Source organism: Brevibacterium sp. UBA7493 (assembly GCF_002479565.1).
In the GTDB taxonomy this organism is placed as follows: domain Bacteria; phylum Actinomycetota; class Actinomycetes; order Actinomycetales; family Brevibacteriaceae; genus Brevibacterium; species Brevibacterium luteolum.
The window spans coordinates 1-57,671 of record NZ_DLOD01000014.1; the positions used below are offsets into that span (position 1 = coordinate 1).

Consider the following 57,671-nt stretch of genomic DNA (forward strand, 5'->3'; position numbering starts at 1 on the left):
GGGGCCCGCCGATGCCGCCCACGTCACCGATGTGCTCACCACCCACCGGCACTGGGACCACGTCCGCGCCCTCAAGCCGATCACCGAGCGCTACGACGCCCGCACCGTCGCCGGCGTCAATGACGCCGAGGCGATCACCGAGGAGTCCGGCCAGACCATCGACCAACCGGTCGCCCATGGTGAGACCCTGTCCTTCGACGGCTTCGAGCTCGAGGTCATCGAGCTGCGCGGGCACACACCCGGATCTGTCGCGTATGTGCTGCGCGATTCCGGGGGAGAGGCCGTCATCTTCTCCGGCGACAGCCTGTTCCCGGGCGGCCCGGGCAAGACATGGAGCAGCGAGGATTTCGCCTCGCTTATGGACGACCTCGAGGAGCGGATCTTCGGGCAGTTCGGCGACGAGGCCCACGTGCTGCCCGGCCACGGTGATGCGACCACGATCGGTGCCGAGCGCCCGCAGATCCCTCAGTGGCGCGAGCGCGGCTGGTGACGCTCAGCGCACCTGCAGGTAGATGACCGCCGCTGCCGCCCACGCAGCGGTCAGCAGCAGCGCGGCGACGACACCGGTGTTCCACCGACGCTGCGGCGCCGTGTCTTCGAGCACCGGATCGGTGAGGAATCCTCTCTGCTTTAACTCGGCGTGGTAGTCGACGACCGCAATGATGAGCGGATTCGCGTTGTCGCGTGCACGCGCCCCAGCCGAGGCACTCGGCGGCATCTGCCGGGAGGTCGGAACAGCGCGCTTCATCGCCCGCGGCATCGCCCACGCGGATTCGTTCGTCCCCCAGCGCGTCGTGACGGCCAGCCCGTACCGCAGATCGAATTTATCAACCGCCGGCCAGGGGATCGGTGTCGTGCGCAGAATGTTGACGAAGGTCATTCCGGCAGGGGAGAGGTCGACGCGCGGGTGCCAGTACAGCGCCCAGATGAGTGCTGCACCGAAAGCGGGGACACCTATCAGCGCCAGGGCGGTCAGCGGCGGGAACTGGTAGACGATGCTCACAGCTGCAACAACAGCGACGCCGATGGCAGTGCCGGCGAGGACACGGGAGCCGGCCGGGCGCAGAGTGCCCTCCTCGGGGAAGCTCGGTGGCCCGGAGCTCTGGCGATTCAGCAGCGAGAACATGGCCTCCACCCTAATCGAAAGCCAGCGCGGTTCTGCGCTTGCAGGACACGCAGAACCTCGCTGCCGGCACCTCAGAAGACCCGCCTCGGGAAGGGTCGGACGATGCAAGTTCATACAGTGATCTGCACAACATGCACCCCACCATTCATCGACGTCTCAAATCGGTAACGATAGGCGTTATTTCCCGGATTGTGGACTCCGTCACAGGCTCCGGTGGCCTAGCTTTGGTTGCAATCCACACTTCACTCATGAAGTGCTCACCTGGCAGTCATGATTGTCATGCTGTCAGGTGAGATTGCGATTACCGATAGAAGGAGACGACGTGAAAAGAGGCATTCTCACCGCAGCAGCCGGTGTGGCGGCGTCAGCACTGGTGCTGTCCGCGTGCACACCGCCCGGTGACGGTGGTACCGGCGGCAACGGAGGTGACGGCGGCAACGGCGGTGGCGGCGAAGTCAGCGTGATGTGGAACCAGCCGTTCTACTCGATGAACAACAACACTTCCGCCACCAACAACGTCACGAACGCCAATGTCGTGTACATGATGAACGAGGCGTTCAAGTACTACGACGAGAACCTGGAGCTGCAGGACAACACCTCGTTCGGCACGGTCGAGCAGGTGTCCGAGGATCCCCTCAAGGTCAAGTACACCTACAGCGACAACGCCAAGTGGTCTGACGGCACCCCTGTCGACGCCGCGGACCTCGTGCTCGCCTGGGCTGCTCGGAGCGGCAACTTCAACACCACCGAGGACGCAGAGCGCGACGACGAAGGTGTCGTCGAGGACGCCGGCGGCGATGTCTTCTTCGACGCCGCAGAGCCGGGCCTGGCATTGATCAAGGACTTCCCGGAGATCTCCGAGGACGGCAAGGAGATCACCTTCGAGTACACGAAGCCCTTCGCCGACTGGGAGACCAACCTCACCATCGGTGACTCCGGCGTGCCTGCACACATCGTGGCCAAGAACGCCCTCGACACCGGTGACGCCGAGGAAGGCAAAAAGGCCATCCTCGACGCAGTCGAGAACGAGGACAAGGAGAAGCTGGCCAAGGTCGCCGAGTTCTGGAACACCGGCTACAACATGACGTCGATGCCGGAAGATGAGGATCTGCTCATCGGCACCGGCCCGATGAAGATGACCGACTTCAAAGAAGGTCAGTACCTGACCCTCGAAGCACGTGACGACTACGAGGGCGATCGCAAGCCGCAGCTCTCGAAGATCACGGTCCGCTACAACGAGGATCCGATGGCCGCCGTTCAGGCACTGGAGAACGGCGAGGTCCAGCTCATCAACCCGCAGTCGACCGCTGACGTCCTCCAGGCCGTCGAGGCCATCGACGGTGTTGAGAACAACACCGCCGACGGTGCGACCTACGAGCACGTCGACCTGACCTTCGACAACAACGGTCCGTTCGACCCGGCTTCCTACGGTGGCGATGAGGAGAAGGCCAAGCAGGTCCGCGAAGCCTTCCTGCAGTCGATCCCGCGCGGCAAGATCGTCAACGACATCGTCAAGCCGCTCAACGATCAGGCTCAGATCCGTAACTCGTTCACCCAGGTTCCGGGCTCGCCTGACTACGACACGATCGTTCAGGGCTCGGGCATCGAGGACACCTACGGTGAAGGCGATGCTGAGAAGGCCAAGCAGATGCTTGAAGAGGCCGGCGTCGATGAGGCTCCGAAAGTCCGCCTGCTGTACGCGAAGGGCAACGCCCGTCGTGAGCAGGAGTTCCAGCTCATCAAGGAATCGGCTGAGAAGGCTGGCTTCGAGGTCATCGACAACTCCTCCGAGACCTGGTCCGAGGACCTGGGCAACGGTGAGTACGATGCTTCGCTGTTCGGCTGGCAGTCCACCTCGACCGCTGTGACTGAGTCCGACGCGAACTTCCGCACCGGTGGTCAGAACAACTTCGGCGGATTCGCCAACGACGAGGTCGACAAGCTCTACGACGAGCTCCAGACCGAGACCGACCCGGCACGCCAGGCTGAAATTCTCGGCGAGGTCGAGAAGATCCTGGTCGATGAAGGCTTCGGCCTCACGCTGTTCCAGTTCCCGGAGGTCGTTGCGTACTCCGATCAGCTGCAGAACGTCAAGCCGATGACCGTGTCACCGACCATGTTCTGGAACTTCTGGGAGTGGCAGATGTGAGGTAGAGGTCCTCTTCACTGAGACCTCTTCAGCTTTAACCGGCGGGGGTGCCGGCACCTGGCACCCCCGCCTCACCCTGTTCCACGACCCTCACGGGAAGACCAATGATCACATATCTCACCAGGCGATTCTTATCGGCTGCACTCGTCATGCTCGTCGTGACGTTCCTGATGTACATCCTGATCGACCTTGCGATCGATCCCCTCGCTGATCTGCGCACCTCCACCTCGCCGAACGCGGCGCAGCTGATGGAGAACCGCGTCCGCAATCTCCAGCTCGACGTCCCCTCACCTATCCGTTACTTCTGGTGGCTCTCCGGCGCCGCTGGCTGCCTCATCGGCCAATGCGACCTCGGATCTTCGTGGCTCTCGGGCCAGGCCGTGACGAGCATGCTCCAGGGCGCGATCATCAACTCCGTCAAGCTTGTCTTCGTCGCCACCTTCGTGTCGATCCTCCTCGGCGTCACCGTCGGCCTCATCTCGGCTATCCGCCAGTACACCGGCTTCGACTACGCCATCACCTTCATCACCTTCCTGCTCTACTCGCTGCCCGTGTTCTGGGTGGCCGTGCTCCTCAAGCAGTACGGTGCCATCGAGTTCAACAACTTCCTGCGCAACCCCGAAGTCAACTGGCTGGCACTCGCCGTCCTCGCCCTCATCGCAGGCGCGTTCTGGATGGGCGCCATGGGCGGCACCAGCCGACGGCGCATGATCAACTTCGCAGCCGGCACCATCGTGACCTTCGGCCTGCTGGCATTCCTGTTCGGAACCAACTGGCTGCTGCAGCCGGGCATCGGACTCATCGGCGTGACAGTGACGTCACTTGCCGCAGCCGTGCTCGTCACCCACCTGTCGACCGGACTGCACAACAAGCGCGCACTCTACGCCGCACTGACCACGGCTGTGCTCGGCGGCGTGTTCTACTACGCGATGCAGTGGTTCTTCTACTTCGTCCCGGCCAACTGGTTCATCATCATCGGCCTGCTCGTCGTCGCGATCGCCATCGGCATCGGCGTCGGCTACGCATGGGGCGGACCGGACAAGAGCGCCTCGGCGCGCACCGCCGCAATCGTGGCGATCATTGCCTCCCTGCTCGTCTTCATCGACCGCAATATGCAGGTCTGGGCCGGCTACTCCAACCTGCCCCAGATCCGCGGCAGGCCGATCGCCACCATCGGCGCAGCGACGCCGGGCATGCAGGGTGACTTCTGGTACCAAACCGTTGACAGCTTCACCCACCTGCTGCTGCCGTCAATCGCCCTCGTGCTCATCTCGTTCGCGACCTACACCCGCTACTCGCGCGGTTCGATGCTGGAGGTCATGAACCAGGACTACATCCGCACCGCCCGCGCCAAGGGCCTGACTGAGCGCACGGTCATCATGCGCCACGCACTGCGCAACGCGCTGCTGCCACTGGCCTCGATCGTCCCGGTCGACATCATCACGCTCATCGGCGGTGCCGTGCTGACCGAGACGATCTTCGGCTGGGCCGGCATGGGCAGAATGTTCGTCGACTCGCTGAGCAAGGCGGATATCGACCCGGTAATGGCCTATATCCTCATCACCGGCATACTCGCTGTCGTCGCGAACATCGTCGCGGACTTCGTCTATGCCATCCTCGACCCACGGATTCGGGTGAACGCATGACTACCTCACTTCCAGATCCCTCGAAGCACGAGGACACACACACTCTCGAAGGCGACAACGCCATCGAGGCCCAGGAAACCGCCGGCCTGTCGCAGGGCCAGATCGTCTGGCGCCGGTTCATCCGGCACAAGGGCGCCATCGCCGGCCTCACGATCGTGCTGCTCATCGCGATCCTGGCGTACTCGTCAGTGGGCGTCGGCCCGATTCCCGGCTGGTGGATGTTCAACCACTACAACACCAATGACGTCATGAACGGCGGTGCGCCGACATGGCAGCTGTCGAACATCTTCTCGCTCGGTGAGCATCCGTTCGGGCAGGATGATATCGGGCGTGACAACTTCGCCCGCGTCATGAAGGGCATCCAGATCTCCATCATGGTGATGCTCGTGATGGGTGCGCTCTCGCTCGTCGTCGGTGTTCTCATCGGCTCGCTGGCCGGTTACTACCGCAAACGGATCGACGATGTGCTCATGCGCATCACCGACCTGTTCATCACCCTGCCGGTCATCGTCGTCGGTGCTGTGCTCGGTGTGCTGGCAGGCAAGTACTCTTCGCCGCTGCTGCTGGCGATCTGCCTGGGCCTCATCCTGTGGCCAGGTCTCGCCCGCCTCGTGCGCGGTGACTTCCTGTCCCTGCGCGAACGCGAGTTCGTCGACTCGGCCCGCGTGGCCGGTGCCAGCGACTTCCGCATCATCTTCAAGCACATGCTGCCCAACGCGATGGGCGTCATCATCGTCAACACGACGCTGCTCATGAGCCAGGCGATCGTGCTGGAGACCGCGCTGTCGTTCCTCGGCTTCGGTGTCACCGCACCGGACGTCTCGCTCGGCCAGCTCATCAACGAGTACCAGAGCTCGTTCTCCACCCGCCCGTGGCTGTTCTGGTGGCCGGGTCTGTTCATCATCGTCATCGCCCTGTGCGTGAACTTCATCGGCGACGGCCTGCGCGACGCATTCGACCCGCGTCAGAAGCGCATCCCGTCGAAGAAGGAGATGCTCAAGGCACAGGTCCGCAAGCCCGAGCGCACCGAGGAGGAGGCAGCCGCGGCTGTCACCACCGGTGCCGGTGCAACCGGCATGCCGTACGCCGAGAGCGCTCCGGCCGAAGGTCCGGACCGGCCCGGACCGGCCGGCACGGTCAACACCCACGAGGATCCGGGTGACAACAGCCCAGGCGGCGTGGATGACACTGACGGACCGAAGCACTGAGGGGCTGACATGACTGAACACACGAAAGACGCTGCCCCGATCCTCTCGGTGCAGGACCTGGGAGTGAACTTCTGGGTCGGCGGTGAATGGTTCACCGCTGCAGAGGGCCTGAACTACGAGCTGTACCCCGGTGAGGTGCTCGCCATCGTCGGTGAGTCCGGCTCGGGCAAGTCGCAGTCGTCGATGTCGCTCATCGGCCTGCTGCCCAAGAACGGCCTGGCCACCGGCAGTGCGAAGCTCGACGGGCGTGAGCTCGTCGACATGCCGATGGCGCAGATGCAGCGCATTCGCGGCAAGGAGATCTCGGTGATCTTCCAGGAGCCGATGACCGCGCTCAACCCGGTCTACACCTGCGGCTTCCAGATCGTCGAGACGCTGCGCACCCACTTCGATATGGGGCCCTCGGCTGCCAAGGAGCGGGCGCTGGAGCTTATGCGGCTCGTCGACATCCCGGAGCCGGAGCGGCGTTTCAACTCGTTCCCGCACCAGCTCTCGGGCGGTCAGCGCCAGCGCATCATGATCGCCCAGGCCCTGGCCTGCGATCCGCGCCTGCTCATCGCCGATGAGCCGACCACGGCACTCGACGTCACGGTGCAGGCGGAGATCCTCAAGCTCATGCGCGACCTGCGTGAGCGGATCGACTCGGGCATCATCCTCATCACCCATGACATGGGTGTCGTCGCCGATATGGCCGACCGCATCCTCGTGATGAAGAACGGCCGGGTCGTCGAGACCGGCACCGCCGATGAGATCTTCTACAACCCGCAGCACCCCTACACCAAGCAGCTGCTTGACTCGGTGCCGCACCTGGGTGAGAAGGAAGAGCACGTCTTCGGCGACTCCGTCGAAGACCTCGAAGAGGCGGCCACGCCTGAGCCGGCCGAACGCGACTGGGTGCCAGCCGACATCACGCTCGACTCGACTGAGACGATCGTGCACCCGGATGAGAGCTACGACCCGACCGAGACGCCGGCGCTCAAGCTCACGAACGCCGCGATCGAATACCCGAAGATCGGCCGCACGCCGGCCTTCCGGGCCGCCCACGACATCAACCTGTCATTGGCTCCCGGCGAGGTCGTCGGCCTCGTCGGCGAATCGGGTTCGGGCAAGTCGACGATCGGCCGTGCCGCACTCGGCCTGCTGCCGGTCGTCGAGGGCTCCCTGGAGATCAACGGCACCGACATCACCGGCATGAGCAACCGCCAGCTGCGGCCGCTGCGCCGCGATGTCGGCATCGTGTTCCAGGATCCGGGCTCCTCGCTCAACCCGCGGCTGCCGGTCGGTGAGTCGATCGGCGAGCCGATCTTCCTGCACGAGAAGCTCAAGGGACCAGCGCTCAACCAGCGTGTGGAGGCACTGCTCGACTCCGTCGAGCTGCCGACCTCGATGCGTAACCGCTACCCGCATGAGCTCTCCGGCGGTCAGCGTCAGCGCATCGGCATCGCCCGTGCACTGGCGCTGCAGCCGAAGCTGCTCATCGCTGATGAGCCGACATCGGCACTCGACGTGTCCGTGCAGGCCAAGGTGCTGGAGCTGTTCCAGCAGCTGCAGCGCGAACAGGGATTTGCCTGCCTGTTCATCTCCCACGACCTCGCCGTCGTCGAGATGCTGGCCCGCCGTGTGGCCGTCATGCGCCACGGCTACCTCGTCGAGGTCGGCAACTCCAGCGACATCGTCGCCGACCCGGTGCACCCGTACACGCAGCGCCTGCTCGCTGCTGTGCCGGTGCCCGATCCCAATGAGCAGCGACGTCGCCGCGCAGCCCGCGATGCGATGATCTCCGCCACCCGCGAGGACTGAGCCGCACGCACCGCGCACGAAGCGGAGAGAGACCGACTGGTCTCCCTCCGCTTTCGTCATGGCTGAAACGGTGCCAGACAGGCTGGCAGCGCTCACCATGCACCCGCTGGGCGAGCTGGCCCGGCACCTCAGGACACCGTCCGCACCGCGCTCAGGCGACCACCGCCTCGGGCGCGGTGCGCAGGGGCACACGGGCCCAGGCGCACATGCCCGGGCACACGGCATCGGCACGCACTTCAGGAGCACCGGGGGAGCAGGCAGCGGTGCTACCCCTGCCAGCGCATACAGACGACGCCGGGGCGAAGCTGCTGCTCCGCCCCGGCGCCGCGGGCTGTGAACCCTACCTTTGTGAGTATCCCCCGTGCGTCACCCCGCGAGGGAACGGGGAACCGTCAGATGAGAGACGACATTCTCATCTCTTGTGGCCGTACTCCAGGTTGTAGTAGTCCAGTGCGTCGGGCACCGGCTGGAAGTTCGAGGATCCGTCGACGTAACCGCCGTTGAAGCCGCAGTCCTGTCCGGCAGGTCCACCGGAGGTCATGCCCACGGCCTGGTTGCCGGCGGTGTAGGCACCACCGGAGTCACCGGCAGCGGTGCACACGGTCGACTCGCCGAGTCCGGAGACCTGGGCGACGTCGCGGCCCTGCGAATCGGAGTAGTTCACCGTGGCGTTGTAGCCGGTGATCTCACCGCAGGTGACACCGGAGGTCGCACCGGTGCGGCACAGCTCGGTGCCGATCGGGGCCTGCCAGGCGCCTTCCTCGGCATTCGTGATGCCGTGGTTCGAGCCGTAGGTGTTGGCCTCGGTGCTGACCTCGTTGCCGTCGCCCAGCACAACGTATCCGATGTCGCGGTCCGGCTGGCCGTCGTAGGACTTGAAGGCGGTCTCACCGTGGGAGCCGAAGTCCTGGCCCTCAACCGTGAAGCTGTCCTGGTCCTCGATGCAGTGACCGGCCCACACCATCACGTGGTTGCCCTCACCGTCGGTGGCCGGGAAGCCGGCCGAGCAGTAGCCGCCGCCCAGGCCGATCTTGTCGCCGCCCTTGGCAGTGGCGTGCAGTTCGTTGCGCTCACCCTTCTGGACCTTGACGGCGTTGCCGTACTCGGCAGCCTTGTCGAGCACGGCGGTGTCGGCCTTGGTGTCGGTGACGGTGACGACGACGGCGTCGTCAGCGATGTGCGGGGCGACGGAGACGACACCGGCGTCATCGGCGGCGAGCTTCGAGAGCGCATCGGCGATGTCATTGAGCCTGCTCTCGCCGTTGGCGGCGTCGCGGACCTCGAAGCCGGCGGCTTCAGCGGCCTTGGCGGCCTGCGAACCGGCCGGGGCCTGGAGGACGAGCTTGTTCTCGTCGTTGAAGAACGCGCCGTCGTAGGTGTTGCCGGCCTGCACGAGGTCGTAGTAATCGTTGTTCTGCGTGAACTGCGCCTGCAGGTGGTCCTTCTGGGCCGCGACCGTGCGGCCCGAGGATTCGGCCATGATCTTCAGCTCCTTATCGCTGAAGTCGGCCTCGACCTTCTTGACCTCCGGGGACTTCTGGATGGCCGTGTCGGCCGCCCCGCCCGGTGCTGCGAGAGCCGGCATCGCCGCTCCCATTCCTGCAAAGGCCAGCGAGCCGACGAGGGCCGCGTGGACGAACGTGCGTTTCACGAGTTTTCTCCTTGTGAGAGTCGTTCAGGTTGGTGCTTTCACTCTTCCGAAATCTCACGGGTGCCGATATTGCGCCTTGGTCAAAAGGCGATGGACTTACGGCGTAGCGCTCCGCTCCCGAGGCGGTGGGCACCGGGTGCCCTCAGGCTCCGGTGACCGTGTGGTCAGCCGGTATTCAGGTTCGCCAGCCCCGACCCTGCGCGGCGGACAGCCGGCGTTCAGACTCTGCTACGACGTATGGCCATCCGCCCTGCCGATCGTCGTAGGGGACCGGTGCTTGCCGCCAGAAGTTTTTCTGCGGTCATGGGTGTCTGGTGTCTTTCGGGCACAGAGAAGCGCTGGGACGAATCATGCGATTCGTCCCAGCGCCCCGGGTCACCACACCCGTACCTTTGTGAGTAGCTGCCTCCGGTTCAGCCCTGCGGAGGCCCAGGGGGATCGATCAGCGGTGGCCGTAGCGCAGACCGTAGTAGTTCAGCGCATCCTGCACCGGCTGGAAGTAGGAGGAGCCTCCCATATATCCGCCGTTGAAGCCGCAGCGCTGGTTCGACGGTCCGCCGGAGGTCATTCCGACTGCGTATCCGCCGGCGGTGTAAGCGCCGCCGGAGTCACCGGGAGCGGTGCACACCGAGGAGGTGCCGAGACCGGAGACCTGGGCCACCGAGCGGCCCTGGTTGTCGGAGTAGTTGACCGAGGCGTTGTAGCCGGTGACTTTGCCGCAGGTGACACCCGAGGTTGCGCCGGTGCGGCACATGTCGGTGCCGACCGGAGCCTGCCAGGCCCCGCGATCGGCGTTGGTGATGCCGAAGTCCGAGCCGTAGGTGTTGACGCTCGTGCTCACCGAGTTGCCGGCGTTGACGTAGATCGCTCCGATGTCGCGGTCGGGCTTGCCGTCGTAGGGCTTGAAGGCGGTGGCTGCGAAGGTGCCGAAGGTGCTGCCGCCGACGGAGAAGTTCTGCTGACCTTCGACGCAGTGACCGGCCCAGATCATGACCTTGGTGCCGCCGGTGGTCGAGGCCGGGAAACCAGCCGAGCAGTAGCTGCCGGGCACGGAGACCTTGTCGCCGCCGCGGGCGGTGGTGTGCAGGATGTTGCGCTCGCCTTCGACGACGGTGACGGCGTCACCGTACTCGGCGGCCTTGTCGAGCACAGCGGACTTCGCATCGGCGTCGGAGACGGTGATGACGACGCGGTCGTCGATGATCTCCGGGGCGATCGAGGCGATGGCTGAACGGTCTCCATCGACCGAGTTGAGGGCATCAACGATCTCGTTGAGCTTGCTCTCGCCGTTCTGCGGGTCGCGGACCTCCAGGCCCTTTGCCTTCGCGGCCTTGGCCTCTGCCGAACCGGCGGATGCCTGGACGACGAGCTCATTGTCCTCATTGAAGAATGCGCCGTCGAAGTCGTTGCCCTTCTGTGAGAGCTCGTAGAGTTCGTTGTTCTGCTCGGCCTGGGCCTCGACGTACTCGCGCTGTTCGCCGACAGTGCGGCCTGAGGACTCGGCCATGATCTTCAGCTCTTTGTCGCTGAAGACCGGGTTGACCTTCTGCGCCTCCGGGCTTTCCTGGATGGCGGTGTCTGCCGTCTTGAGCGGTGCCGGGCCGGCTGCCGCGGGCAGTGCAGTTCCCACGCCGGTGAAGGCGAGTGCTCCAATCAGCACAGCGTGGACCAAGTGTCGTTTCACTGTTCTCTCCTCTGAGATGACCAATTTGGTGCGTCTAACCTTTGCAACACCCAAGGTGCCGCGCTATTGGACCTTGGTGCCGTGAGCTAAGCCGAAAGGGGTAGCTATGCGCGGGTCGGAATGCCTTTTGGGTTCAGCTGAGAGGGAGCGTGTGTTGCAGCTTTGCTCAGAATCCGCCGTTTCCACACAGGGCGCGGTCATCATGTTCGGTCTATGAGATACGACGAAAGTCGTATTGGCTCAGGTCACGCGAACGGGCATGATTGGGGTCATGAAGAAATCGCTCGGCCTGACGCTCGCGGCAGCTGTCATGCTGTCGTTCGGCACTGTTGCTCCTGCTGCGGCTGTGCAAGCAAAGCCCTCACCTGATTACCCGAATATCTGCCTGGTGTGGAAAGTCAAGATGCTCTGCTCGAACGTGAAGCCGAACGGTTAACGCTGAAGAGTCTTCTTTGTCGTGCACCTGCTAGTCACACGGCCGGTGCGCGGCTTTTTGAGTGTCCGAAGATGGCCGTAGCGAAGTAGTACCATCAACGAATGGCTGACGTACGGGAGAACCTGCCCTTGATTCGTCGCTTGAGTTCGCGCACCCAACTCGGGCAATTCGGTGTCCCTGTTCTGCTGGCGCTCCTGCTCGTGGGGCTGGGGATCATGGATGCGACCCAGGTTGAGGCCGCTGAGTTCCCGTTCATCCCGCTTTCCCTGCTTGGCATCGGCATGCTGACGATCCCATTTTCACCGTGGATCATGGTGGCCACTGTGGGTTTTGCAGGTGCCTACCTCATCGTCACGGACACAACGTTCCTGGGAATCGCCAGCCTGCTTCTGCCGGTCGTCGTTGCCTATTTCGTCGCTCGCGGTCTCGTCAAACACGCATTCGCGCTCGGCATCGTGTTCCTTGTGGCCGTCATGGCCCCAGGAGTCCGCAGTTACGACGCCTCAGTTTTTGTGTCCTCGTTGGTGTTCTGGACCATCATTCTCGTTTTGGCTCTCGGTGCTGGTGGATTTATTCGGTTCCTGCTTCGGCGCGAGGAAGCAGCCGTCGAACAGAACCAGAAGGCGCTTGATGAGCTCAGCGACCAGCTTTCGCGTGACCTCCATGACTCGGTCGGGGGAGTGCTGACGCGCGTTTCTCTGCTAGCCCAGCAGGCGCGCGCGAGTGGTGGGGACAAGGCGGCTGAGAATCTCGATCTCATCGTCGCCGAAACCCATGCCGCCAGCAGTGAAGTCCGTCTGCTGCTTCGGCGTCTCCGAGACGTCGACGACATGATCCGCGGCGACGGCGCAGCCGAGCCTGGGTCTGACGTCCCGCGTCCGGCCAAGAAGCCTTCGGCAGCTGCACGCGCCAGCGATCCTGTCATCGCGCATGGCCCCATGACGGTTCGCCAGCTGTTGCGGTCCTACTCCGACCGGCTGCGGGTCTACGGCTTCGCTGTCGAGAGCGCTGTCGAACCGCAGGCGTCCGAAGCCCTGGAGCAGTACGTGCGGCTGCTCGGCCGACTGCTGGACGAGAGCATCCTGAATACGATCAAGTACGCCTCGCCGGATGAGCCGGTGCACGCGGTCTTCACGCGGTCGGAAACGCACGTCAAAGTCGTGCTCAGCAACACCGAATCTCCCGAGGGCAATCCGAACCCTGCCGACAGCTCGGGTCTGGGCTTGGCAAATTTGGCCCGCGATATTGAGGCTGCAGGGGGTATCCTGACTACTGGCCGGTTGACACCGCCGGTCGTCGAAGGCGCTGAGGCCACGGACTCGCAGTGGCAGCTCTGCGTCGAACTCCCCGCAGCACCAGCCGGGCAGCCCACGCCCCACACGGAGGTACCGAGTGACAATCGTTGAGCCCTACGACCGCATCAGGGTCATCGTCACCGATGACGATGCTTTCACTCGAGACGCCATCGCCGAACTGCTCGGCAACGACGCCGCCATCAGCGTTGACTCCACATTCTCTGACGGAGCAGAGATGCTCGCCGCCGTCGAACCGCTCGGCCGCGAAGCTGTCAAGAACATCGATGTCATCCTCTGCGACATCTCGATGCCCGAGGTCGGCGGCATCGAGGCGACCCGCCGCCTGCGTGCCGCCGGCGTACGCGTGCCGATCATCCTGCTGACGTCCTTCGACAGCGAAGAGAACCTCATCCAGGCGCTTGCCGCAGGTGCCAACGGCTACCTCATCAAGACTGCCGATGTCGTGCAGATCCGCTCGGCGATCGACGCCGTGCTCAGCGGCACCGCCGTCATCTCCCCGGACGCCGCAGGCTTCGGCGCCACCATCACCCACGAGCCGGCAGCCTCTGCCAACCCGGCAGAGGAGATGGCCCAGCTCGGTCTGACCGACCGTGAGGAGGGCGTGCTCTACCTGCTCTGCCAGGGACTGTCGAACCACGAGATCGCACGCAAACTCGACATCCGCGAAGGCACCGTGAAGGTTCACGTCACCTCGATCATGCGCAAGTTCAACGTCCGGTCCCGGCTCGAACTCGTCGTCGAGGCTTTCAACTCGGGAATCGTCTCACCCGAAGGGGTGCACTGAGCTTCTTCGAGTGCAGGGCACGGGCTTGCGGGCCCCTATAATGGTGTGTTGGGTCAGAGCCCGTGAAAGGTGCGCGGAGACTTCGCCCGCCTGTGCTCCCACCGGGGCGCGGGCCGCACACAATTCTTGAGGATGTTGATGACAGAACACACCGCACGCCGCCTCGATCGCCGCAATATCGCGATCGTCGCCCACGTTGACCACGGCAAGACGACCCTGGTCGATGCGATGCTCAAACAGACCGGAGCGTTCGGCGACCACGGTGAAGTGCAGGACCGCGTCATGGACTCCGGTGACCTGGAGCGCGAGAAGGGCATCACGATCCTGGCGAAGAACACCGCCGTGCGCTATTCAGGACCGTCGGCCACCGACGGCCCGCTGACCATCAACGTCATCGACACCCCCGGCCACGCCGACTTCGGCGGTGAGGTCGAACGCGGCCTGTCCATGGTCGACGGTGTCGTGTTGCTCGTCGACGCCTCGGAAGGACCGCTGCCGCAGACCCGGTTCGTGCTGCGCAAGGCGCTGGCGGCGAACCTGCCCGTCATCATCGTCATCAACAAGACCGACCGCGCCGATGCCCGCATCGCCGAAGTCGTCGACGAAGCCCAGGACCTGCTGCTGGGCCTGGCCAGCGACCTGGCAGAAGAACAGCCTGACCTCGACGTCGACGCCGTGCTCGACGTGCCCGTCGTCTACGCAGCCGCCAAGGTCGCCCGCGCCTCCCTGCGCCGGCCCGCCGACGGCGATGTGCCGGACAACGACGATCTCGAACCGCTGTTCGCCACCATCCTGGAGCACATCCCGGCACCCGCCTATAACGACGACGGAGTGCTGCAGGCACACGTCACCAACCTCGACGCCTCGCCGTTCCTCGGCCGCCTGGCACTGCTGCGCATCTACGGCGGCACCCTGAAGAAGGGGCAGCAGGTCGCCTGGGCCCGCGGCAGCGGCGACATCGGCCAGGCCAAGATCACCGAGCTGCTCGAGACCAAGGGTCTCCAGCGCGTCCCGGCCGAGGAGGCCTCAGCGGGTGACATCGTCGCCATTGCCGGCATTCCCGACATCATGATCGGCGACACCATCACCGATCTGGAGGATCCGCGCCCGATGCCGGCGATCGAGATCGACGAACCGGCGATCTCGATGACCGTCGGCATCAACACCTCGCCGCTGGCCGGCCGCGAGAAGGGCACCAAAGTCACCGCCCGTATGGTCAAGGACCGACTCGACTCCGAACTCGTCGGCAACGTCTCCCTGCGCGTGCTGCCCACCGAGCGCCCCGACACCTGGGAAGTCCAGGGCCGAGGCGAACTCGCCCTGGCCGTGCTCGTCGAGCAGATGCGCCGCGAGGGCTTCGAGCTCACCGTCGGCAAGCCGCAGGTCGTGACTCAGGAGATCGACGGCGTCCTGCACGAACCGGTCGAGCAGATGACGATCGACGCGCCCGAGGAGCACCTGGGGGCGATCACCCAGCTCATGGCCTCCCGCAAGGGCCAGATGGAATCGATCAGCAACCACGGCACCGGCTGGGTGCGCATGGAATTCCGGGTCCCGGCCCGCGGCCTCATCGGCTTCCGCACCCGGTTCCTCACCGAGACCCGCGGCACTGGCATCGCCAACTCGCTGTCAGCCGGCCTCATGCCGTGGGCGGGGGAGATCACCTTCCGCACCACCGGCTCGCTGGTCGCCGACCGGGCCGGTTCGGTGACCCCGTACGCGATGCTCAACCTGCAGGATCGCGGCAGCTTCTTCGTCGAGCCGACTTCCGAGGTCTACGAAGGCCAGGTCGTCGGTGAGAACTCCCGCAATGAGGACATGGACGTCAACGTCACCAAGGAGAAGAAGCTGACGAACATGCGCTCAGCTTCGGCGGACACCTTCGAGAACCTCACCCCGCCGCGGGCACTGACCCTGGAGGAGAGCCTCGAGTTCGCCAACGACGACGAGTGCGTCGAAGTCACGCCAACCCACGTGCGCATCCGCAAGGTCGTGCTCGACCAGAAGGAGCGTCACAAGATCATCAGCCGCAAGAAGAACTGATCACTGCATGAGAGCCACCCAGACCCTTCCCGCAGCACAGGCGCGCGTCCTCTTCGTCCACGCCCACCCCGATGACGAGTCGATCATGACCGGTGGGACGATGGCCGCGCTTGCCGCCTCCGGCGCCCACGTCGCCCTCGTCACCGCCACCCGCGGTGAGGGCGGTGAGGTGATCGGCGAGCTGCGGGAACGGCTGGAGGGCAACCGGGCCGAACTGGCAGCTCACCGGGAGCAGGAGCTCGCCCGCGCACTCGAGATCCTCGGGGTCAGCGACCATGCCTTCCTGGGCGACGGTGAGCGCGGGGGAGCAGATGAGCGCCTGCCTTCCCGCCGGTTCGAGGACTCCGGGATGGCCTGGGGTCCTGACGGTCACGCTGTGGCACCGGATGACATGGTGCCCGAGGCACTGTGCGCCGCCCCGGTGAGCGAAGCCGCCGGATACCTCGTCAACGTCATTCGCCGGGTGCGTCCGCAGCTCGTCATCACCTACTCCAGTGGTGGCGGCTACGGCCACCCCGACCATGTGCGGATGCACGAGGCGACGGTCGCCGCCTGCCAGCGGCTGGAGGGCACCGCTGACGAGGCGGCTGCACTGCTGTTCTTCGACACCCCTGCCGACGCGGCCGCCGACGCCTTCGACCCCCAGGCTCCCGGCTTCGAGCTCACCGGCTTCGCCCCGGCCGCATCGATCCCGACGATCGCCGCCGAGGCGCCGATCGCCGTCGCCCAGGACGTCGACGCCTTCATCGGCGCCAAGAGCCTGGCGATGGCAGCCCACCGCACCCAGATCACCGTGGCCGGGCAGTTCTTCGCACTGTCCAACGGGATCGGCCAGAAGGTCATGGATATCGAGTGCTACACCGACGCCGCCTACCCGGGCCCCGGACCGGCACCGTATGCACCGGTCGACAATGTCCTCGATGCCGTCATCGTGCCTGTTGGGACTCACGCCTACCCGACCCCGGCCGGCACCGGCACTGACGATGCGAACGCAGCCGCCGCCTCGGGCGCGGGTGGAGCAGCCGGTGCGGCGAGCACCGCCGGAACCGGAGCGGCGACAGCTGCCGGAGCCGGAGCGGCGAGAGCTGACACTGAGTCTCCGGGGCGTCCGAAGACCAGCGCGGCAGCGATCATCCACGCGATCCTCGTCGGGCTGCTCATCGGCGTGCTCGGCTCCTTCCAGCACCTCAACGCGACCGCCTGGGAGCTCGGCGGCCAGCAGATCATCGCCCCGTGGGGCCTGGCTCTGGCGCTGGCGCTGAGCACGGCGGGCATGTGGCACATCGCCGCGCTGTACCGGTCGACATCGCTCATGGTGCTGTGTGCGGCGGTCATCTGCATGGTTTCGTTCCTGTTCACACAGCAGGGCCTGCTGCCCGGGGCCGACCTCATCGTCGCCGCGTATCTGCGCTCGATCGTGTGGCTCGTCGCCCCGATGGGCATCGCTGCGGTGCTCGCCTTCACGCTGCCGGCGCTCAAGACTCCCAAGCGGTCATGAGACCGGCGGTCCGGCCGGAAGCTGAGACCGAACTGTAGCAGGATTGTCACCCGGTGGCCGCAGGTCAGGGCATGGCCACTGGCTATAGTTGGGAGCGGATTCCCACCAGCTCCGGGCCGCTGCCCGGCCGACTCTCGTGAAGTGACACCATGGCCTCTGACACCACTCCGGCGCGCGGCCGCCGCACGACGATCATCGTCATCGTCGCCGCCGTCCTCGCCCTCGCCGCTGCCTATGTGGCAACGGCGTTCTTCGCCTCCAACGGCATGCCGCGTCACACGCAGGTCGCCGGGATCGACGTCGGCGGGATGTCCGAGGCCGAGGCGAAGCGCACCCTCGATGAGCAGCTCGCCCCGCGTGCCGAGGAGCCGATCGAGATCACCGCAGAGGACAACTCCGCGAAGATCGACCCGGCTGATGCCGGGATCGTCCTCGACACCCAGGCGACCGTCAATCGCGGTGCTGGCTTCACGCTCAATCCGGTGCGCATCTACGAGCGCCTGTTCGACGACAACGTCATCGACCCGGTCATCACCGTTGACGAGGCGAAGAAGTCCGTCATCGAGGAGGTCGGTTCGGAGATGTCGACCGAACCGGTCGATGCGACGCTCGCCTACGACGAAGACGGCAAGCCGAAGGTCACCGACAGCAGCGACGGCACCATCGTGACCGCCGATGCGATCCGGGAGACGATCGATGCCTCCTGGCTGCGCGAAGACCCGCCACTGGCGGTGACTGCGCAGAAGAAGGAAGCCGACATCACCACCGCTGAGGCGGAGAAGGCCCGGACCGATATCGCTGAACCGGCCATCAGCAACGACATCACGGTCACCGCCGACCCCGGCGACCATGAGGATGTCCAGGGCGGGACGCTCACCGTTTCCCCGGAGACCGTGTCGCAGACCCTGGAGTTCGAGCCAAAGGACAGCGACCTGACACCGGTCTTCGACGCCAAACGGCTCAAGCGGCTCGCGCTGTTCGAGAGCCCGCAGGTCGGCCAGGAGATGAAGAACGCCAGCTACGAGATCGTCGACGGCAAACCGAAGGTCGTGCCGAGTGAGAAGGGCATCTCCGTTGACGAGAAGGAATTCGCCGACGCCGTGCTGCCGGCGCTGACCTCCGATGATCGCACCGCCGAGGTGACGCTCACCGAGACCGATCCGGAGTTCTCGACTGAGGACGCCGAGAAGGCCGATGTCGACACCGTCATCGCGAAGTTCGCCACCCCGTACAACTCCGAACCCAACCGCGACACCAACCTGCGGGTGGCCTCGAAGAAGGTCTCGGGCACCGTACTGCTGCCCGGTGAGCAGTTCAGCCTCAACGAGACCCTGGGCAAGCGCACAGCCGCCAACGGCTACAAGCCTGCCGGCGTGATCTCCGAAGGACAGATGAAGACCGACTTCGGCGGCGGTGTCTCCCAGGTGTCGACAACCTTGTTCAATGCCGCATTCTTCGCCGGTCTCGATCTCGATGAGCATCGCGCGCACTCCCGGTACATCTCCCGCTACCCGGAGGGCCGGGAGACGACCCTGGACTGGACGTCGATCGACTTGAAGTTCACGAACAACACCGACAAACCGATGGTGCTTGACATGTACCTCAAGGGCGGCGAGGTCCACGCCCGCGTCTTCGGCGTCAAGACCGTCGACGTCGAAGCCGATGCCTCCAGCCGGTTCGCGTTCACCTCGCCGAGCACTGTGACCGAATCGGGCCCCTCCTGCTCACCGCAGTCACCGCGGGAAGGCTGGTCGATCACGATCTACCGCACGATCAAGGACCACTCGACCGGCAAGGTCGTGAAGAAGGACGACTTCACCACCGTCTACCGTCCGGTCAACCGCGTGCAGTGCAAGACGGACAGCTGAACGACCCTGAGCACAGCCGTGCCCGGCACCGGAATCACGGTGCCGGGCACAGGCATGGTGAGCAGGTCAGCCGGTGAATGTGTAGCCGCTGGGTTCCTCACCCAGGTCGATGATCGCAGCGACCGGCCCGCCGCCGTCAGGGCCCTGATGGGCGGCTGATACCGAGACGAACACGGCAGGATCGCCGGTCACCGCGGCGGTGACGCCGCCGACTGCGGCCTTGATCTGCCGGTGCCAGTGGACATCGGAGTCATCGAGCATCGCGTTGCGGCGGCCGAGCACCGTGCCGTCCTGGCTGGCCTCGCACTTGAGGAACACGTTGACGAGACGGCCGCCGAGGTCGTCGCGGTGCGGCCGATCCGGCAGGTCGAGGCCGGCATCGGTGATCGCATCCCAGATCCCGTCGGCATCGAGCGCATGATCCATGACCCCGTGGCCGATCCTGAACCGGCCGCCGATGCCGGGCGCATTGCCGACGACGACCACCTGCGCGCGGTCGAGCTCGACACCGGAGGAGCACGAGGCGACCGCGGAGTACTTTGAGCGATCCCGCATGACATCGTCATCGGTGATGTCGGTGGCCTCGCCGAGCGCCTGGGCGATGCCGAGGGCGGTGGTGCCGTTGGAGACGTCCATCGACGTCAGCGTGTCCTCGGTGAAGACGTCGTGACCGCGGGAGCGGGCATCGCGGATCGTGTCGATCGTCAGCAGCGGGGTCTTCGTCTGCACATAGTGGACATCAGCGGTGTCGGTGATGCCGGCGCGCTCCATCGCCGCGGTGACGGCATCGGCGACCTTGTCGATCATGCCGGTGCGGCCGATCTCCTCCGGCAGAATCGGCTCGCTCATCGCGAAGCCGACCGACAGCCGCTTGTCATCGACACCGGCGGCAGCGCCGTGGCTCGGGGTGTCGGTCGCGTCGGTGGTGGCGAAGATCGTGGCATGGGGGCTGATGACGCCATCGGTGCCGCCGGACCAGACGATCGGGATCTCCTTGACCTGCTCGGGCGGAGCGCCCTTCTCGATAAGCGCCTCACGGAAGGCGCGGTCGGCGATGATGCGGGTGTAGTCGTTGACCCCGCCGTTGCCCTCGGTCTTGCCGATGATCGCGATGACGCGGGAGGCGTCGAGGACACCGTCGTCGATGAGCTTCGTCATCTCCGAGGCGTCGGAGACGCTGTGCAGGGGGACTTTCCGGACTTCGATCGGCTGTGGCATGTGGCTGCTCCCAACAGAGTGTCGTTCCCACCCGGCGGGTGATGCCGAGAGGCTGTTATCGACTGCGCACCGGCGCGCGGCGCCGTCACCGCAGTCCCTGAGTGCCACTCACTGTACTGAGCGAAATGTGGGGCAGAACACGTCAGATTGCGCCAAGCGGCACCGCGTCCATTCGGCAGAAAGTGCTGTGTCAGCCCTGCGGTACATGCACCTAGCGTGATGTGACACACGACACGTCCCGTCGGCAGGCAGAGTCGCCGGCCGCCGCGCCCGAGGAGAGCTATGCCCGCTGCTGAGCCAGAGATCACCCCGCGCTACCAGATCAACGAGATGCCGCCGCTGGGCGAGGCGGTGCTGCTGGGCATCCAGCATGTGCTCGTCATGATGGCGAGCAATGTCACCATTCCCGTCATCCTCGCCACTGCGATCGGCGCGACCACCGGTGAGACCGCCTTCCTCGTCCAGGTCGCGCTGCTCGTCGCCGGGCTCACCACGCTGCTACAGACGATCGGCATCGGGCCGATCGGCTCTCGGCTGCCGATCGTACAGGGCACGAGCTTCGGCTTCCTCGTCGTCGCCATTCCGCTGGCGCAGAGCTACGGGATCGCCGCCGTGTTCGGTGGTGCGATCTTCGCCGGTGTCGTGCAGGTGATCCTCGGGATGAGCCTGCGCTGGCTTAAGGCCCTGTTCCCGCCGCTCGTCAGCGGCATCGTCGTCCTCGTCATCGGCATCGGACTGCTGCCCACCGGCATGGCGCTCTACGCCGGCGGCAGCGGCTCACCGACCTTCGGTTCGTGGACAGACCTCGGCCTGGCCAGCCTGGTGCTCGTCGTCATGCTGCTGTTCTACCGCTTCGGCCGGGGCATCATCGGGGCGGCCTCAGTGCTCCTCGCCCTCATCGTCGGCTACCTGGCAGCGATCCCGGCCGGTCGGGTCGACTTCAGCGATGTCGCCGAGGCCGCATGGTTCGCCTTCCCCGCACCGCTGAAGTTCGGTCTGGACTTCCCCGCCGCTGCCCTCATCGGCATGGGTGCGATGGCGATCGCCACCTCCGTGGAGACGATCGGGGACCTGTCGGCGATCACCAAGAGCGGTGCTGGACGAGACGTGACCGACAAGGAGCTCTCCGGCGGCGTGATGGCCGACGGCGTGGCGACCGCGTTCGCCTCACTGTTCTCCGCCCTGCCCAACACCTCGTTCGGCCAGAACGTCGGGCTCGTCGCCTTCACCGGCGTCATGAGCCGGCACGTCGTCTCGATCGGCGCCGGGTTCCTCATCCTGCTCGGACTGCTGCCGAAGTTCGCCGCCGTCATCGCCGTCATGCCCTCGGCTGTCATCGGAGGAGCGGCGGTCGTGATGTTCGGAATGCTCATCGGTGCTGGCATCAAACTGCTGGCCGAGACTGCCCTCGACCGCCACGACATGCTCGTCATCGCCGTGTCGATCGGCGTCGGGCAGGGCTTCGCTGCCGTACCTGATTCGGTGGCGCTGTTCCCCAACACCATCGCCGTGCTGCTGACCTCCGGCATCGTGCCGGCGGCCGCGCTGGCCGTCATCATGAACCTCACACGCCCCAAGCCGGCCCGCGGCGGTCACCTCGACATCGATGTGCCGATGAGCGAGAAGTCCGATCCGCTCGGCGACGACGGCACACACGCGCCGCCGCGCTGAGCCTGCAGACGGCCGGTGCTCATTCGGCCTGGAGGGCGAACCAGTGCCGGTGATGCTCCCGGGCGCCGAGACCGCGCATGAGCGTGACCGCTGCTTCATTGGAAGCCGGCACATCGGCCAGCAGCGAGCGGATGCCCTGCTGGCCGGCTGCCGCGGCCGCGGCCTGCACGAGTGCGCGTCCGACTCCGCGGCGGCGCGCGCTGGGGTGGACGATGAGATGGGAGATCACCGCCCAGCGGTGGGTGAGCGCGACGCGGATCGTGCCGATGAGCTGCGGCCGGCTGGCCTGCGGCTGCCCGCCGGGCTGGGCGGAACCAGCCGTCCCGGACTGGGCGGAGCCGGCGGTGCCGGGCAGCGGACCGGTGATCGCTGAGAGGATGAACATCTGCTCAGCTGAGGTCATGAGCGCAGCGAAGGCCGAATGGCTCTCGCTGCCCTCCGGATGCCCCCAGGCCTCATATTGCAGTCCGTGCGGGGCATCCGAGCGCACGATCGACAGCCCAGCCGGGGCCGCGGCGGCGGGATCGGCGAGCCCAGCGGCCGCCTCGGCGGTGGCGACGGTGAGCGCCAGCTGCGGTTCGGAGGGCACGAAGCCGGCATCGCGGAACAGCCCGGCGGCCTCCCGGCAGGCGGCGGCGAGCTCTGAGGAGTCGGCATCGGAGTAGATCTGCACAGCAGCAGGCAGCCCGTGCTGGCCGTACCACTGGGAGACCATCTCGAGCGCCTCAGCGGTCTCGACACCGGGCGGATCGAGGGGGAGCGCGGAGTTCGCCGCCTCCTTCCCAGCCCCGCCGGCAGCCCGCAGCAGCCAGCCGGACTGGACGAACGCCTCGGGCCCGGCCCCCTCATCACCGGCCACCTGCGCGGCATCCCGGTGCAGGTTGTCACGGTTGAGCCAGGTGACCTCCGGCGGCAGCCAGGCGTGGGCGGCGATCCGGCGCACATCGGCAGCCGAGACCACCTCGTGCAGCCGGCCCGTGCGCTGCGGCGCCGGCGGCACCTCATGGGCGAGGATGATGTCCTCCCGAGGCACGCGGACCGGTCCGCGCTTCGTCTCCACCGTCACGGAGTCCCCGTCGACGGCGCTGACCTGGCCGAGCGCATCGGTGGCGCCGGAGCCTGCGCGATACCGGAGGACAACCCGCATGCCGGGACGGGGTTCGAACATGTGTGACCTTTTCGACGGTGGTGTGCCAACCCTCCCAGCCTATAAGGGAGTAGTCTGGTGAGAGGACTTTTCGCATCGAAGCTGACTCAAGGAGACTGACCATGACGTATGTCATCGCACAACCGTGCGTCGATCTCAAGGATAAGGCGTGCATCGACGAATGCCCCGTCGACTGCATCTACGAAGGCGAACGGTCGCTCTACATCCACCCCGACGAATGCGTCGACTGCGGCGCCTGCGAACCCGTCTGTCCGGTCGAGGCGATCTACTACGAGGACGACGTCCCCGAGGAATGGGCCGACTACTACACCGCCAATGTCGAGTTCTTCGACGAGATCGGCTCACCCGGCGGTGCCGCCAAGCTCGGCAACACCGGTCTCGACCACCCGATCATCAAGGCGCTGCCGCCGCAGAACCACGACGAGTGAGAACCCATGTACGGACTCCAGCTGCCCGACTACCCATGGGACACCCTGACTCCGTACCGACAGCGCGCTGCCGCACATCCTGATGGCGTCTGCGACCTGTCGATCGGCACGCCGGTCGACCCTACCCCCGAGGTGATCCGCCAGGCGCTGCGCGAGGCCGCCGACGCCCACGGGTACCCGACGACCGCCGGAACCGACGCGCTGCGCGAGGCGATCGCCTGGTGGTCTGCCCAGTGGCGCGGCGTGACCGTCGATCCCGCCTCAGAGGTGCTGCCGACGGTCGGGTCGAAGGAGCTCGTCGCCTGGCTGCCGACGCTGCTCGGGTTGTCGGCTCAGGGGGCGTCCGGTCTAGAGCAGCCTGTGTCTGTCGCCTGCCCGGCGCAGGCCTACCCGACCTATGAGATGGGTGCCCGGCTGGCCGGCGTCGACTGCGTCCGTCTCGATGCCGCTGACATCCTCGCCGGTGCCTCTTTGGAGGGGATTGGGCTGTTGTGGCTCAACTCGCCGGGCAACCCGACCGGCGAGGTCCTCGACACCGACACCCTTGCCGCCGTCGTCACCCGCGCCCGCGAGGCCGGGGTCATCGTCGCCAGCGACGAATGCTACGCCCTGCTCAACTGGGCCGCCGACACCGCGGCGCCCTCGATCCTCGACCCGGCCGTCACCGGAGGAGAGCACACCGGGCTGCTGGCGGTGTACTCGATGTCGAAGCAGTCGAATCTCGCCGGCTACCGAGCGGCATTCGTCACCGGCGATGCGACGCTCATCGGCAACCTCACCAACGCCCGCAAGCATGCCGGGATGATCATGCCTGCCCCCATCCAGGCGGCGATGATCGCGGGCCTGCGCGACACTGCCCACGTGCAGGAGCAGAAGGCCCGCTACGCCGCCCGGCGCGCGGAGCTGCTGCCGGCAGCCGAGGCGTTCGGGCTGCGCATCGACCATTCGACAGCAGGGCTCTACCTGTGGGCCAGCCGCGACGAGGACTGCTGGGAGACCATCGCAGCGCTCGCTGACCTGGGCATCATCGCCGGGCCCGGCGCCTTCTACGGCGCTGCCGCCGGCCAGCACGTGCGCCTGGCGCTGACAGCGCCCGATGAGCGGATCGCGGCAGCCGCCGCACGCCTGCGGGAGGCCTGAGATCGAGGTGGCCACCGCCTCGGGAAAGGCCGAACACACCCGCCTGCCGCACGGTGGCGCGGGGCAGGGTACCAAGCCCAGGTGACAGGCCACCCCGATTTACCCTTGGCCTACCAAAGCCGGTAGTCTCTGATGTGACTGTGAAACAACACTCAGGTCGCTGTGAGCACTCCACGCTCGAATCCCCGGCCGGAGATCAGACATTTCGAGGAGTACATATGGCAGAGGATGCAGTACTGCACATCGACGGCCAGGAGGTCTCCCTCCCTGAGGTGACTGCCACCGAAGGCACGGAAGCTGTGCGGATCGGCTCATTGCTCAAAGACACCGGGAAGGTCACCTACGATCCCGGTTTCGCCAACACGGCCAACACCTCCTCGGCCATCACCTTCATCGATGGCGACGAGGGCATCCTGCGCTATCGCGGCTACCCGATCGAAGAGCTGACCGAGAAGTCGAACTTCATCGAGGTCTGCTACCTGCTCATCTACGGCGAGCTGCCCACCCAGGAGCAGTACGACGAATTCGACGCCCGGCTGCGTCGCCACACCCTCGTGCACGAGGACCTGCGCCGCTTCTTCACCGCCTTCCCCTACGACGCCCACCCGATGCCGATGGTGTCCTCGGCGATCTCGGCACTGTCGACCTTCTACCAGGACAACCTCTCCGTCTTCGACAACGAGCAGATCGACCTGTCCTCGATCCGGATGCTCGCCAAGATGCCGACGATCGCAGCGATGGCCCACCGCAAGTCCGAGGGCCTGCCGGTGATCCACCCGGACAACTCGCTCAACCTCGTCGAGAACTTCCTGCGCGTGAACTTCGGCTACCCGTCCGAGCCGTACGAGCTCGACCCGCTGGCGGTCAAGGCGATGGACCAGCTGTTCATCCTGCACGCCGACCACGAGCAGAACTGCTCGACCTCGACGGTGCGCCTGGTCGGCTCGGCACAGGCGAACATCTTCCAGTCGATCTCAGCAGGCGTCAACGCCCTGGCAGGCCCCCTGCACGGCGGAGCGAACTCGGCAGTTCTCGAGATGCTCGAAGAGATCCTCGCCTCCGACGACGGCGCGAAGTCCTACATGGAGCGGGTGAAGAACAAGGAGCAGGGCGTCCGCCTCATGGGCTTCGGCCACCGGGTGTACAAGAACTACGATCCGCGTGCGGCGATCATCAAGAAGACCGCCCACGAGATCCTCGAGCGCACCGGCGGCAACGACGAGATGCTCGAACTCGCCCTCAAGCTCGAAGAGATCGCGCTGGCCGACGACTACTTCGTTGAGCGCAGCCTGTACCCGAACGTCGACTTCTACACCGGCCTTATCTACAAGGCCCTCGGCTTTCCGACCGAGATGTTCACCGTGCTCTTCGCCGTCGGCCGCCTGCCGGGCTGGATCGCGCAGTGGCGTGAGATGATCAACGACCCGGAGACCCGCATCGGCCGCCCGCGCCAGATCTACACCGGCGAGCCGAAGCGCAGCTACACCGACATCAGCAAGCGCTGACACACGGTGCGTTGACAGCAGACACGCGAAAGGGGACAGACCAGCTGGTCTGTCCCCTTTGCTGTGCCTGGCAGATCAGTGCAGGTCGGGGTTGAGTTCGATGCCCTGCGCGGTGCGGGAGCGGGCCTCGACGGCACCGGTCTCGGAATTGCGGCGCAGCAGCACATTGTCGCTGCCCGACAGCTCAGCGGCCTTGACGACCTTGCCGTCCTCTTCAGGCATGACGACGCGGGTGCCGGCAGTGACGTAGAGGCCAGCCTCGACGATGCAGTTGTCGCCGAGTGAGATGCCGACACCGGCATTGGCGCCGAGCAGCGTGCCCTCACCGATCTCGATGCGATGTGCGCCGCCGCCGGAGAGGGTGCCCATGATCGAGGCTCCGCCGCCGATGTCGGTTCCATTGCCGATGACGACGCCCTGGGAGATGCGCCCTTCGACCATTGCCTGACCGAGGGTGCCGGCGTTGAAGTTGACGAAGCCCTCGTGCATGACGACGGTGCCAGGCGACAGGTAGGCGCCCATCCGCACTCGGTCGGCATCAGCGATGCGCACACCCTCGGGGACGACGAAATCGGTCATGCGCGGGAACTTGTCGACGCCGTAGACCGAGAGCTGGCCGCGGGCCTTGAGCTTGGCGCGGGTGATCTCGAAGTCCTCGACCGCGCATGGGCCTTCAGAGGTCCACACGACGTTATTCAGCTGGCCGAACAGGCCGTCGAGGTTGAGGTCGTTGGGCTTGACGAGGCGGTGGGACAGGGCGTGCAGGCGCAGGTAACCATCGGCGGCACCGTCGGGTGCGGCATCGAGGTCGATGGTGACCGAGACGAGCTCACCGCGGGTGCCGCGGGCCTCATCGGCGACCGCGAGCGGGGCGAGGACGTCATCGTCGACGGCGTCGGCGGCGAGCTTGGCTGCCGAGGCCTCATCACCGGTCAGGACGGGGGCGGGGTACCATACGCACAGGATCGTGTCGCCGTGGTAGGTGGCGACACCCTTGGCTGAGACAAAACGTTGAGTCATGGCACCAGCCTATCGGTCAGTGTGCTGGGGAGACACTAGGCTGGACGTGATCTGTGCCCGTCGAACGCCAGGAGTCTGCCGATGTTCACCTCAGGAATCTACAACCGCGGGCCGCTGCGGCTGCGCCGCTCCCAGGTACCGGAGAAGACCGCCGACGAACAGCTGCTCGAATGCCCAGACGAGGCCGCCTGGCAGCACGAGGATCCGTGGCGGGTGCTGCGCATCCAGTCGGAGTTCGTTGAGGGCTTCGGCGCGATGGCCGGACTCGGGCCGTGCTTCTCGGTCTTCGGTTCGGCGCGCACCGCTGAGACCTCACCGGACTACGCGACTGCCCGGGACCTCGGCCGCCTGATCGCCGAGGCCGGGTACGGCGTCATGACCGGGGGAGGGCCGGGCATCATGGAGGCGGCCAACCGCGGGGCGCATGACGCTGGGGGACTGTCGGTGGGTCTGGGCATCGAGCTGCCCTTCGAACAGGGCATGAACGACTACGTCGACCTGGGCGTGAACTTCCGCTACTTCTTCGTGCGCAAGACGATGTTCCTCAAGTACTCCCAGGGCTATGTCGTGCTGCCGGGCGGGTTCGGGACCTTCGATGAGCTCTTCGAGGCGCTGACACTGGCGCAGACGCACAAGGTGCGCAAGTTCCCGATCGTACTCATGGGCACCAGCTATTGGGGCGGGCTCGTCGACTGGCTGAAGTCCAAGCCGATCGAATACGGCACCATCAGCCTCGACGATCCCGACCGGCTCAGCCTCACCGACGACCCAGCCGAGGCCGTCTCGATCCTCACCTCCGTCTCCGAGGCCTGACCGAGCGTTCCAGCATGCCCGTCACGGTGCGCCGGTGGCCGACAGGGCTGTGAGACGATACCGCTATGTCGATCTACATCATCCTCGGTGTGTGCGCTGCCGTGTTCTTCGCTGTCGTCGCCATCTTCGGCGCCACCGGCGGCTTCAACAGCGCCATGGGAGGCGATCAGGCGCAGGAGCCCCCGCGCGGACTGGGCGAGGAATGGTCGGCAGACGACATCAGCACCGTGCGCTTCCAGCTCGCCGCCCGCGGCTACCGCACCGACTCAGTCGACCTGGTGCTCGAGCAGATGACCCAGCGGCTGCGCGAACAGGAGGCCGAGATCACCCGCCTGCACGCCGAACGCGACCGCCCGCACCCAGGCCACCACCGCCTCGGCGATGGCTACCCGGAGACCCTGGAAGGACGCCAGCCCGGCGACCGGGGCACCGACGCCCAGCACGGTACGCAGGGCGACCCGCAGCCCTGATGGCAGCAGCGAAACCAGCAGCACTCTTGGCCGGGCCGATCGCCGTGCAGCCGGCCACCCCGCGGATCGTCAGACGGATGGCCGACTGGCTGCTGGGCCTGCCGGTCTGGGCGCAGGCGCTTGTCGTCTTCCTCGTCTCGCGGATCATCGCGTTCGCGTTCCTCTCCCACGTGCTCGCTGAGCAGGGCAGCTCGCCGTGGACGAGCGGGGAGGCCACGACGCTGCGGGACTTCCTCAACTTCTGGGACGCCGGCTGGTACGAGCGCATCGCGACTGAAGGCTACCCCGAGGTGCTCCCGCGCGGAGAGTCCGGGGATGTCAGCCAGAACGCGTGGGCGTTCTACCCGCTGCACCCCTGGATCGCCCGCGACGTCTCCGTGCTCACCGGGCTGGACTACCAGTTCGTCTCACCGCTGCTGTCGAACCTGTTCGCCGCCGGGGCTGCGATCGTCATCCTTGCGCTGTTCCGCCGCCACACCACCGCCGGGCGGGCGCTCATGGGCCTGGCGGTCGTGTTCGTCTTCCCCGCCTCCCCGATCCTGAGCACCGGATACGCCGAGGCGCTCAACCTGCTGCTGCTCGCCTGCGCGCTCACCCTCGTCATCGACCGGGCCTATCTGTGGGCGATTCCCGTCGTCGTGGCGATGGACCTCTCCCGGCCGATCGGGGTGGCGTTCTCGTTCTTCATGCTCATCCACCTCATCAGCCGCTTCGCCCGCCGCGGCAGCGACCCCTACCCGGCAGGGGAGGCGATCCGCAGCTGGACGCTCGGAGTGCTGTCCTGCGTTGCTGCGCTCATCCACCCGATCCGCGCCTGGCTGCGTACCGGCGAGCCGCTGGCGTATCTCGATACCGAGCACGCCTGGAGCGGCGGGCACTCCCGGTTCGTCATCCAGTGGTTCGACATGTCGCGCTGGCTGGCAGGCGACATCATCGGACCCGTGCTGCTGGTCGGACTCATCGCCGGGTTCGTCGTGCTGATGCTCTCACCGGCCGGGCGGCAGCTCGGCCGCGACCTGCAGCACTTCACGGTGGCCTATGCGGTGTACCTGTTCATCTTCTTCAATCCGCAGACCTCGACGTTCCGGCTGCTGCTGCCGCTGTTCCCGCTCGCCCTGGCGATGGCGTACTCACGGTCGTGGGCGTACCGCGGGCTGCTGCTCGTCGTGCTCATCGTCACCCAGTACCTGTGGATCAGCCAGCTGTGGCACTTCACCCCGCCATCGGACTGGCCGCCGTGATCAGCATGCAAGACGAACGGATGCGCGCGTGACGCGCCCGTTACGTGATCTAGCTCAAATGGTGGATAATCAGAGATGCTGGAAATTTTCAACCGGAAGGACAGAGGTTCATGGCAGCACAGAAACCGCGCACTGGTGACGGCCCTCTTGAAGTGACCAAAGAAGGTCGCGGCATGGTTCTGCGTCTACCTGTCGAGGGCGGCGGGCGGCTGGTCATCGAGATCAGCCCGGAGGAAGCTGCGAACCTGTACGACACCCTCGCCGAGGCGCTGGGCAAGTAACGCAGTGCCGGTTCCGGTCCGCTGACCGGGAACCGGAGAGCGCCACCCTCATCTGGGCGCCGGAGGCGCATACGCGCAACCGGCGCCCATACTCATGCCCGAGGCAGAGAGGCACCGTCAATGGACACCAATGAGATCGGCGCCCAGCGGCAGCGGCTGGCCGAGGCGATCCACGCCTCAGCAGGTGGTGACCTGTCGGCTGCGCTCGACTATGCAGCGCACATGTCGATCGCCGACGTCGTCGAGGCGCTACAGCGGAAGGATCCGGATCTTCTGTTCGATCATTCCGAGCTCTGCGACGCTTTCATCCGTGCCTGGCTGGACCAGCTGCCCCCGCTTGAGCGGTTCGCCGCCACCGTTGAGGTCAGCGGGCTGTACACGACGGGCATGGTGTGGCTGCCCCACGCCGAGGATCGCAGCGTCGAGCGGATCCTCCGGTTTGCCGCCGAGGCAGTGACCGAGATGGGTGCGCGCATTGCAGGGGAGGGGATTCTGGCAGGCACGCCCGACACCAGCTTCGGGCCGACGTTCGCGCTCAAGCTCAGCGCGCTGGCAGACGGTCCGGTCGGTGACCTCCGCACCGAGCTGATTGCTCGCGCGGATGAGCTGCGGGAGCTGAAGCGGCTGGACGATGAGCGCGAGGCACAGGAAGAAGGCGGCGGGTGACTCCGCTTCTGCTGAGGCGGCCGAACTTCGGCCCGAGTCTCACTGTCCCAGGCACCGGAGTACGAGCAGGCCGGCATCGATGGGGATCATGAGGCGTTCGATGTCGGCACGCGCCTCAATGTCGGAGAGCACAGTGCGCATCACCTGGGTGCGCGGGGTGCGGTTGGCCGGTTTGGCCACCGCATCTCCCAGCAGCGCCTGGTTGATGATGAGCAGACCATCAGCACTCAGCCGCTCGATCGCCAGCGGCACGAGCCGCGGATACGTCAGCGGCTCGGAGTCGAGGAACACAAGATCATAGCCACCGGGTGCCAACCGGGCGAGCACGTCCTCACCGCGGCCGTGGATCATGCGCACGCAGTGCGGGCGGATCCGTGCGGCACCGAGCAGCTCACGAGCGACAGCCTGCTTATCGGCATCGGCGTCGATGCTCGTGAGCACGCCGCCCGGGGGCATGCCGCGCATGATCGCCAGCGTGCCGGTTCCGGTGCCGGTGCCGACCTCCAGGGCGCTCGCCGGCTTCGCCAGCTGGGTGAGCAGGCGCAGCAGGCCTGCAGTGTTGACCGACAGCGGGGTGACGGCATAGTCAGAGGCGATGGTGCGGGCAGCGTCGAGGACGGCGTCGGCAGGGTTGTAGCGTTCGGCGTATTGCGCGTTGATCGCCCAGTCGCGGCTCATACGTTCCTTCCTGCTGACAGCGGATCGCGGACCGGCAGAAGTCGTGGAAAGCGCCGGCGATCCGTGCCCTCAGTGTAGCCCGGAGCGGCCGTGAGACCCCTGAGTGCACTGCTAGAATGAGGGCCATGTTCGGGATCAACGGCACGGAGATGCTCATCATCGTCATCGTTGCCCTCCTTGTCATCGGCCCGCAGCGGCTGCCCGAATACGCCGAGCAGCTCAAGGAGTTCGTCAAGCTGCTCAAACGCCGCGCCGACGAAGCCAAGGGCAGTCTGCGCCGCGACTTCGCCGAGGACCTGCCCGATGTCGATTGGAAGACCCTCGACCCGCGTCAGTACGATCCGCGCAGGATTGTGCGCGAGGCGCTGCAGGAGGAGTCCCAGGCACACTCGCCTGCCGGTTCCCGAGGTGCGAATTCCGGTGGCAGCACCGCTGCCGGTTCCGGCACGGATGAGGCAGCAGCTACGCAGCTGAGCCCGGTGCAGCGCTACCGCGCTCAGGCCGCTCTGCGCGACGCCGAGGTGGCACCGCCCTTCGACCCGGAAGCCACCTGAACCGGATCCCACGCTGAGCTCGGTCCGATAGGGCTCGATGAGGAAGGGCAATCAGGCAGGGGAGAGGCCGAGTGATCGGCCGGCGAGTCCGCGCGAGCGCGTCGCCAGCTGCTGAGCCACCGCCCGCAGAGCCGTTGAAGCTGGTGAGTCCGGGGCTGCCAGCACAGCAGGAGTGCCCGCATCCCCGCCGGTGCGCACGGGCGGATCGAGCGGGATCTGGCCGAGCAGCGGCACCTGACCACCGGTGATCTCCGACAGGTTCTTCGCCACTGACTCTCCGCCGCCGGAGCCGAAGACGTCCATCCGGGTGCCGTCGGGCATCTCCATCCACGACATGTTCTCAATGACACCGGTGACCTGCTGCTGGGTTTGCGTTGAGACCGACCCGGCACGCTCAGCAACCTGTGCGGCTGCCTGCTGCGGGGTGGTGACGACGAGCAGCTCAGAGCGCGGCAGCAGCTGGGCGACTGAGATCGCGATGTCGCCGGTGCCCGGCGGCAGATCGAGCAGCAGCACATCGAGATCGCCCCAGAACACGTCGGTGAGGAACTGCTGGAGAGCCCGGTGCAGCATCGGTCCCCGCCACACGACGGCCTGACCGGGCTGGACGAACATGCCGATCGAGATGACCTTCACCCCGTGGGCGACCTGCGGCAGGATCATCTCATCGACCTTCGTCGGCTTGCCGGAAAGGCCGAGCATGCCCGGGATCGAGAATCCGTAGATGTCGGCGTCGACGACGCCGACGCGCAGCCCTTCGGCAGCGAGCGCCACGGCGAGGTTGGCGGTGATCGAGGACTTCCCGACTCCGCCCTTGCCGGAGGCGACCGCGTAGATGCGGGTGAGTGAGTTCGACTTGTTGAACGGGATCTCGCGGTTGGCACCGGGCCCCTGCAGCTTCTCTCGCATCGCCTGCCGCTGCTCAGGGGTCATCGTGCCCAGTGTCACCGTCACGCCGGTGACGCCGTCGACCTTCGCAACCGCCGCCTCGGTGTCGCGTGTGATGGTGTCCTTGAGCGGGCAGCCGGCGATGGTCAGCAGCACGGTGACGGCGACATGCCCGTCATCGGCAACGGCGATGTCGTCGACCATGTCGAGTTCGACGATGCTGCGGCGGATCTCGGGATCGAGCACAGTGGCAAGGGCGGCGCGGACAGCATCGATGGTGGGGGCGGTCATATGCGCTCTGAGTGTCCTTCCAGCAGGCCGGAGATCGCGGGCGATTCCAGCGTACTCCATTCGCTGCCGCCTGCAGCTGTGCGATATCTGACTCTCCTCGGCATCCCCGTCGTCATCCGGCGCAGGCGCTGAGGAAGTGACCCTGCGGCCGCCTGTCCGCTGGCTGACAGCCCACACCCGGCAACCCGGCACCCATGTGATCCGGTGACTAGTCCATACTGGAGGTATGGCTTCCAGACGACCGGTCACCCAGATCCCGCACGGCGAAGTGCTCGGCTCCTACCGCACGCATGAGGATGCGCAGAAGGCGGTCAGGTTCCTTGCTGAGAAGGACTTCGACGTCTCCTCGCTGACGATCGTCGGCTCCAATCTCAAGATCGTCGAACCGGTCACCGGCATGCTCACCTGGGCTGCTGCAGCCGGCCGCGGTGCGCTGTCCGGTGCCTGGATCGGGATGCTCTTCGGGCTGGTGTTCATGCTGCTCGGCGGCGGCACCGACGCATCGCTGACGACGGGGGCGCTGCTGCCGGGCATCGTCATCGGCGTGGGCCTGGGCATGATCTGGGGGATTGCGATCAAGGCGATCAACCGAAAGCAGAGTGCGGTCATGTCCAGCCCGCAGGTGCTGGCGACGACCTACGACATCATCTGCCCGCCCGGCGTCGTGAACGAGGCGCAGGCGATCCTCGCCGCCCGCTGAGACACGGAGCGGAACAGAACTGCAGGGTTCGTCAGTCGAGTGCCTGCCACGCAGCTGCGAGCTGCGGGCACACCGTGCGCAGCGGGGGAGGAGAAGCTGGCAGCGGCGCACCCCCAGCATAGTCGCCTGCGGAGATGACCGCATCGACGATCGCTGCCGAGAGCACATCGGCGGCCGCGGTATTCAGCTGCCCGAGCACCATCGTCTCATCGGCCTCACCGGACCCGCCCTCTGACTGCGTCAGGGCCACGGCACCGGTGGCTGCGGCGAAGACCGTATCCCCATCGAAGAGCGTATGCGAGGGATGGATCGCCCGCGCCAGCCCGGCATGGGCTGACTGCGCCAGCCGGTGCGCCTGAGCAGTATCGAGCCGGGCGTCGGTGACGACGGCGGCGATCGTCGTGTTCCGCGTCGGAGGCGGGCCCTCGACAGACTGTGCCGCCACTGCTGCTAACCTCTCACGCAGCACGTCACAGTCGTCAGCCGGGATGTCGATGCCGTAGCCGGCGAGCACCTCGGCAGCATGCAACCGGCCGGTCGGTGCGATGACGGTGCCCATCGGATTGGCAACGGCGATCGCTGCCACCCGGTGGCCGGTCTCGGTGTCGATGACAGCCGAACCGAGGCCGCCGCGCAGCAGCCCGCGACCGGTCCACGCACCGATGCCGCCGCCGACAGAACCGCGGACCACCGCCTCGGGCCCGGTGAGAAGGTTGGCATAGGCAGCCTGCCCGGTCTCGATCGTCGGCGGCAGACAGGGTGCGCCGCCGCGGCCGAGGTCGAAGATCCCAGCCGCCGGCACGAGCGGGACCGTCACGCCGGCCAGGCCGGGAGCGGGGAACCCGCGCCCGTCAGCGGCGAGACCGGCCTGCACGCCGTGAGCGGCGGCCAGTCCATAGGCGCTGCCGCCGGTGAGCACGATGGCATCGCACCCGGTTGTCAGTGTGCCGGGAGCCAGCAGCTCTGTCTCGTGACTGGCCGGTCCTCCGCCGCGCACATCGACTCCGCCGGTCGTGCCCGGCGGCAGCAATAGCGCGGTCGTGCCGGTCAGCGCACCGGCAGCGGAGTCGATGCGGCCGGCGTGGCCGAGTTCGACACCGTCGATCTCACAAACCCCTCCACCGCGGCGCAGCACCGGCATGCTCACCGTCCCTGCCGAACCCAGGCCTCGACTTCAGCGCGGGTGCGCGGGAAGCCAGCCGAGAGGTTCTCAACGCCGTCCTCGGTCACGAGCACGTCGTCTTCGATGCGCACACCGATGCCGCGGTACTCCTCTGGGATGAGCTGGTCCTCGGCCTTGAAGTACAGGCCCGGTTCGATCGTGAAGACCATGCCCGGCTTGAGTTCGGCACCCAGGTACATCTCCGCGCGCGCCTGCGCGCAGTCATGCACGTCGAGGCCGAGGTGGTGGCTGGTGCCGTGGACCATCCACCGGCGGTGCTGCTGGCCCTCAGGCGAGAGCGACTCCTCGGCGCTGACCGGCAGCAGACCCCACTCCTCAAGGCGGTGGGCGATGACGTTCATCGCCGCATCGTGAACCTCAGCGAAGATCACCGGGCGCTGGGCGTGCTCGGCGGCCACGGCGAAGGCGGCATCAGCGGCTTCGAGGACGGCGTCGTAGATCTTGCCCTGGACCTCGGAGAAGGTGCCGTTGATCGGCAGCGTGCGGGTGATGTCGGCGGTGTAGAGGGAGTCGGCCTCTGCGCCGGCGTCGACGAGGATGAGATCGCCGTCGCGGACCTCACCGGTGTTCTTGATCCAGTGCAGGGTGCAGGCGTGGTTGCCGGCAGCGGCGATCGTGTCGTAGCCGACGCCGTTGCCGTCGGTGCGGGCAGCGGATTCGAAGGCCGTCTCGATGACGCGCTCGCCGCGGTGGTGGACGATCGCCTGCTTGAGCGAGGTGATGACATTGTCGAAACCAGACCGGGTGATCTCAACAGCGTGGCGCATCTGGCTGATCTCGTAGTCGTCCTTGATGAGGCGCAGCTCGGAGAGGAACTGAGCCATCTCGGCATCGCCCGCCTGCGAGATCTCCAGGTCGGCTTCGATCTCGGCGCGGGCGGCATCGACCCGCGCGTCGAGTGCCTCATCGGCACCGCGGACCAGGCGCAGCGAGGTGGCGTTCAGGTCCCGGCAGATGGCCTCTTCCGCGTGGGTGATGTCAGCACAGCGGATGCTGGTCTTGATCGCCATCGTCTCCAGGTCCTCACGCGGGCCGACCCAGTACTCGCCGTAGCGGGCATCGGAGAAGAACTCCTCGGTGTCCGCTCCGGCACGCGGGCGGAAGTAGAAGGTCGACTCGTGGCCGTCGTCGGTGGGCTCCATGACGAGCACCGAATCGGGTTCGAGGTTTGAGTGCAGGCCGGTGAGGTGGATGAACGCCGAGTGGGCGCGGAAGCGGTAGTCGGTGTCGTTCGAGCGGACCTTGAGCCCGCCGGCGGGGATGACGAGGCGTTCGCCGGGGAAGGCCTCGGACAGCGCCTGACGGCGGGCGCCGGTGTAGGCGGCCGAGGCGAAGGGCTCGACATTGTCCTCACTCGTGCGATCCCAGCCGGAGGCGACGAAGTCGCGAAATGCCTGCGACTGGGGGCGGCGGGAGCGGTTGTTCACTCGGTCTGACAGGGGCTGGTCGGGGGAGTCGGCGCCGGTGGCGGCACCGGATTCAGCGGCTGAGGGGCTGGTGGTCTGCGCGTTGTAGTCAGAGTCCTGAGTCATCATGCGGCCATTCTAGTCACGGCCCACCGGCGGGGGAGGAATCGTGGGGATCGTCCTATGATCGACTCATGATCATCGACCTGCACACCCATTCGACCGTCTCAGACGGCACCCAGAGCCCGGCAGAGCTCATGGCCGAGGCGGCGGCCTGCGGCGTCGATGTCATCGGCCTGACCGACCACGACACCACCGGCGGGTGGGCCGAGGCGACCGAGGCGGTGCAGAGGCTGGGCATCGGTCTGGTGCCGGGCATGGAGATCTCGTGCCGGTATGAGGGCATCAGCGTCCACCTGCTCAGCTACCTCCACGATCCCGGCAGCACCGAGCTGGCCGCCACCGTCGGGGCTGCCCGCACTGACCGGGAGGGCCGGGCCCGGGAGATCGTCGCCCGCCTGTCCGAGGACTACCCGCTCAGCTGGGCCGACATCGAGGCTGTGTGCGAACCAGGAGCGACAATCGGCCGGCCGCACATCGCCGATGCGCTCGTGCGCGCCGGCATCGTCACCGACCGCACCGCAGCCTTCTCCGAGCTGCTCTCAACCCGCTCGAAGTACTACGTCACCCTGCCGACGGTCAGCCCGATCGATGCGATCCGCATGGTCCGCGAGGCCGGCGGAGTGTCGGTCTACGCCCACCCCCGGGCACGGATGCGCGGACGGGTCGTGCCCGACGCCGGGATGCGCGAGATGATCGCCGCTGGCCTTGACGGCATCGAAGTCGATCACCGCGACAACCCGGTGGCCGAGCGCGCCGAGCTGCGCCGCATCGCAGCAGCCCACGCCCTCATCGTCACCGGCTCCTCGGACTACCACGGAGCCGGCAAACCGAACCTGCTGGCAGAGAACACGACGGCCCCGGAGATGCTCGCCCGCATTGTGCGGGCGGCCTCCGGGGCCAGCCCTGTCGGTCTCAGCCTCTAGGCATCAGTTCTGCGCAGCCGGCTGCTCGGCATTCGAGCGGCGGCGGCGACGGCGCCGGCGCGGAGCCGAGTCACCTGAAGTCTGCTCCGGCTTCGAAGTGTTCGTGTTCGCACCGGCATCGCTGGAGTTCTCACCCGAGCGTCCGCCGCGGGTGCGGCGGCGCTGACGGCGCTCGCCATTGCGGCCCTCCTGCCGGTTCCGGTCACCTGAGCGGCCGTTGTCACGGCCACCGCGGCCACCACCTCGGCGGCGGTCACGACTCTCATCGGCAGGCTTGGCGCCCTTGATCCGGCCCTTCGTGCCCTTCGGGATGTTGAGGTCCTCGAAGAAGTGCGGGGAGGTCGAGTAGGTCTCGACCGGCTCGTCGAAGTCGAGGCCGAGCTGGCGGTTGATGAGCTTCCAGCGCGGCACGTCATCCCAGTCGACGAAGGTCACCGCGATACCGGACTCGCCGGCACGGCCGGTGCGCCCGATGCGGTGGACGTAGGTCTTCTCATCATCGGGGCACTGGTAGTTGATGACGTGGGTGACGTTGGAGATGTCGATGCCGCGGGCGGCGACGTCGGTGGCCACGAGCACGTCGACGGTGCCGTCGCGGAAGGCCTTGAGGTAGCGCTCGCGCATCTGCTGCGGCAGGTCGCCGTGCATCGGCTTGGCGTTCATGCCGCGGTCGCCGAGCTCCTCGGCCAGGCGGTCGGCGGTGCGCTTGGTGCGGGCGAAGATGATCGTCCGTCCCCGGCCCTCGGCCTGCAGCATGCGGGCGACCATCTCAGTCTTGTCCATCGCGTGGGCGCGGTAGATGTACTGGGTGGTGTTCTTCGCCGTCTGGGTCGTGTCATCCGGGTCCTGGGAGCGGATGTGGGTCGGCTGGATCATGTAGCGGCGGGCCATCGAGATGACCGCGCCGGGCATCGTTGCCGAGAACAGCATCGTCTGCCGCTGGGCGGGCAGGTGGGAGATGATCTTCTCGACGTCGGGCAGGAAGCCGAGGTCGAGCATCTCGTCAGCCTCATCGAGCACAGCGGTGCGCACGCCGCCCAGGCGCAGGATGCGCCGGCCGACGAGGTCGAGGAGCCGTCCGGGGGTGCCGACGACCACCTCGGCGCCGGATTCGAGCGCCTTGATCTGGGGTTCGAAGTCCTTGCCGCCGTAGATGGTGACAACGGAGATGTTGCGGCGGGTCGAGGCGGCTTCGAGGTCGCCTGCGACCTGCTGGGCCAGCTCACGGGTCGGCACGACGACGAGCGCCTGCGGGATTCGGTCGGCCGGGGCGCCGTCCTCATCGGGGCCGACGACGCGCTCGAGCAGCGGGATGCCGAAGCCGAGGGTCTTGCCGGTGCCGGTCTTGGCCTGGCCGATGATGTCGGCGCCGGTCAGGGCGACCGGCAGGGTCATCGCCTGGATGGGGAAGGGGTGCACGATGCCCTTGTCGGCAAGCGCATCGGCGATCGGGGCTGACACACCAAGGTCAGCGAAAGTCTGTTCAGTTGTGGTCACGTTCTTCTCCTCACAGTGCTCCTTCGAGGAGCACGCGTTCACGTCTGAGTGAGGCGGTAGGCTATGGGGCATGCCCCAATCCTCGTCAGCTGCCTCGACTCCGGTGACAACCCTTGCCGTCATCGCCCACGGTCAGCTCACCGCTTTCGAACGGTCAGCCACCGATGCGCAGTACGCGCCCACCATGCAGGACAGAGTGGATCTTGCGACTGTCGCCGGGCATTCCCTGGACAATTTCTCGCGTCTGGCCGCTCGCATCGGCGAGCTCGGCGAAGACACGACGGCGCAGATGCAGCATGTGCAGCAGGCCTACAGCGAGCTGCGGGACCGCACCGCACCCCATGACTGGCACGAAAGCCTGATGAAGGGCTATGTGCTCGACGGGATCATGCACGACTTCTATCGTGCGGTGCTCACCGGCCTCGACGAGGAGAGCCGGCAGGTTGCCACCGCTGTCCTCGATGATACACGCCAGGCCGAATATCTCCGCACTCGGCTGGCCGCAGCGATCGAGGAGGATCCCTCGCTGTCGTCGCGTCTGGCGCTGTGGGGACGCAAGCTGGTGGCCGATTCGATGGGCCGCGGCAGGCGGCTCATCCGCCGCTATCACGCCGCTGAGACCCAGGACGCCGAAGCGCAGATGGTGCAGCAGGCGATGACGGCCCACTCGAAGCGGATGAGCGCGCTCGGCCTGGTGGCCTGAGCGCGCTCATCCGCGGTGCCGGCAGGTGCCGCCGGCGAGGCTGTCAGGTGGCGTGCGGACTCAGGAGAGCCCGAAGCCGACCGGGTGCTGCTGGGCGCTGCCGGTCTCGACATAGGCAAGCGCTGCTGCCGGGACGATGACTTTGCGGCCCTTGTCGTCGGCGAGGACGAAGGTCGAACCCGAGGACAGCGCCTCGTCGACCTGCTGGGTGATCTCCTCAGCGGTGGCCTCCGTTTCGATGACGAGTTCGCGCGGGGCCTGGCGGACGCCGATCTTGACTTCCATACTCACTCCTTGTGATCTGGGTTCGGGTGGGGCAACCCTCGTTAGTCTACGTCCCACGGACGCGCTTCGGCCGAACCGTCCGGACCCGGTGGGGCGACCTCGTCGACGCGCGGCATCGACGTCAGCCCCCGGTAGGTCATGAATGCCATGAGCCGGGCATTCGAGCGCGGGTCCATCGACTCGGATTCGACCACCTGGCTGGCGGCCTTCTCCGCGATCCCGACGACGCCCTGCGCCAGCAGCAGCGCCTCGTCGAGAGTCGCGTAGGTGTAGCGGGTGATGAGCTCGGCGATCTGGCTGGCGATCCGGCGCCGAACCGCGTCGGCCCGGCGCACCGCCTCGGGCTCGTAGCTGTCAGCGCAGAAGAGCACGATGAACTCGTTGCGGTTCTCGCTGACGAAGGTGAAGAAGGCGTCGAACGTGCTGTAGACGCGCTCCTCATTGTTCTCCGTGGCTTGCAGCGCACTGCGGACGGAGGCGTCGAAGGTGGCCGCAGCCGCGTCGATGGCGGCCAGGTACAGGTCCTTCTTGGATGTGAAGTGCTGATAGAGGACCGGCTTGGACACCCCAGCGGCCTCGGCGACATCGTCCATCGACGTCGTGTGGTAACCGGAGTCTGCGAACATGGCGGTTGCAACGCCGATGAGCTGTTCGCGGCGCTGCTCACGCGGCATGCGCTGTGTCGGAACCATGGCCACATCCTATCCGCAGTGGTGGCGTCGGGTTGGTGAGTATGCCCTCCCATTTATATAACAATCAATCGTACAGTTATGCGGCAGGGGCAGGCGAAGACGCCTCCGGCGTGAACCCGGCGATGTCAGTGGGCTGTGCTTCAATGAAGCCATGGTCGCAACGGGAGATGAGCACACGCCGCACACCACCAGGGACGGAGCCGGTTCCACGTCTGAATTGGGTGCCGTCATCGAGCGGTGCGTACGTGAGCTGCGAGACACCCATTCTGGGTGCAATATCACAGTCATCGGAGCGCCGGGAACCGGGAAGACGACGCTTGTCTGCACAGTGTTCGAACAGCTCGCTGCGACACCGGGCGTCGGAGCCGACGACATCCTCGTGCTCACCCCCAACCGCGACCACGCCACTCTGCTGCGCGACCGCCTCGGGCCCGGCCGCGACGGAATCCGCTCAGCACCTGCCGCACGCAGCATCCACTCCTTCGCCTTCGGGCTCGTCAGCGCGCTCAGCGGTGCCGCCGAGGGCCGGCAGTCGCGGTTCATCTCCGGGGCCGAACAGGACGCCTTCCTTGCCGACATGCTCGAGGGATACGAATCCGGTCTCATTCCCGCGCCTGCCTGGACGGAGCACCTGAGCGCTGAGGTGCGGGCCACCCGCGGCTTCCGCGACCAGCTGCGCGAAGCCCTCAACGAAGTCATGGCCCGCACACTCGACCCCGGTGAGGTGTTCGCAGCCGCTGCGGCCCACGGGCGAGGGGAGTGGGAGGTGCTGGCTGTCATGATGCGCGAGTACCTGGAGCTCAACTCGTTCCCCGGCTTCAGCGGCGTCGACACCGCCAGTGTGCTCACCGAGGCGACGAGCATCCTCATCGAGCAGGACACCCGCGGGGTGCGGGCCGGCAGCCACTGGGACTTCTCGGTGCCCGGCCGGCCGGCCAGCGAACAGCCCGGCCAGCCGGTGCCGCGCTTCGTCCTCGTCGATGCCGCCCAGGACCTGCCCGACGGCGCACTGTCGGTGCTGCAGTGCCTGGTCGCCTTAGGCTGCCGGATCTTGCTGACCGCCTCACCGGATACGACGACCCAGGCGTTCCGCGGGGCGACCGGCCTTTTGTTGCGCCACGCCGCCCGCCAGGAGACCACCGGCGGGGCGCTCGCCGGGCCCGGTGGCAGCCTCGTGCTCACCCTCGATCCACTCGACCCGGCCTGCCGCGGTGCCGGTGCACTGGCACCGCTGTGGCATAGCTTCGCCTCCGCGATGTCGGCCGAACAGGCCTATGGGCATCTGCCGATTCCCGACCGGACGGCAGAAGCAGTCGCACAACCCGGTGAGCCGGGAGCAAGCGCACCAGCGGAGTTCACGGTGTTCCCCAGTGCCGCCGAACGCACCCGCGGAATCGCCCGGACACTCAGGCGCTGGCACCATGACGCAGGCCTGGACTGGTCGGACTGTGCGGTGCTGTGCCGCACTGCAGGCACCGCCACGGCGCTGCGGCAGGAACTCGAGCACCTGGGCATCCCGGTCGCCGGCAGCAGCATGTCGCTGGCCGCCGACCCAGCCACCGCCCCGCTGCTGCGGCTGCTCGACCTTGACCGTGATGACGACATCGCCGTCGAAGCCGTCGCCCGCGAGCTGCTCACCGGCGTCTACGGCGGCGTCGACGCGCTGGCCGTGCGCGGTCTCGAACGCGAACTCGCCGTCCTCACCGGCAGTGCCGACAACGCGCTGCTCACTGCATTGCGCACCTATCCTGCCGAGCAGCTGCCCGGGGAGCTGGCGATGGTCCACCGGCTGCTGAGCACCGCTGACGAGGTGCGCGGCACCGACCCGCACACGGCATTGTGGCAGCTGTGGGAGACCTCCGACGCGGCCCGTCGCTGGGAACCGGTCGCCGCATCCCAGCCGACGCACCCACTCAACGACCGGCTCGACGCCGTCATCCGGCTCATGACGCTGGCCGAGCGCTACAGCGGCCGCGATGCGATGCCCGCGCACAGCTTCGCGCTCAAGGTCCTCGACCAGGACTTCGCACAGGACTCACTGGCCCGCCAGCACTACGGCGACATGGTCGTCGTCGACTCACCGGCCGGTGTCGCCCACCTCGACTTCACGGCCGTCATCGTCGCCGATGTCAACGACGGCCAGTGGCCCAACCCGAAGATCCGCGGCTCGATCTTCGACACCGCCGACCTCTGCGACGCCCTCGACGGGCGCCTGCCAGCCGGAACCCCGGAGACCGACAGCGCCACCGCCCGCGCGGCCCGCTTCGCGCAGCGACGACGCGCGGTCATCCGCGATGAGGCCCGGCTGCTGCTCGCCGCGCTGTCCCGGGCACAGACCCACCTGCTCATCACCGCCCTCGCTGACGGCGAGTCGAGCCCCAGCGGCTTCTTCACACTCCTGCGCCCGGACCCCGAAGACGGTGCAGACCACGCCGATGCGGTGTCGACCGCCGCGGCTGCCGATGCCGAACCTGCTGCTGAGCTTGCCACCCAGCAGCTGAGCATCCGCTCGATCGCAGCCCACGCCCGGCACCGCTTCGAAACAGCGGAAACGGCTGAGGACCAGCAGCAGTGGGCGCAGCTGCTCGCAGCACTCACACGCGCATACATCAGTGAGGCCGACACCGCGACATGGCAGCGCTGGTATGAGCGCAGCTCACAGGACCCGATCCGGGCAGCAGATGAGATCGTCACCCTCAGCCCGTCGACGATGGAGACGTTCGCGACCTGCCCACTGCAGTGGTTCCTCTCCCGGCACGCCGGCGACACCGCAGCCACACAGGCACAGACGACCGGCACGCTCATCCACGAGCTGGCCGAGGAATTCCCGGACGGGGACCTGCTGGGCATGCAGCAGGCGTTCGAAGAGAAGTTCGCCCAGCTCGAGTTCGACGCCGAGTGGGAACGCGAACGCGAATACGACGCGATCGCCGGCATGGTCGACAACCTCAGCACCTACCTGCGCGCGCGCCGCAGCGAAGGCACCCTCGTCGGAGTCGAAGCCAGCGTCAGCGCCGTAGAGAACGATCCCGAACAGGGCGGACCGTGGCAGATCCGCGGCCGGATCGACCGCATCGAGCAGCTCGTCGACGGACGCGGCCTGTATGTCATCGACTTCAAGACCGGCAAGAACCCGACACCGCACAAGGACCTGCCCGAGCATCCGCAGCTGGGCACCTATCAGGCAGCTCTGGCACACCCGAGCGGGACGGTCGAACTGACCGACGGCAGTCAGGTGCACGACACGCCAGCTGGAGCTGAACTGGTGTTCCTGCGCAAACAGAAGCCCACCACCCGCGAACAACCCGCTCTCCAGACTGACGACGAAAGCCCTGACGGATACAGCTGGGCCGGCCGGATGGTCGTCGAGACCGCCCGGCAGATGCGCTCGGCGTACTTCCCAGCCACCCCGTCCCCGGATGCCTGCCGGTTCTGCCCGGTGCGCAGCTCATGCCCGGCCGTGATGGACAGCGACAACGAGGAGGCACACGCATGAAAGCGCAGTACAGTGCTGCCGCACTCGCCGAGATCGTCGGAGTGCACCCGCCGACCGACGAGCAGGCGAAGATCATCGAAGCCGAACTCGAACCGACCGTCATCATCGCCGGTGCCGGCTCCGGTAAAACCGAGACGCTGGCGCTGCGCGTGCTGTGGCTCATCGCCAATGGCCACGCCGACCCGCAGCGCATCCTCGGCCTGACATTCACGCGCAAAGCCGTCGGTGAGCTGACCGAGCGGATCTGGGCGTTCGTGCGCACCTTCCGCCGCGCCCGGCCTGCTAGCACCGGGCCCGGGCTCGGTGCTGGCCGGATCGCTGATTTCGAGATGCCGACGATCTCGACCTACAACTCCTATGCCGCCTCGCTCGTCAGCGACTACGGCCTGGCGATCGGCATCGAATCCGACTCCTCAGTCCTCGATGCGGCCGGATCGATCCGGCTGGCCGAGCAGATCGTACTCGCCGCCGAACCGCACGAGATCCCCGCCAACGTCCCTCGCACGGCTCTCATCACCCGGGTCCGCGAGATGGCAGGGCAGATCAACGAGCACCTGCAGACACCGCAGAGCGTGCTTGAATACCTGGACGCCTGCATCGACCACCTGCTCGGCGAAGCCGGGCTGACGTGGTACTTCACGAAGATCCGGCGCGGACGGTCCCTACGCAAGGAAGAGAAGGACGGCGTCATCGCCGAACTGTGGGCGCTAGCCGACGAGGCTGGCGTTGGCAGAGCAGGCAAAAGCCACACCAACCTGGCGGCACGTAATGAGCTCGCCGAGCGGATCATCGCTCTGCGCAAAGACACTGTTCTCGAACAGCTGTTGGACAAGCGGAAAGTCACCGTACTGGCCGAACGGTTTCTGGCAGCCAAACGGGAGACCTCGGCCATGGAGTTCTCCGACCAGGTGAAGTACGCCCACGACATTATGAGCCGGCCTGATGGGCGCATCCTGCCGATTGAGCGCAGCCGGTGGGATGCCATCATGCTCGACGAATACCAGGACACCTCGGACTCCCAGTTCCAGCTGCTGCAGCTGCTGTTCAACGGCAAGAACGTCATGGCCGTCGGTGACCCCCGGCAGTCGATCTACGCCTGGCGCGGAGCCTCCGCCCGTAACATCAGCGACTTCCCGAAACGGTTCCAGCGCCAGCTGCCGGCAACCGGCCAGGGAGGCGAGCAGCAAGCGGTCGCCGATGCACACGTGCGGACGCTCAGCATCGGCTGGCGCAACGACAAGAGCATCCTCGCGGTGGCCAACCGGATCTCCGAGGATCTGCCCGAATACGACGAGAAGGACGTGCTGCGGCCTCGGCCCGGTGCCGGTGATGGCCAGACACACGTCGTCTCGACCATCGGAGAGGTCGACCAGACCTACGGCACCGATCTCATGGCAGAACTCGTCGACTTCATGCACACTGCCACCGAGACCTGGTACGCCAGCGGGAAGACCGACCCACCTCAGCGCGCGGTTTTGTGCCGTAAACGCTCGTTCCTGACTGCAACGGCCAACGCGCTCGAGAGTGCCGGCTTCGAGGTGCACATCGCAGGTGCCGACGGACTGCTCGAAGACACCTACGTCGCCGATATTCATGCGGCTTTGCACGCGGTGGCCGACCCGAACGCCGGCACTGAGCTCATGCGGCTCATCAGCGGGCGCAGCTGCGCACTCGGTGCTGCCGATATCGCCGCGCTGCACCGGTTCGCCAAGTCCCGCAATGAGCGCGCCCAGCAGGTCTTCGAGGCCAGTCAGAGCGCTGCCGGTGCCGAGGCTGGTGATGGTGAGACCGGTGTGTCCACCGCGGATGACACGGGCGTTGTCACCGTCGGGATCATCGAAGCCGTTGATGACCTCATCGCTGTCAGCCCTGCCCTCGACGGCTCCGAGAACGTCCAAGGTTCCCCGGTCGTCGCTGACTGGCGCAGATCCAAGCTCAGTGAGACGGCAACCCGCCGGCTCATCCGCCTGGCGGAGAGCCTGCGCCACCTCAGGCGCCTGGCCGTCACCGTGCCCGGTCTCGTCCGTACTGCGATCGTCGAACTCGACATCGACACAGAGATCGAATCGCTGCCGGAAGCAGCACGGGCAAACCATGAGAAGTCCGTCGATGCTTTCATCTCCCTGACAAGTGACTTCGTGTCACAGAACCCGGTGGGATCACTCGCTGAGTTCCTCACCTGGCTGACGATCATGGACGCCGAGCAGTCACTGAGCATGCCCGAGGAACCGGCCGCCGAGGGTGCTATCACCATCATGACCGTCCACGGGTCGAAAGGGCTGGGATTCGACATTGTCGCCATCCCGCACCTGACAGAGGGGGACATGCCGACCACGCTGCCCAGCACCAAGGCGTGGCTCTCCGGTGGCATGCTGCCGTACCCGCTGCGCGGAGACCGGCACCACATTCCCCGCTTCGACCTCACCGACTCCCGATTCGCCACCGAAGAGGACATTGAGGCGTACCAGAAGTCCGAGTTGAAAGAGCAGCTCAACCTGCACCACGCCATCGAGGAACGCCGCATCGGATATGTCGCAGTGACACGGGCGAAACAGCAGCTGTGGCTCGGTGGCAGCCTCTTCACCACTCGGCAGAAGAAGAATGAGTTCTCCCCATTCCTGCACGAGGCGGCCGAGGTCCTCAACCTTGATCCCGACGAGGTCCTCAACCCCGGAGACGACGACACTGAACGCCCAGAAGGTGAGGCGATCTCCGTCGAGTGGCCGAAACGAGCCGATACGGCGGAAGCTGCGCGACGAGCCGAACTGACCGGGATGTTCGCCGCCGCCCTGCGATTGAAACCCGAGCTCGAACAACTGGCTGAATCTCACCCCGACGAGGATGACAGCGCAGCTGCCGAGATCGCCGCTCTCGCTCAGATGGCGCTGGCACTGCAGGCAGAGCGGGCCCAGCAGGCAGAGGAGTTCCCGCTACCGAGCCGGCTCTCAGCCACCGGGCTCGTGCAGCTGGCAGAGGACCCGCAGGCCTATCGCCGGGAACTCAGGCGCCCCATGCCGCAGGGCCCATCCCACGCCGCCGGGCTCGGCACGGCCTTCCATGCCTGGGTGGAGAACTTCTATGGCCAGGCGGCGCTGAGTGACCTTGACGACGATCCGAACACTGTGACACTGCCGGCATACCTGCATGAGCAGCTCGACGAGCTGTGCCGGCGGTTCGAGCGCTCACGCTTCGCAGCACTCGAACCGGTTGCGGTGGAGCAGTCCTTCGAACTCACTCTCACCGGCGCTGACGGCCACACGGTGACAGTGCCGGGCAAGATCGACGCGATCTTCGCCATCGACGGCGGCTACTACGTCATCGACTGGAAGACCGGCCGATCCCCGCGCAGTGACGACGAGCTGGCAGACCGGGCGATTCAGCTGGCGATCTATCGGATGGCCGTGCAGAAGATGCCCGCATTCGCTGATGCGGAGCGGATCGAATGCGGGTTTTACTTCCTCGGTGATGACCAGGAGATCACTGTCCCGCACATCATGAGCGAGTCAGAGCTCGTCGCCCGGCTTGAGCTCTGAGGTGGTGGTCAGGACTTCTCGGGGCGATCTTTGGACGCCTGCGGTTGTTCGTCGAAGTCCATGATGCGCTCAGTCGGCACATCGGCTGACGAGCCCTCGTCAAAAGGTGCGGGAGCAGCTGCCGGACGGAATGCATCGGCGTCGCTGCTGCGCTGCACCTGCGGTTCGACGCGCGGCTGCAGATCAGGCGCGGACGTAGCAGGTGAGGTGTCGCCGGGCTCATCGTCTGCAGGGGTATCCTCTGCAGGCTCAGCTGCAGGGGCCTCATCTTCGGGGGCGGCTGGATCATCTGCCCGGGTCTCACCGCGGTCGGTGAACTCGTACGGCTGGGCGTGCCGGGGCTGTTCGGCATCAGCTGTCGCCACCTCGGCAAGTGAGTTCAACAGTGCGACCGCATCGGACTTCGCGGCCTCATCCTCGGTGTCGACTGCCAGCAGCAGCCAGTCGAGGACAGCCAGTTCGGCCAGCAGCTCGGCGCGCGCCTGCAGACCGGCATCCTTGATGTCACGCTGCTGGCGGTAGCGGTCGAGGAAGTGCTCGTAGTGGGATCCCTCGACGAACGTCGACACCGCCGCCAAGTCGGCAGCCGGGTCACCGACCCGGAAGCGGAAGAAGTCGCTGACGCTGGTGATGCGCCCATCCTCGACGCGAATCGCCTCTGGGGCCAGCGCTGCGTGGATCGGGCAGGGCAGGAACCGCCATGTCGAGACGTTCTCCAGGGCGTCCTCCCAGCGCTGCAGCAGCACCGCAGGCACAAGCCCGGTGCCGGCGGCGCGATCGAGATCAGCCAGCAGCTGTTCGCGCAGCTCGGCCGAATCATGGACGACGAGCCCAGCATCAGCGACCGCACCGGTGTCGCTGTTGTGCAGGTCGGCGAGGAAGTCGGCCAGGGAACTGACTAGCTGCTGCGATTCGGCGAAGTCCTCAAGAGTGGCAGGCGTACCGGCCAGCGGGTCGGAGATCTGCACCTCGTAGGTGCGCTCATCCTCGGTCAGATCATCAGGGGCCTGAACGCTGGCAAGGATCTGCGGGAACCCGATCTGCGTGTCGGGCAGCAGGCTGCGCAGCACAGCGCAGGCCACCGCCTCGGTCTGGGCGGCCGGCACATCAGAGTCGGGGATGAGGCTGACGACCAGCGAGCGATCCTCATCGCTGAGCAGCACCCGCGGGCCACGCAAATCCGGCAGCTTCGTCCACAGCGACGGTTCGAAACCGGCGATCTGTCCGGCTGCGATTGCTGCAAGCCTGAGTCCCAAGGTGTCCACGTCACCCAATCTACCTGTCCTCACCCGGAGGTTGGTGGATCTACACTCCGATGCCGCCGCCCGGTGGCAGAAGTTCGCCTCCTCCACAGGCGCGGCCACCGCACGAATAGATGTCCCTGCCCTTCGCTACAGTGGAACGCATGAAGCCCCTCCCGATGCTCCAGCCGGCCAGCCTTGCCCGCAGCGCCGTCGACCGCAACGACGTGGCACGCGGTTCCGACGGCGATCTCTCCGAGCTGTGGCAGCGCTCGCGCGTCCACGGGATCCTCGCCCACCGCGGCTACCTGCTCGTCGCCTCCGGCGGCCTGGTCCCAGTGAGCGAAGCAGACGTGCCGGAAGACTCCACCCAGATCTACCTGGGCGTCGACGACACCGAAACCCACTGGATCGGCATCGACCTCACCGATGAGGGACGTGCCGCGATCGACTTCTCACTGGCCGGGCAGCGCGACCGGGACGCCGTCGATTTCCTCGACGCCCCGGCCAGTGGCATCGAGGCGGCCGAACCGACCTGGCTGCCGCTGCGCGAGATCGCCGAAGCGCTCAGCGACCGCGACGCAGGACTGGCCTGCGAGCTCGTTGCAGTGGGCAACTGGCACCGCACGCACACGCACTCTCCGCGCAACGGCGCACCGACCGTGCCGATGCGCGGCGGCTGGGTGCGAAAGGACCCTAAGGCCGGCAGCGAGCACTTCCCACGCACCGACCCAGCCGTCATCATGGCCGTCGTGCACACCGACGACGATGGCACTGAACGCCTCCTGCTCGGCAGCAACGCCGCCTGGCCCGAAGACCGCTTCTCCGTGCTGGCTGGCTTCGTCGAACCCGGAGAGACCCTGGAGAACGCCGTGCTGCGCGAGGTCTGGGAGGAAGCACGCGTGCCGTGCCGCAATCCCCGCTACTTGGGATCGCAGCCGTGGCCGTTCCCGGCCTCGCTCATGCTCGGCTTCAGCGTCGAGGCCCAGACGCTGGACTTCCAGGCCGATCTCGTCGAGATCTCAGGCCTGCGCTGGTTCACCCGCGAGGAGCTGCGTGAGCAGGTCGACACCGGCGCCGTTTCGGTGCCCGGCAGTGTGTCGATCGCAGGCCAGCTCATCTCCGCGTGGATGCACAACGCATGAACCCACCACCCACCCAGCCCCGCGGGCAGAGCCGCACGAGCATGCCATCAGCCCCCGGCACCTCGGGCCCGGTAGCTGACGAGCTGCTGGCTGCCCTCGACCCCGAACAGCGGCAGGTCGCTGAGCACTTCGACGGCCCTCTCGTCGTCCTTGCCGGTGCTGGCACCGGAAAGACGCGGGCGATGACGCACCGCATCGCCTACGGGGTGCACACCGGGCAGTTCCGTCCCACCGAGGTGCTCGCTCTGACGTTCACGTCGAAGGCCGCCGGTGAGATGCGCTCCCGGCTGCGCAGCCTCGGCGTGCCCAGTGTGCAGGCCCGCACCTTCCACTCGGCTGCGTTGCGGCAGCTGCGGTTCTTCTGGTCCTCCTTTGCCGAAGGGCCGTTCCCAGACCTGCTCACGCACAAAGCCGGCGTCCTCTCGCAGACGATGGCAAGCCTCGGCTTCGAACCCGAACGCGAAGTCGTCCGCGATGTCGCAGCCGAGATCGAATACGCCGCAGCCTCCCTGCTCGGCATCGAGGAGTACCTGCATGCCGCAGGCGGCCGCGAGCTGCCCGACGGCATCGACGTCGCCAGCATGGAGCGGATCATGCTCGCCTACTCGGAGACGAAGTCACGGCGCCGGCTCATCGACTTCGAAGACGTCCTCCTCGTCCTCAACGGCGTCCTCGGCACCCGGGAGGACATCGCCGCGAAAGTCCACTCCCAGTACAGCAGCTTCGTCGTCGACGAGTTCCAAGACGTCTCCCCGCTGCAGTACGACCTGCTGCGCCGCTGGCTGGGCAAGCGCGAGAGCCTGTGCGTCGTCGGTGATCCCGCCCAGACCATCTACACCTTCGCCGGCGCCACCGACTCATTCCTGCTCGGCCTGCGCCGGGACCTGCCCAACGCCTCGACCGTCCGACTCGTGCGCAACTACCGCTCGAGTGCCGACATCGTCGACACCGCCAACCGGCTGCTGGCCCACACCGGCCGCGGGGCACTCGTCCTCCAGGCCACCCATCCGCGCATGGGCCCGGTGCAGTACTTCGAATACAGCGACGACCCGGCCGAAGCGGCAGCCGTGGCAGACGCCATCGCCGCAGAACTCGCCGCCGGCCGCGCCGCCCAGGACATCGCCGTGCTGTTCCGCACCAACGGCCAGAGCCAGGCATACGAAGAGGCGCTCGCCGCCCGCGGCATCACCTACGTGCTGCGCGGCGGAGAGCGGTTCTTCGCCCGCCCCGAGGTCAAGCAGGCCCTCGTCATGCTCACCGCCGCCACCCGCACCCGCGGCGTGGAACCGCTGCCCGAGGTCGTCCGCGAGGTGCTGGAGAACACCGGCTGGACTGCCACCGGCGAATCGCGGGTGGGCGCCGCGCGCGAGAAGTGGGAATCGCTGGCTGCCATCGTCGACCTTGCCGAGGCGATGCAGGCCGACAGCGAGGTCCCGGTGCCCTTGGAGAAGTTCGTCGCCGAGCTCGCCGACCGGCAGGAGCACCAGTTCGCCCCGCCGATCAACGGCGTCACATTGGCTTCTGTGCACGCGGCCAAGGGCCTGGAATGGGACAGCGTCCACGTCGTGGGCTTAAGCGAAGGGCTCATGCCCATCAGCTACGCCAGCGAGCCGGCCGAAATCGCCGAGGAGCGCCGCCTGCTCTACGTCGCGGTCACCCGTGCACGCAAGCAGCTGCGGCTCAGCTGGTCGAAAGCCCGGCACGCTGGCCGCGCTGGATCGCGGCGCCCATCACGCTTCCTGGCCGAGCTGCGCGGAGACCAGCCGCGCCAGGTCCCGCAGGCGCGGCGCAGCCGGGCCGCCGGAACGGCCCGCGGGGGAGAGACAGTGCACTGCCAGAAGTGCCAGAAGGTCCTCGTCAACGTCGTCGAACGCCGCATCGGGCGCTGCGGCGACTGCCCAGGAGTCATCGACCCGCAGCTGCTCGAAGCGCTCAAGGACTGGCGCAAACAGGCCTCAGAGGACAACCAGATCCCTACCTACATGGTGCTGACGAACGCAACGCTCAACATGGTCGCCGAGGTCGCACCCCAGAACCGGGAAGAGCTCGCCCGCGTGCCGGGCATTGGTCCGGTCAAACAGGAACAGTTCGGTGAGGCGATCATCGAGATCGTCCGCCAGCAGCGCGGCAACAGCAGCTCCTGATCACACGTGGCTCAGATCCTGCGGGACGGTTGCCCGGCAGGAACAGCTGGAATGGAACTCCGGTGTCTCGATGACGACCTCGCCGCTGGGGGAGATGACGAGATCAGAGGCGACACGACCGGGATGGAGAATGTGCTCGCGGACGCGCTCAGCCTGATGCGCATACGCCAGTGCGCACAGCACCGGATCGAGCAGCGACGCGGAGGGAGCCTGCTGCCAGAGCGCCTGCCAGCTGCCGAACCAGTCGGCGTCGTCATCGCAGCGGAAGCCGATCGCACAACGGGTGCAGGGAGTGTCCTGGGCCCGGATCACATGGGACAGACGGGCCTGATCCTGCCCGACGGTCAGGTGGCAGTGGTCGATCCCGTGCTCATGGAGGAACCCCGCACCGACCGCGTCGTCGACCCAGGCACCGGTCAGCACGACGAGCGGTTGAGCAGCCGTCAGCGCATCCTCTGCCCGGTCGATGATGTCAGCGCGCATCCCGGCGGCGACGAGCAGGGCCTGCAGCCCACGTCGCAGCGGCCCGAGGACGAGCACGCTGGGCCGTGTGAGCCTTCCGGTGATGCAGCTGGGCTCCTCCCGGATCCGAGCGGCATAGGCATCGACGTGCGTGGTGCTGCTGGCCTGATACGCGGTGCGCTCGACAGGCATGAGCACACCGGCTTCGGTCAAGAGTGACAGCAGTGAGGCAGCACGAGCCGGGCTGACATCGAGATGCGCGGCACGGGCGTCGAAGTCACGGGCGCTGATGCCCATCCGGATCGCATTGATAAGTTCGGTGTCGGCTGCGGTGAGCCCGTCGATGAGCACGGGAGAGTCGACGCCGAATTGGATGCACCGTGAGCTGCGCCAGACAACCGGTACCGATCGGTAAAGCTGATATCTCATGCCGTGAACCCCCTTGTTCATCGGCATCGTAGGCTCACGCACGCACGGAGCGACAGGGTGATGAGCCAATTGTGGAAAACTCCGTGCAGAAACGGGCCCAGACAGAAATGAGACCGGGCGAACGCACTCATGACATGGGGCGTGGAATGCACGCCGTCAGAGCTGTTCGCCCGGTCGAAGCCCTCAGCCGCTCGCGAGTTTCGTGAACCTTCCCCCAGCCCACGAATCTCGGGTTTTCCGAGGGTCTGACTCCTCAAACTATGTCGCCTGCCGCGCCTACGTCAACAGACTGCCGAGCACCCCCTGTGCACGGTGTGTGGAAAACGCCGGGGAACTGACGTCGATTGTGTGGATAACGGTGTGCATTGTGCATCGGATTCAGGTGTGGCAAAACGCCGAGAAGTCCCGATTGACATGAGGAATCACCCCCTGGGTGAGGTGTGGACACAAAGAAATCTCAAGAAATTTTTCCCACGCTCATGACTGCGGCGTTGCGGCTTGGAATTCTCTGCCGACTGTGGCAGTTGGTCATGGTCTGGGTGGTGCTCGTCACCCTCGTGCCGCCGTCGATGAGCCCCGGCCACCGTGGTGATGTCCGCGCGGCATGCGAGGATGTCTCCAGTGGCAGCAGAGCCGTGTGAGGAAGAGGGGAGAGAACGTGGACGCCTCAGATGTGCGGGCAGGGATCGGTGACGGCACCATCACCCTCAAGCGCTCAGCCAGACGCCGCAAAACGATCTCGGCGACGAAGACTCCCGTCGGCTATCAGCTGGCCGTGCCTGCCCGATTCGACCTGGAGCGCAACATCTCCTCGATCGCCCGGCTCATCGAGCGCTTAGAGCGCAGGGCTGCCGTGCCGGCGCCAGGGGACGAGGACTTGGAAGCCCGCGCGGCTGAGCTGAATGCGCGCCTGTTCGACGATGGGATCGCCCCGACCTCGGTGCGCTGGGTGTCCAATCAGCGCACCCGCTTCGGATCGACGACGTCGGCCACCGGCCAGATCCGAATCTCCAACCGCCTGCGCGAGGTGCCTGCCTGGGTTCTTGACGCGGTGCTCGTCCACGAACTTGCGCACCTGCGCGAACCCAACCACTCACCGGCCTTCCATGCGCTGGCTGACCGCTATGAGCGCACCAAGGACGCCGACATCTTCCTGTCGGGATTCAGCTACGGAGAAGGCGCCGCCCGGCACACCAGCTGATCAGGCTGTGTCTCAGCGCTCTGCGAGCCGGCAAGCGGCATCCCACAGCGTCGGCAGCCGGTCGGTCAGGTCGGGCATTAGCTGATCCGGTAGCGTATCGAGGCTGAACCAGCCGAGCGCGTGGGACTCCACCGAGACGCTGACAGCCTCGCGCTCGGAAACATCTGCAGCGAAGAGCACATCCCGGTGACGGGCACACCGGCCGTGCTGGGCCGAGAGCGCATACGACGTCACCGATACCGGCACGGGGGAGAACCAGCGCCACGAGCGCAGACCTGCCTCCTCGGTCAGCTCGCGTGCGGCTGCGGCAGCAAAAGAGGCATCGGCTGCCTCGACGTGACCACCGAACTGCATCCACTTGCCGGTCTTGCGGTGCCGCTGCAGAAGCACCCGCCGATCATCGGCGGCGAGGTCGAAGACGACGCAGCTGGCGGTGAAGTGATCCGGATCCGCAGTCTTCGACAACGCGGCAGGCCCCGCAGTGAGCAGAAACTCGGCCTGCGGGGCCTGTCCGGCGCTGCGCAGCTCGGCAGCGAAGTCGTTCAGTGTGCGATCAGCGCTCGTCATCCGCATCGGTGCCACCGGCGGTTCCGCTGTCACCGTTATCGCCAGCGTCGTCACTGCTGTCAGCATCGTCAGCGGCTGGCTTCTCAGCCGAGCCTTCGCTCAGGATCTTCTCGAGCGCCTCATCGATCTCGGTCTCACTCGACCAGGCTTCCTGGCGGCGCTCCCGGTAGCCGAGCGGATCATTGAGATCCTTGGCCGTGGGCAGCAGATCCGGGTGGGTGAAGATCTGGTCACGGGCCTCAGCACCTTCGGACTGCTCCAGGTAGCCGAACAGTGCCACGGCATCGCGCAGACGGGTGGGCACCAGTTCGAGACCGACGAGTTCAGCGAACCGGCGATCGGCAGAGCTCTGGGTGGCCAGCCGGCGATGCAGCGCTTCGCGGATCGCATCGCGGCCACTCAGCGCCTCGCAGGCGGAGTAGGTGACGACATCAGCCCAGCCGGCGATGACCGACAGCAGATTCTGCACCTGCTCAAGCGCCTCAGCCTGCTGGGGGGTCTGCTGCGGGTTGAACAGGCCCTCGCGGACCTCCTGGCTGACCTGCTCCAGGTTGCTCGGGTCGATCTGCCCGGCGAGTCCCTCGATGCGGCCCATATCGACTTCGATGCCCGAGGCGTACTTCGCCAGTGCCGTCTCGACGTGTCCGGCCAGCCACGGGGCGCGCTTGAACAGCCACAGGTGGGCGAGTTCGCGCACGGCCAGGTAGATGCGCAGCTCCTTCGGGTCGATGTCGAGCTCGGCTGCGGCACCGACGATGTTCGCGTTCACCAGCGCCGGCTTGTCACCGGCGACCAGCGGCAGGCCGATGTCCGTTGAGGTGAGCACCTCACCGGAGAGCCCGCCGAGTGCCTCACCGAGCTGCACGCCGAACATCGAGCTGCTCATCGAAGCGAACATCTGCGAGGCACCGGCGAGCATCGGCTTGAGCTCCTCGGGCGCCTGCTCGGCGATCGTGCTCGTCAGCGCCTGGGTCATGTTCGTCTGCACCGGGGCGAGGAACTTCTCCCAGCCCGGCAGCGACTGGTGGACCCATTCCTTGCGGGTCAGCGTCTGCGCGTCTCCGATCCCGGCCGGCTGATCGGTGACCTCGGCCAGCCACAGCTCAGCGACTCGGAACGCATCCCGGCTGGCAGCGACAGTCTCCTCACTGACATCCGGGTCGGGAGTCGGCACCTTGTCCTCAGCTGCCTTGAGCGCAGCCTTCTGGGCGCCGGCACCGCTCATCATCTCCTGCAGCTGCTGCATGATCCCGCCGAGCATCGCCGGATCGAACGGGAACCCGCCGGGCATGCCCTGCTGGCCGCCGGATCCTCCGCCGGGGCCGCCGAAGCCTGCACCGCCGCCGGGTCCGAAGAACATGCCGAACATGTTGCCGAAGGGATTGTTCTCGTCAGGCTGCTGTTCGTTGTCGTTCTTATCGGTCATGCGGACCCCCTGGTTCGGTGCGGGCGGTGGTAGTCATGTCAGGCTAACCGGAGAAGCTGGTCAAATGTTCCGAACCACCGGTCCCGAGGCGGTGGTTTCGTCCTCGGCGAAATGCGCACCGACCGCCCTGCTCACAGCCTGCGGACAGCCGATTCCTGAGTGGTTCCCATCCGGTGCCTCGTCTAGACTGGATCAGGTCTGTTCACTGGTGCGTATCGAAAGGGTTGAACCACGTGACGAACAACGTCGGAGCCGGTTCGGGTCACGCGCCTGAGCCCGCCCCCGTCGGCGCGCCGCAGACCCGCGCGACCAGCGCTGATGCCGCCGCGGCCCCGGCAGAGAAGCCGGCCCGCAAGCCCCGCGCCCGCTCCGGCGGGATCTTCTCCGGGATCATCACCTACGGCCTCGTCCTCGCCTGCGCCCTCATCCCCGTGCCCTACCTGCTGCAGATGCCCGGCCCAGTGGTCAACACCCTTGAACCGGTCGACGGTAAAGATCTCATCACGATCAGCGGCACCGAAACCTATGAGGCCGAAGGCCAGCTCGACATGCTCACCGTCGCCGTCGCCGGCGGCCCGGGCAACAACGTCTACGCCTCCGAAGCACTGCGCTCGGTCATCAAGGGGACCGACACCGTCGTGCCCAATGAGTCCTACTATCCGCTGACGACCACCCGCGAGGACGTCACCGGCCAGAACACCGCCCAGATGGCCTCCTCACAGGACACCGCCACCGCCGCTGCGCTCGGCGAGCTCGGCATCGACTACTCCTCTGTCACCACCGTCGCCGAGGTGGTCGCCGGCTCCCCAGCAGACGGCCAGGCCCAGCCTGGAGACGAGATCACCTCGATTAACGGCACCAGACTCGGCGGCGATCCCGACGCTGCGACTGCCGTCGCCTCGGCGGTGACCGAATCCGAGGGCAGCGTGCAGCTGGGCCTCAAGCGCGGGGACGAAGAGCTGTCTGTCGATCTGGAGCCCCAGCCGGTGCACGGCAAGAAGATGATCGGCATCTCGATGCAGCAGCGCTTCGACTTCCCGTTCGAGGTCATCTACAACGTCAAGGACATCGGCGGGCCCTCAGCCGGCATGATCTTCGCCCTGACGATCATCGACGAGCTCACCCCGGGCAACCTCACCGGCGGCAAGCCGATCGCCGGCACTGGCGCCATCGATGCCGCCGGGACCGTCACCCCGATCGGCGGGGCCCGGCAGAAGGTCAGCGCTGCCTCGGACGCGGGTGCCGAGTATTTCCTGTCTCCGGCGAAGAACTGC

47 protein-coding genes (1 of these 47 running past the window's edge) are annotated in these 57,671 nt (G+C 66.6%); 30 read left to right on the forward strand and 17 right to left on the reverse strand.

Annotated elements, in window-relative coordinates; genetic code table 11:
• Positions 1-490: MBL fold metallo-hydrolase (locus B4E96_RS08085; RefSeq protein ID WP_286957099.1), on the forward strand; the 490-nt coding region annotated here is incomplete at its 5' end.
• 3 nt (positions 491-493) lie between these two features.
• On the opposite strand, the gene B4E96_RS08090 is transcribed toward B4E96_RS08085, so the two are convergent.
• Positions 494-1,126 carry a PH domain-containing protein gene (locus B4E96_RS08090; protein ID WP_286957101.1) on the reverse strand — a complete coding sequence of 211 codons (633 nt, stop codon included), beginning with the start codon at positions 1,124-1,126 and terminating at the stop codon, positions 494-496.
• A gap of 322 nt (positions 1,127-1,448) precedes the next feature.
• Between B4E96_RS08090 and B4E96_RS08095 the strand changes: the two genes are divergently transcribed.
• The 4 genes from B4E96_RS08095 to B4E96_RS08110 all read left to right on the forward strand — a co-directional run bounded on the left by B4E96_RS08095 (position 1,449) and on the right by B4E96_RS08110 (position 7,929).
• Complete coding sequence (locus B4E96_RS08095; protein ID WP_286957102.1) at positions 1,449-3,275, forward strand: ABC transporter family substrate-binding protein; 1,827 nt, start codon at positions 1,449-1,451, stop codon at positions 3,273-3,275.
• A gap of 104 nt (positions 3,276-3,379) precedes the next feature.
• On the forward strand, positions 3,380-4,921 hold the full coding sequence (locus B4E96_RS08100; RefSeq protein WP_286957103.1) for an ABC transporter permease: 1,542 nt from the start codon (positions 3,380-3,382) through the stop codon (positions 4,919-4,921).
• Positions 4,918-6,129 carry an ABC transporter permease gene (locus B4E96_RS08105; protein WP_102162731.1) on the forward strand — a complete coding sequence of 404 codons (1,212 nt, stop codon included), beginning with the start codon at positions 4,918-4,920 and terminating at the stop codon, positions 6,127-6,129. The genes B4E96_RS08100 and B4E96_RS08105 overlap by 4 nt, the downstream gene beginning before the upstream one ends.
• A 9-nt stretch (positions 6,130-6,138) precedes the next feature.
• The gene (locus B4E96_RS08110; protein WP_286957106.1) at positions 6,139-7,929 is read left to right on the forward strand and encodes an ABC transporter ATP-binding protein; all 1,791 of its coding nucleotides are present in this window, start codon (positions 6,139-6,141) and stop codon (positions 7,927-7,929) included.
• A gap of 412 nt (positions 7,930-8,341) precedes the next feature.
• Here B4E96_RS08110 and B4E96_RS08115 read toward each other — a convergent pair whose 3' ends face one another.
• Together B4E96_RS08115 and B4E96_RS08120 are read right to left on the reverse strand one after the other, a co-directional pair.
• On the reverse strand, positions 8,342-9,580 hold the full coding sequence (locus B4E96_RS08115; RefSeq protein WP_286957108.1) for a S1 family peptidase: 1,239 nt from the start codon (positions 9,578-9,580) through the stop codon (positions 8,342-8,344).
• A 442-nt stretch (positions 9,581-10,022) separates the two neighbouring features.
• Positions 10,023-11,264, reverse strand: a complete 1,242-nt coding sequence (locus B4E96_RS08120; RefSeq protein ID WP_286957109.1) for a S1 family peptidase — start codon at positions 11,262-11,264, stop codon at positions 10,023-10,025.
• Between the two features lie 271 nt (positions 11,265-11,535).
• On the opposite strand from B4E96_RS08120, the gene B4E96_RS08125 reads away from it, so the two are divergent.
• From B4E96_RS08125 to B4E96_RS08150, 6 genes are all read left to right on the forward strand, one after another.
• Positions 11,536-11,700, forward strand: coding sequence for a hypothetical protein (locus B4E96_RS08125; protein WP_165883195.1), 165 nt, complete (start codon positions 11,536-11,538; stop codon positions 11,698-11,700).
• 101 nt (positions 11,701-11,801) lie between these two features.
• Entirely contained in the window at positions 11,802-13,106 is a 1,305-nt protein-coding gene (locus B4E96_RS08130; protein WP_102162727.1) for a histidine kinase, read from the forward strand.
• Positions 13,093-13,800 carry a response regulator gene (locus B4E96_RS08135; protein WP_102162726.1) on the forward strand — a complete coding sequence of 236 codons (708 nt, stop codon included), beginning with the start codon at positions 13,093-13,095 and terminating at the stop codon, positions 13,798-13,800. Before B4E96_RS08130 ends, B4E96_RS08135 begins: the two co-directional genes overlap by 14 nt.
• Positions 13,801-13,938: 138 nt before the next feature.
• On the forward strand, positions 13,939-15,843 hold the full coding sequence (typA, locus tag B4E96_RS08140) for a translational GTPase TypA (RefSeq protein WP_259798241.1): 1,905 nt from the start codon (positions 13,939-13,941) through the stop codon (positions 15,841-15,843).
• Positions 15,844-15,850: 7 nt separating this feature from the next.
• Positions 15,851-17,341 carry a PIG-L family deacetylase gene (locus B4E96_RS08145; RefSeq protein WP_286957111.1) on the forward strand — a complete coding sequence of 497 codons (1,491 nt, stop codon included), beginning with the start codon at positions 15,851-15,853 and terminating at the stop codon, positions 17,339-17,341.
• 149 nt (positions 17,342-17,490) lie between these two features.
• Positions 17,491-19,209 carry a VanW family protein gene (locus tag B4E96_RS08150; protein WP_286957112.1) on the forward strand — a complete coding sequence of 573 codons (1,719 nt, stop codon included), beginning with the start codon at positions 17,491-17,493 and terminating at the stop codon, positions 19,207-19,209.
• Positions 19,210-19,275: 66 nt separating this feature from the next.
• Here the strand turns inward: B4E96_RS08150 and B4E96_RS08155 are convergent, their stop codons facing one another.
• On the reverse strand, positions 19,276-20,427 hold the full coding sequence (locus B4E96_RS08155; RefSeq protein ID WP_286957114.1) for a ring-opening amidohydrolase: 1,152 nt from the start codon (positions 20,425-20,427) through the stop codon (positions 19,276-19,278).
• A gap of 282 nt (positions 20,428-20,709) precedes the next feature.
• Between B4E96_RS08155 and B4E96_RS08160 the strand changes: the two genes are divergently transcribed.
• On the forward strand, positions 20,710-22,098 hold the full coding sequence (locus B4E96_RS08160) for a uracil-xanthine permease family protein (protein ID WP_170273912.1): 1,389 nt from the start codon (positions 20,710-20,712) through the stop codon (positions 22,096-22,098).
• 19 nt (positions 22,099-22,117) lie between these two features.
• Here the strand turns inward: B4E96_RS08160 and B4E96_RS08165 are convergent, their stop codons facing one another.
• On the reverse strand, positions 22,118-23,266 hold the full coding sequence (locus B4E96_RS08165; RefSeq protein ID WP_286957116.1) for a GNAT family N-acetyltransferase: 1,149 nt from the start codon (positions 23,264-23,266) through the stop codon (positions 22,118-22,120).
• 101 nt (positions 23,267-23,367) lie between these two features.
• On the opposite strand from B4E96_RS08165, the gene fdxA reads away from it, so the two are divergent.
• From fdxA to B4E96_RS08180, 3 genes are all read left to right on the forward strand, one after another.
• Positions 23,368-23,694, forward strand: a complete 327-nt coding sequence (fdxA, locus tag B4E96_RS08170) for a ferredoxin (protein WP_170273914.1) — start codon at positions 23,368-23,370, stop codon at positions 23,692-23,694.
• Between the two features lie 6 nt (positions 23,695-23,700).
• Entirely contained in the window at positions 23,701-24,834 is a 1,134-nt protein-coding gene (dapC, locus tag B4E96_RS08175) for a succinyldiaminopimelate transaminase (RefSeq protein WP_170273915.1), read from the forward strand.
• Positions 24,835-25,052: 218 nt separating this feature from the next.
• On the forward strand, positions 25,053-26,339 hold the full coding sequence (locus B4E96_RS08180) for a citrate synthase (RefSeq protein ID WP_102162717.1): 1,287 nt from the start codon (positions 25,053-25,055) through the stop codon (positions 26,337-26,339).
• A gap of 75 nt (positions 26,340-26,414) precedes the next feature.
• Here B4E96_RS08180 and dapD read toward each other — a convergent pair whose 3' ends face one another.
• Complete coding sequence (gene dapD, locus B4E96_RS08185; RefSeq protein WP_170273916.1) at positions 26,415-27,359, reverse strand: 2,3,4,5-tetrahydropyridine-2,6-dicarboxylate N-succinyltransferase; 945 nt, start codon at positions 27,357-27,359, stop codon at positions 26,415-26,417.
• A gap of 81 nt (positions 27,360-27,440) precedes the next feature.
• On the opposite strand from dapD, the gene B4E96_RS08190 reads away from it, so the two are divergent.
• From B4E96_RS08190 to B4E96_RS08210, 5 genes are all read left to right on the forward strand, one after another.
• On the forward strand, positions 27,441-28,172 hold the full coding sequence (locus B4E96_RS08190) for a TIGR00730 family Rossman fold protein (protein ID WP_286957117.1): 732 nt from the start codon (positions 27,441-27,443) through the stop codon (positions 28,170-28,172).
• A 65-nt stretch (positions 28,173-28,237) separates the two neighbouring features.
• Positions 28,238-28,642, forward strand: coding sequence for a DivIVA domain-containing protein (locus B4E96_RS08195; protein WP_286957118.1), 405 nt, complete (start codon positions 28,238-28,240; stop codon positions 28,640-28,642).
• Entirely contained in the window at positions 28,642-29,883 is a 1,242-nt protein-coding gene (locus B4E96_RS08200) for a hypothetical protein (RefSeq protein ID WP_286957120.1), read from the forward strand. The genes B4E96_RS08195 and B4E96_RS08200 overlap by 1 nt, the downstream gene beginning before the upstream one ends.
• A gap of 110 nt (positions 29,884-29,993) precedes the next feature.
• Entirely contained in the window at positions 29,994-30,164 is a 171-nt protein-coding gene (locus B4E96_RS08205) for a DUF3117 domain-containing protein (protein ID WP_102162712.1), read from the forward strand.
• Positions 30,165-30,386: 222 nt separating this feature from the next.
• A complete protein-coding gene (locus B4E96_RS08210; protein ID WP_286957121.1) occupies positions 30,387-30,830 on the forward strand; it encodes a hypothetical protein in 444 nt (147 codons plus the stop codon).
• Positions 30,831-30,869: 39 nt separating this feature from the next.
• Here the strand turns inward: B4E96_RS08210 and B4E96_RS08215 are convergent, their stop codons facing one another.
• Positions 30,870-31,508, reverse strand: coding sequence for an O-methyltransferase (locus B4E96_RS08215; protein WP_286957122.1), 639 nt, complete (start codon positions 31,506-31,508; stop codon positions 30,870-30,872).
• A 125-nt stretch (positions 31,509-31,633) separates the two neighbouring features.
• On the opposite strand from B4E96_RS08215, the gene B4E96_RS08220 reads away from it, so the two are divergent.
• Positions 31,634-32,062 carry a twin-arginine translocase TatA/TatE family subunit gene (locus B4E96_RS08220; RefSeq protein WP_286957124.1) on the forward strand — a complete coding sequence of 143 codons (429 nt, stop codon included), beginning with the start codon at positions 31,634-31,636 and terminating at the stop codon, positions 32,060-32,062.
• A gap of 51 nt (positions 32,063-32,113) precedes the next feature.
• On the opposite strand, the gene B4E96_RS08225 is transcribed toward B4E96_RS08220, so the two are convergent.
• Positions 32,114-33,241 carry an Mrp/NBP35 family ATP-binding protein gene (locus B4E96_RS08225; RefSeq protein WP_170273921.1) on the reverse strand — a complete coding sequence of 376 codons (1,128 nt, stop codon included), beginning with the start codon at positions 33,239-33,241 and terminating at the stop codon, positions 32,114-32,116.
• A 226-nt stretch (positions 33,242-33,467) separates the two neighbouring features.
• Here B4E96_RS08225 and B4E96_RS08230 point away from each other — a divergent pair, with 226 nt between their 5' ends.
• Positions 33,468-33,941, forward strand: a complete 474-nt coding sequence (locus B4E96_RS08230; protein WP_165883175.1) for a general stress protein — start codon at positions 33,468-33,470, stop codon at positions 33,939-33,941.
• A 31-nt stretch (positions 33,942-33,972) separates the two neighbouring features.
• Here B4E96_RS08230 and B4E96_RS08235 read toward each other — a convergent pair whose 3' ends face one another.
• Both B4E96_RS08235 and B4E96_RS08240 read right to left on the reverse strand, forming a co-directional pair.
• Positions 33,973-35,082, reverse strand: coding sequence for a P1 family peptidase (locus tag B4E96_RS08235; RefSeq protein ID WP_286957217.1), 1,110 nt, complete (start codon positions 35,080-35,082; stop codon positions 33,973-33,975).
• Between the two features lie 2 nt (positions 35,083-35,084).
• Entirely contained in the window at positions 35,085-36,656 is a 1,572-nt protein-coding gene (locus B4E96_RS08240) for an aminopeptidase P family protein (RefSeq protein WP_286957221.1), read from the reverse strand.
• Positions 36,657-36,724: 68 nt separating this feature from the next.
• On the opposite strand from B4E96_RS08240, the gene B4E96_RS08245 reads away from it, so the two are divergent.
• Complete coding sequence (locus B4E96_RS08245) at positions 36,725-37,576, forward strand: PHP domain-containing protein (RefSeq protein WP_286957125.1); 852 nt, start codon at positions 36,725-36,727, stop codon at positions 37,574-37,576.
• Positions 37,577-37,579: 3 nt separating this feature from the next.
• Here the strand turns inward: B4E96_RS08245 and B4E96_RS08250 are convergent, their stop codons facing one another.
• Positions 37,580-39,145, reverse strand: coding sequence for a DEAD/DEAH box helicase (locus B4E96_RS08250; RefSeq protein WP_102162704.1), 1,566 nt, complete (start codon positions 39,143-39,145; stop codon positions 37,580-37,582).
• Between B4E96_RS08250 and B4E96_RS08255 the strand changes: the two genes are divergently transcribed.
• Positions 39,144-39,776, forward strand: coding sequence for a ferritin-like fold-containing protein (locus B4E96_RS08255; protein WP_170273924.1), 633 nt, complete (start codon positions 39,144-39,146; stop codon positions 39,774-39,776). The two genes, B4E96_RS08250 and B4E96_RS08255, sit on opposite strands and share 2 nt — an antisense overlap.
• A 60-nt stretch (positions 39,777-39,836) precedes the next feature.
• On the opposite strand, the gene B4E96_RS08260 is transcribed toward B4E96_RS08255, so the two are convergent.
• Both B4E96_RS08260 and B4E96_RS08265 read right to left on the reverse strand, forming a co-directional pair.
• Positions 39,837-40,061: a DUF3107 domain-containing protein gene (locus B4E96_RS08260; RefSeq protein ID WP_102162702.1), complete on the reverse strand. Its 225-nt coding sequence runs from the start codon at positions 40,059-40,061 to the stop codon at positions 39,837-39,839.
• Between the two features lie 41 nt (positions 40,062-40,102).
• Complete coding sequence (locus B4E96_RS08265; protein ID WP_170273925.1) at positions 40,103-40,753, reverse strand: TetR/AcrR family transcriptional regulator; 651 nt, start codon at positions 40,751-40,753, stop codon at positions 40,103-40,105.
• A gap of 151 nt (positions 40,754-40,904) precedes the next feature.
• Between B4E96_RS08265 and B4E96_RS08270 the strand changes: the two genes are divergently transcribed.
• Positions 40,905-44,249 carry a UrvD/REP family ATP-dependent DNA helicase gene (locus B4E96_RS08270; RefSeq protein WP_286957127.1) on the forward strand — a complete coding sequence of 1,115 codons (3,345 nt, stop codon included), beginning with the start codon at positions 40,905-40,907 and terminating at the stop codon, positions 44,247-44,249.
• Positions 44,246-47,782 (forward strand): ATP-dependent helicase, encoded by a 3,537-nt coding sequence (locus tag B4E96_RS08275; protein WP_286957128.1) that lies wholly within the window; start codon positions 44,246-44,248, stop codon positions 47,780-47,782. Before B4E96_RS08270 ends, B4E96_RS08275 begins: the two co-directional genes overlap by 4 nt.
• A gap of 8 nt (positions 47,783-47,790) precedes the next feature.
• On the opposite strand, the gene B4E96_RS08280 is transcribed toward B4E96_RS08275, so the two are convergent.
• On the reverse strand, positions 47,791-49,047 hold the full coding sequence (locus tag B4E96_RS08280; protein ID WP_286957129.1) for a phosphotransferase: 1,257 nt from the start codon (positions 49,045-49,047) through the stop codon (positions 47,791-47,793).
• 140 nt (positions 49,048-49,187) lie between these two features.
• Here B4E96_RS08280 and nudC point away from each other — a divergent pair, with 140 nt between their 5' ends.
• Entirely contained in the window at positions 49,188-50,168 is a 981-nt protein-coding gene (gene nudC / locus B4E96_RS08285; protein ID WP_286957131.1) for an NAD(+) diphosphatase, read from the forward strand.
• A complete protein-coding gene (locus B4E96_RS08290) occupies positions 50,165-52,312 on the forward strand; it encodes an ATP-dependent DNA helicase UvrD2 (protein ID WP_349680648.1) in 2,148 nt (715 codons plus the stop codon). The genes nudC and B4E96_RS08290 overlap by 4 nt, the downstream gene beginning before the upstream one ends.
• Here the strand turns inward: B4E96_RS08290 and B4E96_RS08295 are convergent, their stop codons facing one another.
• Positions 52,313-53,203 carry a hypothetical protein gene (locus B4E96_RS08295; protein ID WP_146004392.1) on the reverse strand — a complete coding sequence of 297 codons (891 nt, stop codon included), beginning with the start codon at positions 53,201-53,203 and terminating at the stop codon, positions 52,313-52,315.
• A gap of 658 nt (positions 53,204-53,861) precedes the next feature.
• On the opposite strand from B4E96_RS08295, the gene B4E96_RS08300 reads away from it, so the two are divergent.
• Complete coding sequence (locus B4E96_RS08300; RefSeq protein WP_286957132.1) at positions 53,862-54,404, forward strand: M48 family metallopeptidase; 543 nt, start codon at positions 53,862-53,864, stop codon at positions 54,402-54,404.
• Between the two features lie 12 nt (positions 54,405-54,416).
• Here the strand turns inward: B4E96_RS08300 and B4E96_RS08305 are convergent, their stop codons facing one another.
• Positions 54,417-54,977, reverse strand: a complete 561-nt coding sequence (locus B4E96_RS08305) for an NUDIX domain-containing protein (protein WP_286957134.1) — start codon at positions 54,975-54,977, stop codon at positions 54,417-54,419.
• The gene (locus tag B4E96_RS08310; protein ID WP_286957135.1) at positions 54,958-56,397 is read right to left on the reverse strand and encodes a zinc-dependent metalloprotease; all 1,440 of its coding nucleotides are present in this window, start codon (positions 56,395-56,397) and stop codon (positions 54,958-54,960) included. Before B4E96_RS08310 ends, B4E96_RS08305 begins: the two co-directional genes overlap by 20 nt.
• Positions 56,398-56,630: 233 nt before the next feature.
• On the opposite strand from B4E96_RS08310, the gene B4E96_RS08315 reads away from it, so the two are divergent.
• On the forward strand, positions 56,631-57,671 hold the 5' portion of the coding sequence (locus B4E96_RS08315; RefSeq protein WP_286957136.1) for a YlbL family protein. 147 nt of this gene lie beyond the right edge of the window; the window shows 1,041 of its 1,188 coding nt (coding positions 1-1,041); it begins with the start codon at positions 56,631-56,633; its stop codon lies off the right edge, out of view.

Bases quoted from the DNA above. Each gene is read 5' to 3' on its own strand.
- B4E96_RS08090 (WP_286957101.1), bottom strand. From the start codon at position 1,126: ATGTTCTCGCTGCTGAATCGCCAGAGCTCCGGGCCACCGAGCTTCCCC.
- B4E96_RS08100 (WP_286957103.1), top strand. From the start codon at position 3,380: ATGATCACATATCTCACCAGGCGATTCTTATCGGCTGCACTCGTCATG.
- B4E96_RS08105 (WP_102162731.1), top strand. From the start codon at position 4,918: ATGACTACCTCACTTCCAGATCCCTCGAAGCACGAGGACACACACACT.
- B4E96_RS08110 (WP_286957106.1), top strand. From the start codon at position 6,139: ATGACTGAACACACGAAAGACGCTGCCCCGATCCTCTCGGTGCAGGAC.
- B4E96_RS08125 (WP_165883195.1), top strand. From the start codon at position 11,536: ATGAAGAAATCGCTCGGCCTGACGCTCGCGGCAGCTGTCATGCTGTCG.
- B4E96_RS08130 (WP_102162727.1), top strand. From the start codon at position 11,802: ATGGCTGACGTACGGGAGAACCTGCCCTTGATTCGTCGCTTGAGTTCG.
- typA (WP_259798241.1), top strand. From the start codon at position 13,939: ATGACAGAACACACCGCACGCCGCCTCGATCGCCGCAATATCGCGATC.
- B4E96_RS08145 (WP_286957111.1), top strand. From the start codon at position 15,851: ATGAGAGCCACCCAGACCCTTCCCGCAGCACAGGCGCGCGTCCTCTTC.
- B4E96_RS08150 (WP_286957112.1), top strand. From the start codon at position 17,491: ATGGCCTCTGACACCACTCCGGCGCGCGGCCGCCGCACGACGATCATC.
- B4E96_RS08155 (WP_286957114.1), bottom strand. From the start codon at position 20,427: ATGCCACAGCCGATCGAAGTCCGGAAAGTCCCCCTGCACAGCGTCTCC.
- B4E96_RS08160 (WP_170273912.1), top strand. From the start codon at position 20,710: ATGCCCGCTGCTGAGCCAGAGATCACCCCGCGCTACCAGATCAACGAG.
- B4E96_RS08165 (WP_286957116.1), bottom strand. From the start codon at position 23,266: ATGTTCGAACCCCGTCCCGGCATGCGGGTTGTCCTCCGGTATCGCGCA.
- fdxA (WP_170273914.1), top strand. From the start codon at position 23,368: ATGACGTATGTCATCGCACAACCGTGCGTCGATCTCAAGGATAAGGCG.
- dapC (WP_170273915.1), top strand. From the start codon at position 23,701: ATGTACGGACTCCAGCTGCCCGACTACCCATGGGACACCCTGACTCCG.
- B4E96_RS08180 (WP_102162717.1), top strand. From the start codon at position 25,053: ATGGCAGAGGATGCAGTACTGCACATCGACGGCCAGGAGGTCTCCCTC.
- dapD (WP_170273916.1), bottom strand. From the start codon at position 27,359: ATGACTCAACGTTTTGTCTCAGCCAAGGGTGTCGCCACCTACCACGGC.
- B4E96_RS08190 (WP_286957117.1), top strand. From the start codon at position 27,441: ATGTTCACCTCAGGAATCTACAACCGCGGGCCGCTGCGGCTGCGCCGC.
- B4E96_RS08195 (WP_286957118.1), top strand. From the start codon at position 28,238: ATGTCGATCTACATCATCCTCGGTGTGTGCGCTGCCGTGTTCTTCGCT.
- B4E96_RS08200 (WP_286957120.1), top strand. From the start codon at position 28,642: ATGGCAGCAGCGAAACCAGCAGCACTCTTGGCCGGGCCGATCGCCGTG.
- B4E96_RS08205 (WP_102162712.1), top strand. From the start codon at position 29,994: ATGGCAGCACAGAAACCGCGCACTGGTGACGGCCCTCTTGAAGTGACC.
- B4E96_RS08210 (WP_286957121.1), top strand. From the start codon at position 30,387: ATGTCGATCGCCGACGTCGTCGAGGCGCTACAGCGGAAGGATCCGGAT.
- B4E96_RS08215 (WP_286957122.1), bottom strand. From the start codon at position 31,508: ATGAGCCGCGACTGGGCGATCAACGCGCAATACGCCGAACGCTACAAC.
- B4E96_RS08220 (WP_286957124.1), top strand. From the start codon at position 31,634: ATGTTCGGGATCAACGGCACGGAGATGCTCATCATCGTCATCGTTGCC.
- B4E96_RS08225 (WP_170273921.1), bottom strand. From the start codon at position 33,241: ATGACCGCCCCCACCATCGATGCTGTCCGCGCCGCCCTTGCCACTGTG.
- B4E96_RS08230 (WP_165883175.1), top strand. From the start codon at position 33,468: ATGGCTTCCAGACGACCGGTCACCCAGATCCCGCACGGCGAAGTGCTC.
- B4E96_RS08235 (WP_286957217.1), bottom strand. From the start codon at position 35,082: ATGCCGGTGCTGCGCCGCGGTGGAGGGGTTTGTGAGATCGACGGTGTC.
- B4E96_RS08240 (WP_286957221.1), bottom strand. From the start codon at position 36,656: ATGACTCAGGACTCTGACTACAACGCGCAGACCACCAGCCCCTCAGCC.
- B4E96_RS08245 (WP_286957125.1), top strand. From the start codon at position 36,725: ATGATCATCGACCTGCACACCCATTCGACCGTCTCAGACGGCACCCAG.
- B4E96_RS08255 (WP_170273924.1), top strand. From the start codon at position 39,144: ATGCCCCAATCCTCGTCAGCTGCCTCGACTCCGGTGACAACCCTTGCC.
- B4E96_RS08250 (WP_102162704.1), bottom strand. From the start codon at position 39,145: ATGCCCCATAGCCTACCGCCTCACTCAGACGTGAACGCGTGCTCCTCG.
- B4E96_RS08260 (WP_102162702.1), bottom strand. From the start codon at position 40,061: ATGGAAGTCAAGATCGGCGTCCGCCAGGCCCCGCGCGAACTCGTCATC.
- B4E96_RS08265 (WP_170273925.1), bottom strand. From the start codon at position 40,753: ATGGTTCCGACACAGCGCATGCCGCGTGAGCAGCGCCGCGAACAGCTC.
- B4E96_RS08270 (WP_286957127.1), top strand. From the start codon at position 40,905: ATGGTCGCAACGGGAGATGAGCACACGCCGCACACCACCAGGGACGGA.
- B4E96_RS08275 (WP_286957128.1), top strand. From the start codon at position 44,246: ATGAAAGCGCAGTACAGTGCTGCCGCACTCGCCGAGATCGTCGGAGTG.
- nudC (WP_286957131.1), top strand. From the start codon at position 49,188: ATGAAGCCCCTCCCGATGCTCCAGCCGGCCAGCCTTGCCCGCAGCGCC.
- B4E96_RS08290 (WP_349680648.1), top strand. From the start codon at position 50,165: ATGAACCCACCACCCACCCAGCCCCGCGGGCAGAGCCGCACGAGCATG.
- B4E96_RS08295 (WP_146004392.1), bottom strand. From the start codon at position 53,203: ATGAGATATCAGCTTTACCGATCGGTACCGGTTGTCTGGCGCAGCTCA.
- B4E96_RS08305 (WP_286957134.1), bottom strand. From the start codon at position 54,977: ATGCGGATGACGAGCGCTGATCGCACACTGAACGACTTCGCTGCCGAG.
- B4E96_RS08310 (WP_286957135.1), bottom strand. From the start codon at position 56,397: ATGACCGATAAGAACGACAACGAACAGCAGCCTGACGAGAACAATCCC.